The organism is Streptomyces sp. NBC_01808 (assembly GCF_035917395.1).
In the GTDB taxonomy this organism is placed as follows: Bacteria; Actinomycetota; Actinomycetes; order Streptomycetales; family Streptomycetaceae; genus Streptomyces.
The window spans coordinates 1323164-1379703 of the sequence record NZ_CP109072.1 but is presented as its reverse complement, the minus strand read 5'-3'; the positions used below and the strand labels follow the sequence as shown (position 1 = coordinate 1379703).

48 protein-coding genes and 5 pseudogenes (2 of these 53 running past the window's edge) are annotated in these 56540 nt (G+C 72.3%); 25 read left to right on the top strand and 28 right to left on the bottom strand.

The window, feature by feature from the left end; translation table 11 throughout:
• Together OG946_RS05710 and OG946_RS05705 are read right to left on the bottom strand one after the other, a co-directional pair.
• Window positions 1-373, bottom strand: partial view of a nucleotidyltransferase domain-containing protein gene (locus OG946_RS05710; protein ID WP_326795056.1) — the 5' portion only. 317 nt of this gene lie to the left of the window's left edge; 373 of the gene's 690 nt are visible here — the first part of the coding sequence; the start codon lies at window positions 371-373; the stop codon falls past the left edge of the window.
• A gap of 68 nt (window positions 374-441) precedes the next feature.
• Window positions 442-1365 carry an LLM class F420-dependent oxidoreductase gene (locus OG946_RS05705; RefSeq protein ID WP_326795055.1) on the bottom strand — a complete coding sequence of 308 codons (924 nt, stop codon included), beginning with the start codon at window positions 1363-1365 and terminating at the stop codon, window positions 442-444.
• 102 nt (window positions 1366-1467) lie between these two features.
• Between OG946_RS05705 and OG946_RS05700 the strand changes: the two genes are divergently transcribed.
• The gene (locus OG946_RS05700) at window positions 1468-1887 is read left to right on the top strand and encodes a hypothetical protein (protein ID WP_326795054.1); all 420 of its coding nucleotides are present in this window, start codon (window positions 1468-1470) and stop codon (window positions 1885-1887) included.
• Between the two features lie 80 nt (window positions 1888-1967).
• Here the strand turns inward: OG946_RS05700 and OG946_RS05695 are convergent, their stop codons facing one another.
• The gene (locus tag OG946_RS05695; protein WP_326795053.1) at window positions 1968-3155 is read right to left on the bottom strand and encodes a thiolase family protein; all 1188 of its coding nucleotides are present in this window, start codon (window positions 3153-3155) and stop codon (window positions 1968-1970) included.
• 168 nt (window positions 3156-3323) lie between these two features.
• On the opposite strand from OG946_RS05695, the gene OG946_RS05690 reads away from it, so the two are divergent.
• Window positions 3324-5066, top strand: a complete 1743-nt coding sequence (locus tag OG946_RS05690; protein ID WP_326795052.1) for a pyruvate dehydrogenase — start codon at window positions 3324-3326, stop codon at window positions 5064-5066.
• Between the two features lie 60 nt (window positions 5067-5126).
• Here OG946_RS05690 and OG946_RS05685 read toward each other — a convergent pair whose 3' ends face one another.
• Both OG946_RS05685 and OG946_RS05680 read right to left on the bottom strand, forming a co-directional pair.
• A complete protein-coding gene (locus OG946_RS05685) occupies window positions 5127-6914 on the bottom strand; it encodes a sulfatase-like hydrolase/transferase (RefSeq protein WP_326795051.1) in 1788 nt (595 codons plus the stop codon).
• A gap of 385 nt (window positions 6915-7299) precedes the next feature.
• Entirely contained in the window at window positions 7300-7707 is a 408-nt protein-coding gene (locus OG946_RS05680; protein ID WP_326795050.1) for a J-domain-containing protein, read from the bottom strand.
• Between the two features lie 192 nt (window positions 7708-7899).
• Here OG946_RS05680 and OG946_RS05675 point away from each other — a divergent pair, with 192 nt between their 5' ends.
• Entirely contained in the window at window positions 7900-8988 is a 1089-nt protein-coding gene (locus OG946_RS05675) for a DUF6777 domain-containing protein (protein WP_326795049.1), read from the top strand.
• On the opposite strand, the gene OG946_RS05670 is transcribed toward OG946_RS05675, so the two are convergent.
• Window positions 8977-10452: a cytochrome P450 gene (locus OG946_RS05670; protein WP_326795048.1), complete on the bottom strand. Its 1476-nt coding sequence runs from the start codon at window positions 10450-10452 to the stop codon at window positions 8977-8979. The two genes, OG946_RS05675 and OG946_RS05670, sit on opposite strands and share 12 nt — an antisense overlap.
• Window positions 10453-10528: 76 nt before the next feature.
• Here OG946_RS05670 and OG946_RS05665 point away from each other — a divergent pair, with 76 nt between their 5' ends.
• From OG946_RS05665 to OG946_RS05655, 3 genes and pseudogenes are all read left to right on the top strand, one after another.
• Window positions 10529-11167, top strand: coding sequence for a TetR/AcrR family transcriptional regulator (locus OG946_RS05665; RefSeq protein WP_326795047.1), 639 nt, complete (start codon window positions 10529-10531; stop codon window positions 11165-11167).
• A 165-nt stretch (window positions 11168-11332) separates the two neighbouring features.
• A complete protein-coding gene (locus OG946_RS05660; protein WP_326795046.1) occupies window positions 11333-12322 on the top strand; it encodes an Acg family FMN-binding oxidoreductase in 990 nt (329 codons plus the stop codon).
• A 15-nt stretch (window positions 12323-12337) separates the two neighbouring features.
• Window positions 12338-13471, top strand: a pseudogene (locus tag OG946_RS05655) (FAD-dependent monooxygenase); the annotation flags it as partial.
• A gap of 15 nt (window positions 13472-13486) precedes the next feature.
• Here OG946_RS05655 and OG946_RS05650 read toward each other — a convergent pair.
• Entirely contained in the window at window positions 13487-14371 is an 885-nt protein-coding gene (locus OG946_RS05650) for a helix-turn-helix domain-containing protein (RefSeq protein ID WP_326795045.1), read from the bottom strand.
• 175 nt (window positions 14372-14546) lie between these two features.
• The gene (locus OG946_RS05645) at window positions 14547-15275 is read right to left on the bottom strand and encodes a class I SAM-dependent methyltransferase (protein ID WP_326795044.1); all 729 of its coding nucleotides are present in this window, start codon (window positions 15273-15275) and stop codon (window positions 14547-14549) included.
• Window positions 15276-15425: 150 nt separating this feature from the next.
• Here OG946_RS05645 and OG946_RS05640 point away from each other — a divergent pair.
• Window positions 15426-15948, top strand: a pseudogene (locus OG946_RS05640) (CoA transferase subunit A); the annotation flags it as partial.
• Window positions 15949-16196: 248 nt separating this feature from the next.
• On the opposite strand, the gene OG946_RS05635 reads toward OG946_RS05640, so the two are convergent.
• The gene (locus OG946_RS05635) at window positions 16197-16634 is read right to left on the bottom strand and encodes a VOC family protein (RefSeq protein ID WP_326795043.1); all 438 of its coding nucleotides are present in this window, start codon (window positions 16632-16634) and stop codon (window positions 16197-16199) included.
• A gap of 465 nt (window positions 16635-17099) precedes the next feature.
• Between OG946_RS05635 and OG946_RS05630 the strand changes: the two are divergent.
• Window positions 17100-17264: pseudogene (locus OG946_RS05630) on the top strand (IclR family transcriptional regulator); the annotation flags it as partial.
• A 58-nt stretch (window positions 17265-17322) separates the two neighbouring features.
• On the opposite strand, the gene OG946_RS05625 reads toward OG946_RS05630, so the two are convergent.
• Complete coding sequence (locus tag OG946_RS05625; protein WP_326795042.1) at window positions 17323-18588, bottom strand: MFS transporter; 1266 nt, start codon at window positions 18586-18588, stop codon at window positions 17323-17325.
• Complete coding sequence (locus OG946_RS05620) at window positions 18585-19274, bottom strand: ArsR/SmtB family transcription factor (protein ID WP_326795041.1); 690 nt, start codon at window positions 19272-19274, stop codon at window positions 18585-18587. Before OG946_RS05620 ends, OG946_RS05625 begins: the two co-directional genes overlap by 4 nt.
• A 69-nt stretch (window positions 19275-19343) precedes the next feature.
• Between OG946_RS05620 and OG946_RS05615 the strand changes: the two genes are divergently transcribed.
• The 4 genes from OG946_RS05615 to OG946_RS05600 all read left to right on the top strand — a co-directional run bounded on the left by OG946_RS05615 (window position 19344) and on the right by OG946_RS05600 (window position 22764).
• On the top strand, window positions 19344-20231 hold the full coding sequence (locus OG946_RS05615) for a hypothetical protein (protein WP_326795040.1): 888 nt from the start codon (window positions 19344-19346) through the stop codon (window positions 20229-20231).
• 140 nt (window positions 20232-20371) lie between these two features.
• A complete protein-coding gene (locus OG946_RS05610) occupies window positions 20372-20941 on the top strand; it encodes a carboxymuconolactone decarboxylase family protein (RefSeq protein WP_326795039.1) in 570 nt (189 codons plus the stop codon).
• Window positions 20938-21807 carry an RNA polymerase sigma-70 factor gene (locus OG946_RS05605; protein ID WP_326795038.1) on the top strand — a complete coding sequence of 290 codons (870 nt, stop codon included), beginning with the start codon at window positions 20938-20940 and terminating at the stop codon, window positions 21805-21807. Before OG946_RS05610 ends, OG946_RS05605 begins: the two co-directional genes overlap by 4 nt.
• Before the next feature lie 141 nt (window positions 21808-21948).
• Entirely contained in the window at window positions 21949-22764 is an 816-nt protein-coding gene (locus OG946_RS05600; RefSeq protein WP_326795037.1) for an SAM-dependent methyltransferase, read from the top strand.
• Window positions 22765-22916: 152 nt separating this feature from the next.
• On the opposite strand, the pseudogene OG946_RS05595 reads toward OG946_RS05600, so the two are convergent.
• Together OG946_RS05595 and OG946_RS05590 are read right to left on the bottom strand one after the other, a co-directional pair.
• A pseudogene (locus OG946_RS05595) lies at window positions 22917-23375 on the bottom strand (zinc-binding dehydrogenase); the annotation flags it as partial.
• Window positions 23376-23384: 9 nt separating this feature from the next.
• The gene (locus OG946_RS05590) at window positions 23385-24230 is read right to left on the bottom strand and encodes a SigB/SigF/SigG family RNA polymerase sigma factor (protein ID WP_326795036.1); all 846 of its coding nucleotides are present in this window, start codon (window positions 24228-24230) and stop codon (window positions 23385-23387) included.
• Between the two features lie 454 nt (window positions 24231-24684).
• Between OG946_RS05590 and OG946_RS05585 the strand changes: the two genes are divergently transcribed.
• Window positions 24685-26556, top strand: a complete 1872-nt coding sequence (locus OG946_RS05585; RefSeq protein ID WP_326795035.1) for a transketolase — start codon at window positions 24685-24687, stop codon at window positions 26554-26556.
• Between the two features lie 93 nt (window positions 26557-26649).
• On the opposite strand, the gene OG946_RS05580 is transcribed toward OG946_RS05585, so the two are convergent.
• The 4 genes from OG946_RS05580 to OG946_RS05565 all read right to left on the bottom strand — a co-directional run bounded on the left by OG946_RS05580 (window position 26650) and on the right by OG946_RS05565 (window position 30001).
• Window positions 26650-27024 (bottom strand): VOC family protein, encoded by a 375-nt coding sequence (locus OG946_RS05580; RefSeq protein WP_326800154.1) that lies wholly within the window; start codon window positions 27022-27024, stop codon window positions 26650-26652.
• A 97-nt stretch (window positions 27025-27121) separates the two neighbouring features.
• Entirely contained in the window at window positions 27122-27517 is a 396-nt protein-coding gene (locus tag OG946_RS05575; protein WP_326795034.1) for an SseB family protein, read from the bottom strand.
• A 338-nt stretch (window positions 27518-27855) separates the two neighbouring features.
• The gene (locus tag OG946_RS05570) at window positions 27856-29124 is read right to left on the bottom strand and encodes an ABC transporter substrate-binding protein (RefSeq protein ID WP_326795033.1); all 1269 of its coding nucleotides are present in this window, start codon (window positions 29122-29124) and stop codon (window positions 27856-27858) included.
• Window positions 29125-29179: 55 nt separating this feature from the next.
• Window positions 29180-30001 (bottom strand): carbohydrate ABC transporter permease, encoded by an 822-nt coding sequence (locus tag OG946_RS05565; protein WP_326795032.1) that lies wholly within the window; start codon window positions 29999-30001, stop codon window positions 29180-29182.
• A 42-nt stretch (window positions 30002-30043) separates the two neighbouring features.
• Here OG946_RS05565 and OG946_RS05560 point away from each other — a divergent pair, with 42 nt between their 5' ends.
• Window positions 30044-30694 carry a substrate-binding domain-containing protein gene (locus OG946_RS05560; RefSeq protein WP_326795031.1) on the top strand — a complete coding sequence of 217 codons (651 nt, stop codon included), beginning with the start codon at window positions 30044-30046 and terminating at the stop codon, window positions 30692-30694.
• A 63-nt stretch (window positions 30695-30757) separates the two neighbouring features.
• Window positions 30758-31690, top strand: a complete 933-nt coding sequence (locus tag OG946_RS05555; protein ID WP_326795030.1) for a glycoside hydrolase family 43 protein — start codon at window positions 30758-30760, stop codon at window positions 31688-31690.
• Window positions 31691-31699: 9 nt separating this feature from the next.
• Here OG946_RS05555 and OG946_RS05550 read toward each other — a convergent pair whose 3' ends face one another.
• The 9 genes from OG946_RS05550 to OG946_RS05510 form a co-directional block, all read right to left on the bottom strand.
• On the bottom strand, window positions 31700-32605 hold the full coding sequence (locus tag OG946_RS05550) for a sugar-binding transcriptional regulator (RefSeq protein WP_326795029.1): 906 nt from the start codon (window positions 32603-32605) through the stop codon (window positions 31700-31702).
• 167 nt (window positions 32606-32772) lie between these two features.
• Window positions 32773-33762: a D-ribose ABC transporter substrate-binding protein gene (locus tag OG946_RS05545; RefSeq protein ID WP_326795028.1), complete on the bottom strand. Its 990-nt coding sequence runs from the start codon at window positions 33760-33762 to the stop codon at window positions 32773-32775.
• A 20-nt stretch (window positions 33763-33782) separates the two neighbouring features.
• Window positions 33783-34961, bottom strand: coding sequence for an ABC transporter permease (locus tag OG946_RS05540; RefSeq protein ID WP_326795027.1), 1179 nt, complete (start codon window positions 34959-34961; stop codon window positions 33783-33785).
• A complete protein-coding gene (locus OG946_RS05535) occupies window positions 34954-36522 on the bottom strand; it encodes a sugar ABC transporter ATP-binding protein (protein ID WP_326795026.1) in 1569 nt (522 codons plus the stop codon). Before OG946_RS05535 ends, OG946_RS05540 begins: the two co-directional genes overlap by 8 nt.
• Window positions 36519-37187: a DUF2291 family protein gene (locus tag OG946_RS05530; protein ID WP_326795025.1), complete on the bottom strand. Its 669-nt coding sequence runs from the start codon at window positions 37185-37187 to the stop codon at window positions 36519-36521. The genes OG946_RS05535 and OG946_RS05530 overlap by 4 nt, the downstream gene beginning before the upstream one ends.
• Window positions 37184-38662, bottom strand: coding sequence for an FGGY family carbohydrate kinase (locus OG946_RS05525; protein ID WP_326795024.1), 1479 nt, complete (start codon window positions 38660-38662; stop codon window positions 37184-37186). Before OG946_RS05525 ends, OG946_RS05530 begins: the two co-directional genes overlap by 4 nt.
• Window positions 38659-39615: a transketolase family protein gene (locus OG946_RS05520; RefSeq protein ID WP_326795023.1), complete on the bottom strand. Its 957-nt coding sequence runs from the start codon at window positions 39613-39615 to the stop codon at window positions 38659-38661. The genes OG946_RS05525 and OG946_RS05520 overlap by 4 nt, the downstream gene beginning before the upstream one ends.
• Window positions 39612-40520, bottom strand: a complete 909-nt coding sequence (locus OG946_RS05515) for a transketolase (protein ID WP_326795022.1) — start codon at window positions 40518-40520, stop codon at window positions 39612-39614. Before OG946_RS05515 ends, OG946_RS05520 begins: the two co-directional genes overlap by 4 nt.
• Entirely contained in the window at window positions 40517-41530 is a 1014-nt protein-coding gene (locus OG946_RS05510) for a sugar phosphate isomerase/epimerase family protein (RefSeq protein ID WP_326795021.1), read from the bottom strand. Before OG946_RS05510 ends, OG946_RS05515 begins: the two co-directional genes overlap by 4 nt.
• A 212-nt stretch (window positions 41531-41742) precedes the next feature.
• Between OG946_RS05510 and OG946_RS05505 the strand changes: the two genes are divergently transcribed.
• Entirely contained in the window at window positions 41743-43377 is a 1635-nt protein-coding gene (locus tag OG946_RS05505; protein WP_326795020.1) for a DUF1593 domain-containing protein, read from the top strand.
• 430 nt (window positions 43378-43807) lie between these two features.
• On the opposite strand, the pseudogene OG946_RS05500 reads toward OG946_RS05505, so the two are convergent.
• Together OG946_RS05500 and OG946_RS05495 are read right to left on the bottom strand one after the other, a co-directional pair.
• Window positions 43808-44216 (bottom strand): annotated as a pseudogene (locus OG946_RS05500) (transposase); the annotation flags it as partial.
• 278 nt (window positions 44217-44494) lie between these two features.
• Window positions 44495-45040: a MarR family winged helix-turn-helix transcriptional regulator gene (locus tag OG946_RS05495; protein WP_326795019.1), complete on the bottom strand. Its 546-nt coding sequence runs from the start codon at window positions 45038-45040 to the stop codon at window positions 44495-44497.
• 320 nt (window positions 45041-45360) lie between these two features.
• On the opposite strand from OG946_RS05495, the gene OG946_RS05490 reads away from it, so the two are divergent.
• The 9 genes from OG946_RS05490 to OG946_RS05450 all read left to right on the top strand — a co-directional run.
• A complete protein-coding gene (locus OG946_RS05490; protein ID WP_326795018.1) occupies window positions 45361-45864 on the top strand; it encodes a flavin reductase family protein in 504 nt (167 codons plus the stop codon).
• Between the two features lie 59 nt (window positions 45865-45923).
• Window positions 45924-47375 carry a 4-hydroxyphenylacetate 3-monooxygenase, oxygenase component gene (gene hpaB / locus OG946_RS05485; protein ID WP_326795017.1) on the top strand — a complete coding sequence of 484 codons (1452 nt, stop codon included), beginning with the start codon at window positions 45924-45926 and terminating at the stop codon, window positions 47373-47375.
• The gene (locus OG946_RS05480) at window positions 47375-48820 is read left to right on the top strand and encodes a fumarylacetoacetate hydrolase family protein (protein ID WP_326795016.1); all 1446 of its coding nucleotides are present in this window, start codon (window positions 47375-47377) and stop codon (window positions 48818-48820) included. Before hpaB ends, OG946_RS05480 begins: the two co-directional genes overlap by 1 nt.
• Entirely contained in the window at window positions 48817-49749 is a 933-nt protein-coding gene (gene dapA, locus OG946_RS05475; RefSeq protein WP_326795015.1) for a 4-hydroxy-tetrahydrodipicolinate synthase, read from the top strand. The genes OG946_RS05480 and dapA overlap by 4 nt, the downstream gene beginning before the upstream one ends.
• Window positions 49746-51233 carry a 5-carboxymethyl-2-hydroxymuconate semialdehyde dehydrogenase gene (gene hpaE / locus OG946_RS05470; RefSeq protein WP_326795014.1) on the top strand — a complete coding sequence of 496 codons (1488 nt, stop codon included), beginning with the start codon at window positions 49746-49748 and terminating at the stop codon, window positions 51231-51233. The genes dapA and hpaE overlap by 4 nt, the downstream gene beginning before the upstream one ends.
• Window positions 51230-52237 (top strand): 3,4-dihydroxyphenylacetate 2,3-dioxygenase, encoded by a 1008-nt coding sequence (hpaD, locus tag OG946_RS05465; protein WP_326795013.1) that lies wholly within the window; start codon window positions 51230-51232, stop codon window positions 52235-52237. The genes hpaE and hpaD overlap by 4 nt, the downstream gene beginning before the upstream one ends.
• A gap of 196 nt (window positions 52238-52433) precedes the next feature.
• Window positions 52434-53390, top strand: coding sequence for a helix-turn-helix domain-containing protein (locus OG946_RS05460; protein WP_326795012.1), 957 nt, complete (start codon window positions 52434-52436; stop codon window positions 53388-53390).
• 364 nt (window positions 53391-53754) lie between these two features.
• Window positions 53755-55287, top strand: a complete 1533-nt coding sequence (locus OG946_RS05455; RefSeq protein ID WP_326795011.1) for a GMC family oxidoreductase — start codon at window positions 53755-53757, stop codon at window positions 55285-55287.
• Window positions 55284-56540, top strand: partial view of an aldehyde dehydrogenase family protein gene (locus OG946_RS05450; RefSeq protein ID WP_326795010.1) — the 5' portion only. Its footprint extends 180 nt past the window's final position; 1257 of the gene's 1437 nt are visible here — the first part of the coding sequence; the start codon lies at window positions 55284-55286; its stop codon lies beyond the right edge, outside the window. The genes OG946_RS05455 and OG946_RS05450 overlap by 4 nt, the downstream gene beginning before the upstream one ends.

The following is a 56540-nucleotide window of genomic DNA, read 5'->3' as shown; positions in this document are numbered from 1 at the left end:
CGAGCTGGCGGTACGCGTAGCGGCCGAACGTGCGGTGGACCTGCCGGGACAGGAACGCCGGGCTGATCTCGCGCAGTTCCGCACCGAGCGGCGTGCAGCGCTCGACCAGCGGGGAGTGGAGCACTTCGAGCAGGTTCGGATTCCCGTCGAGCGCGAGCGCGCAGCAGCGCTCCACCTCCCAGCTGAACTGCTCGGGCAGCGGCCCCTCCCAGTGCGGCGGCGGCTTCTCCAGCCGCCAGAACCACTCCGTCGGCGCGACGTACACCCCGCGCCGGTCGGTGTCGGACGCCGGCGTCGCCAGGCCGAAGGCGCGCGAACCCGCCACCACCGCAAGGATGGTGTGCTTCTCGACCAGCAGTTCGCCGCGCTCCACCCGGCCATCCTCGCCGGGCCCCGCCGCCGCCCGCCAGGGGTTTTACGCTCCTGGCCGCCGCCCCCGGGTCACGCCACCTGCGCCAGCACCTCGGCCGCGATCAGCTCCAGGTGGTCCAGGTCCGACAGGTCGAGGATCTGGAGGTAGAAGCGCTGCGAGCCGGCCGCGCCGTAGCGGCCGAGCTTCTCGACCACCTCCGCAGGGGTGCCGGCCAGGCCGTTCTCCTTCAGCTCCGGTACCTGCCTGCCGATGGCCGCCGCCCGGCGCGCCACCTCCGCGTCGTCCTTGCCGACGCAGGCGACGAGCGCGTTGGAGTACACCAGGTCGGACGGCGCCCGGCCGGCGGCCTCGGCCGCCTCGCGGACCCGGGCGAACTGCCGCTCGGTGTCCTCCGCCGAGCTGAACGGCACGTTGAACTCCGCCGCGTAGCGGGCGGCCAGCGCCGGGGTGCGCTTCGGGCCCATGCCGCCGATCAGCACCGGCAGCGGCGCCTGCACCGGCTTCGGCAGCGCGGGGGAGTCCTTCAGGTCGTAGTGCGTGCCGGAGTAGCTGAAGGTGTCGCCGGTCGGGGTGCCCCACAGCCCCGTCACGATCGCGAGCTGCTCCTCCAGCCGGGCGAACTTCTCCTTCGGGAACGGGATCCCGTAGGCGGTGTGCTCGTCCTCGAACCACCCCGCCCCGATGCCCATCTCGACCCGCCCGCCGGACATCTGGTCCACCTGCGCCACCTGGATGGCCAGCGGCCCCGGCAGCCGGAAGGTGGCGGCGGTCATCAGCGTGCCGAGCCGGATCCGGCGGGTCTCGCGGGCCAGGCCCGCCAGCGTCACCCAGGCGTCCGTCGGCCCGGGCAGGCCGCTCACGTCGCCCATCTTCAGATAGTGGTCGGAGCGGAAGAAGGCGTCGAAGCCGAGGTCTTCGGTGGCGCGGGCCACGGTCAGGAGGGTGTCGTACGAGGCGCCCTGCTGCGGTTCTGTGAAGATGCGGAGATCCATGGAGCCATTGTGCGTCAGCCGTGCCCTGCGGCTTCCCGGGGCACGTCGGCGGTGCATAGAGTGCAGTCACCGCACTGCCCGGCTTGCCGCTAGGGGGTCAGGATGACGGTCGTCTACCGCGCGCCGGAAGGGGACGACGGACTGGAGTTCACGGTCCGGCTGACTCCCGAGGAGACCAGGGCGCTGACCCGCGAGGCCCGGCTGCTGGCGGAGATCGTCGACAGTTGCCTGTGGGCCCTCGGCATGCTCCGTACGGGCGTCAACTCCCGCGACGCCGGCGGCCCCGCGCCCATCCCGGGCGACTGGTACGCCGCCCTGCGCGACCTGGAGCGCATCGCGCCCCGGATCGAGGGCACGCGGGACGCGGTGATCCGCGCGCTCGCCGAGGCGGGGGAGGGCACCGACCGGCTGGCGCACGCGATGCACACCGACGAGGAGACGGCGTTACGGCGCCGGGCGGCCGTGCTCGGGAACCCGCCGTCGGAGTGGGAGACCTGGGCGGCGAAGGGCGCGCCGGAGTAACACCTGCGGCACCCCGTCATGCCGGCCTTCAGGCGCGGCAGTCGAGCCGCGCCCTCAGGCCCGTCGCGCGAGCCCGGTCCTCAGGCCCGTTCCACCAGCACCGCCGAGCCCTGCCCCACCCCGACGCACATCGTCGCCAGCCCCCGCCGCGCGCCCGTACGCACCATCCGGTGCAGCAGCGTCGTCAGGATCCGCGCCCCCGAGCAGCCCAGCGGGTGGCCCAGCGCGATGGCCCCGCCGTCCGGGTTGACCGTCTCCGGGTCCAGCCCCAGCTCGTCCACGCACGCCAGCGACTGCGCCGCGAACGCCTCGTTCAGCTCGGCCGTCTCCACGTCCGCCACCGACCAGCCCAGCCGGTCCAGCGCCTTGCGCGTCGCCGGCACCGGGCCGACGCCCATGACGTCGGGGTGGACGCCGGCCGAGGCGCCGGCCGCGTACCGGCCGAGCGATTCCAGGCCCAGTTCCGCCAGCGCTTCCTCGCTCACCAGCAGCAGCGCCGCCGCCCCGTCGTTCATCGGCGAGGAGTTGCCCGCGGTCACGCTGCCGCCCGCCCGGAACACCGGCTTCAGCTTCGCCAGTTGCCCGGCCGAGGTGTCCTCCCGGATGCACTCGTCCGCCGTCACCGGGCCGGCGTCGGGCCGTACGACCGGCAGCAGCTCCGCGTCGAAGTGCCCCGCCGCCCGCGCCGCCGCGGCCCGCCGGTGGCTGCGCAGCGCGAACTCGTCCTGCCGCGCCCGCCCCACCCCGTACTTCCCGGCGACCTCCTCCGCCGTCTCGCCCATCGCGAGCAGCCCGTGCAGGTCCCGCATCCGCGGGTTGACCAGCCGCCAGCCCAGCCGGGTGTCGGCCGTCGCCATCGCCCGCGGCAGCGCCTCGTCCGGCCGGGGCAGCACGAACGGCGCGCGGCTCATCGACTCCGAGCCGCCGGCCAGCACCACGTCCGCCTCGCCCGCGGCGATGGCGCGGGCGGCGGTCGTGACGGCCTCCAGGCCCGACGCGCAGAGCCGGTTGAGGGTGGCGCCGGGGACGGACTCGGGCAGGCCGGCCAGGAGGAGGGCCATGCGGGCGACGTTGCGGTTGTCCTCGCCCGCCTGGTTGGCGGCGCCCCAGTAGACGTCGTCGATACGGGCCGGGTCGAAAGCGGGAACGCCGTCGAGGAGCCCGCGGATCACCCCCGCGGCGAGGTCGTCGGGGCGTACGGCGGACAGCGAGCCGCGCAGCTTCCCGATCGGCGTGCGGCGGGCGGCGGCGAAGTGGACGGTGCGCACGGCGGGCCTCCCCATCGAAACTAGCGGTGCTAGTTTCGGACTATAGCCCGCGCGCCGGGCCCGCGGCCAGGATGCCCCGCGACGTACCATCCGCCCACTTCCACGGTGATCGCTTACGATCGAACACGTTGTCCTGGACGACCGCGAAGCCGACGCGAGGAGAGCACGATGAGCAGTGCCAAGGTTGCCGACCAGCTCGTGGAGGTCCTCCTCCAGTACGGCGTGAAGCGCATCTACGGCGTCGTCGGCGACAGCCTCAACCCGCTCGTCGACGCCATCCGCCGCAGCGACGGCGCCATCGAGTGGGTGCACGTGCAGAACGAGGAGGCCGGTGCCTTCGCCGCCGCCGCCGAGGCGCAGGTCACCGGGCAGCTCGCCGCCTGCGCCGGTTCCTGCGGACCCGGCAACACCCACCTCATCCAGGGCCTGTTCGACGCCCAGCGCAGCGGCGCCCCCGTCCTCGCCATCGCCTCGCACATCCCGTCCACCCAGATCGGCAGCGGCTACTTCCAGGAGACCCACCCGGAGAAGCTCTTCGACCAGGCGTCCGGCTACTGCCAGTTGATCTCCCAGCCCGAGCAGATGCCCCGCATCGCCCGGATCGCCGCCCAGCACGCCGTCGGCGCCAACGAGGTAGCGGTGCTCGTCCTGCCCGGCGACATCGCCGACAAGCAGGCCGCCAACCCCACCGGGCACACGGTCCCCTGCGCCCGCCCGGCCGCCGTCGTCCCCGACCCGCAGACCGTGCGCGAGCTGGCCGACGCCCTCAACGGCGCCGACCGCGTCGCCCTGTTCGCCGGCGCGGGCGTCCGCGGCGCGCACGCCAAGGTGATGCGGCTCGCCGAGACCGTCAAGGCGCCCGTCGGGCACACGCTGCGCGGCAAGGAGTGGATCCAGTACGACAACCCGTACGACGTCGGCATGATCGGCCTCCTCGGCTACGGCGCCTGCTACGACGCGCTCCAGGAGGCCGACCTCGTCGTGATGCTGGGCACCGACTTCCCGTACGACGCCTTCCTGCCGCAGGCCAAGACCGTCCAGATCGACATCGACGCGACCCGCCTCGGCCGCCGTACGCCGCTGGAGGTCGCCGTGCACGGTGACGTCGCCTCCACCCTGGACGCGGTGCAGCCGCTGCTGCGCGAGAAGCGCGAGCGGCGCTTCCTCGACGCCACGCTGCGCAAGCACGAGCGGTCGCTGACCAAGGTCGTCGAGGCGTACACCTCGAACGTCGAGAAGCACGTCCCGATCCACCCCGAGTACGCCGCCCGGCTGCTGGACACGCTCGCCGCGGACGACGCCGTGTTCACCGTCGACACCGGCATGAACAACGTCTGGGCCGCCCGCTACCTCACGCCCAACGGCCGCCGCCGCGTCATCGGTTCCTTCACGCACGGCTCCATGGCCAACGCCCTGCCGCATGCCATCGGCGCCGCCAGCGCCGACCGCGACCGCCAGGTCATCTCGCTCTCCGGCGACGGCGGCCTCGGCATGCTGCTCGGCGAGCTGATCACCGTCAAGCAGCACGACCTGCCCGTCAAGACCGTCCTGTTCAACAACTCCTCGCTCGGCATGGTCAAGCTGGAGATGCTGGTCGACGGCCTGCCCGCGTACGGCACCGACCACAGCAAGGTCGACTTCTCCGCCATCGCCCGCGGCGTCGGCATCCCCGCCTGGCGGGTGGAGAAGCCCGGCGAGATCGAGGGCGCCCTGCGGGAGGCGCTGGCGGCGAAGGGCCCCGCGCTGGTCGAGCTGATCACCGACTCCAACGCGCTGTCGATCCCGTCGCGGATCACGCTGGAGCAGGTGCGCGGCTTCGCGCTGGCCGCCGGGCGCACGGTGCTGGAGGGCGGCGTCGGCACGATGCTCGACCTGGCCCGCTCCAACCTCCGCAACATCCCCCGCCCCTGACCGCGAGGACGTCGTGCCGTACGCGCCGGGCGCCCGTCCGGTCCGTACGGCACGGGCCCCTCAGGTCAGCCAGGGCAGGTCGCCGAAGTAGCCGCCCTTCGCCGGCGGGGTGAGCAGCGCCTGCCGCGTGCGGTACGTCAGCGGCGTGCCCGCGCACCGCGCGGCGGCCCGCGCGCGCAGCTCCCAGCGGCCCGCGGGGGCGCCCTTCGGCGGCGTCACCCGCCAGCGGGTGACCACCTCGGCGCCCGGCGCGAGCCGGGCGCGCGGCCTGCGGGTCGCGGCGCGCACCTTCCAGCCCTCGGGGACCTGCAACTGCACCCGCGGCTCGGTCCACGGGCTGTCGGACCCGTTGTGCAGGGTGGCGGTGACCGTCAGCACCCGGCCCGGCTCGGCGTAGGGCGGGGCGCCGATGCGTACGCCGAAGGGCTCGCGGTCGTACGTGTCGCGCCACTCCCGCCGCATGACGTGCACCAGCCGGGCGGCGATGTCCGGCCGGTCCGCGACCCGGTCGACGGACTCGGCGGGGTCGTCCGCCAGGTTGTACAGCTCCACCTGCCAGCGGTCGTCCGGCGCCCTGCGGTCCTTGCCGGGCGCGAAGCGCACCGCCTTCCAGTCGCCGGCGCGCACCGCCTCGGAGATCCGGCCGATCCGGTCGTGGTCGGCGGCGCGGGCCAGCGGCGTGGAGGCCCGCTCGTTGCGGTACCAGTACAGGAACTCGTGCCGGGGCGCGGGCCCGGTGCCGGTGAGCAGCGGGGCGAGGGAGAGCCCGTCGACGTCCCGGGGCGCGGGGGCGCCGCCCAGCTCGGCGAGGGTGGGCAGCAGGTCTATGTGGGGCGTCGGCCGGTTCACGACGCCGCGCCGGATGCGGTACGGGGACCAGGCGATGAGCGGCACCCGGATGCCGCCCTCGTACAGGTTCCGCTTGTAGCCGCGCAGCCCTTGCTCGCGCTGGAAGAGCGCCGGCGTCACGCCGCCCTCCTCGTGCCGGCCGTTGTCGCTGGTGACGATCACCACGGTGTCCTCGGCGATGCGCCGCGCGTACAGCTCCTCGATCACCTGGCCGACCATCCGGTCGAAGTTCGCGACCTGCGCGGCGTGCCCCTTGTCCTCCGGCTTCCAGTCGGTGTCGCTGTACTCGCCGGTGTCCGGCACGGTGCTCGGGGCGTGCGGCACGTTGGGGGAGAGGTAGAGGAAGAACGGCTCCTCGGCGTGGTTGCGGATGAACTGCAGGGCGCGCCTGGAGAACTGCTCGGGCGCGTACGTGCCGCGCCCGCCGTCCCCGTTGCCCGCGAGCGGGACGCGGCGGCTGTTGTGCCAGAGGTACTGCGGGAAGTAGTAGTGCGCGTGCCGGTGCGTCAGATAGCCGTAGAACTCCTCGAAGCCCCGGTAGTTGGGGTGGCTGTGCTGGTCCGGCTCCTCGGGGCCGAAGCCCCACTTGCCGATGCACGCGGTGCGGTAGCCGCGGGCCTGCAGCAGCTCGGCGACCGTGGTGTCGGCGTCGCCGATGGAGGGCTGGATGCCGCGCATCGGGTTCTCCCGGACCCGGGCCCGGCCGCTGTGCAGGCCGGTCAGCAGCGAGGCGCGCGACGGCGCGCAGACCGGCGCGGAGGCGTACGCCGCGGTGAACCGCAGCCCGTCTTCCGCGAGCCGGTCCAGGTGGGGGGTGCGGATGAGCTGCTGGCCGTACGAGCCCAGCTCGCCGTAGCCGAGGTCGTCGGCGACGATCAGCACGATGTTGGGGCGGTCGCCGCGAGGGCTGCCCGGCGCGGCGGCGAGCGGGGCGGGGGTCAGCGCCGCGACGCCGACGCCCGTGGCCGCGGCCGCGAGGAACTGCCGTCGGGTGGTCAACCGGCTCCCCCTCTCGGACGACTGGTGCCGATGAGCAGCGCCGTCCGGAGGCGGTGGCGGGGCGGGCACGCAGTGTCTGGGGCCGCGTCACCCGCCGGGGGTGAACGGGTCCGGCTGTCGGGTCCGCCGTGGCGGAATCCGGGCCGGAAGCGGTGCGAGGCGCCCGTATCCGGGTATGGCCGGGCGCCCGACTGCCGCGCCGTCTGGTCGGGACGGCGGAATGGCCGCGCAGGGGTGACCTACGGATCAGTTCCCCCCGGACTGCGTCTACCCCGTGCGCTTGCGTACGGCTTGACGTTTCGAGGGGGACCCTACCACCAACGATCGACGCCTCCGCGCGCGTTGGGGGCTCGCGGAGGCCGCGCCTCCGGTCGCTCCGTACCCGCTACTTGCGTCCCTCGCGTCCCTCACGCCACTCCCGTACCAGCGTGTCGGCGTCCAGCGGGGCGAGCTTCAACGGCGGGCCGACGGCGGGCGCGCGGTGCGCCGCGCGGATCTTCTCGTTGACCTCCGCGACGATCTCGCGCACCTCCTTTTCGCTCCGCGCACTGGTCACGGCGGTGAGCGCGGCCTCGGCCTCCTTGCGGACGGCGAGCGAGGGCGGCAGCGCGGACAACTGCTCGCGTGCCATCTTCGCCTTGACCCACCACAGCTCGTCGTACGGCCGGTCGAGATCCGCGAGCGGCTTGCCCTTGCCCGGGAGGTCGTCGAACCCGCCGCGCTCGGCCGCCTCCCGGATCTGCCGGTCGATCCAGGACTCGAAGCTCACACCCGGCGGCTTGCGTTCGGTCATGCGCGGTGCTCCCCTCCGCTCGCGGCGGTCGCCGATCGGCCGTTCTCCCACCTCAACGGTAGCGGTGGCGCCCCGGCCCCCGGCGCGCGGGTGACGTCGCGCCGATGGCGGCTCTCAGCTTGCGCACACCTTGGTAACAATTCAGACAATGGCCTCGGAAGGTGTCCATCCGGCCCCGAGAGGGAGACCCACGTGCCCCGTCTGCGTTCCGCGCGCCGTGCACCGCTGCCGCCGCGCCGTGCCCCGCGCCCCGCGCGCCCCACGACGCGGCTGCCGCGCTCCGCGCACCTCGCCGGCGCCGCGGCCGCCGTCCTCGCCCTCTCGGTCGCCGCCGCGTCCTGCGCCGCGCCCGGGCAGGGCGGCAGCGCCGCCGCCGCCGACGCGGCGGCGGAGCTGGTGCTGCAGCCCGTCGCCGACCGCGGGCACGATCCGTTCACCCCGAGCACCGCGACGCCCGACGGCGCCGCGCCGTCGCCTTCCCGCGCCGCCGCGCCGCCCGACAGCCCCCCGCCGGCGGAGCCGGGCAGGCACCAGTCGGTGTCGGGCGGGAAGGCCGGGCTGTACGGCGGCGTACGGAACGTCGCGAGCTGCGACGTCGACAAGCAGATCGCCTTCCTCGGCCGCGACGCCGACAAGCAGGCGGCGTTCGCGCGCACCCTGCGGGTCGACGAGGGGGACCTGCCGGGCTTCCTGCGCGAACTCACCTCCGTGCTGCTGCGCACCGACACCCGGCTGACCGGCCACGGCTTCGCGGACGGCGAGGCGAGCCCGTTCCAGTCGGTGCTTCAGGCAGGCACCGCGGTGATGGTCGACGACAAGGGCGTACCGCGGGTGCGATGCGCGAGCGGCAGCCCGCTGGCGGCGCCGGAGAAGCTGAGCGGCAACGACCGCTACGGCGGCACCGGCTGGCGCGGCTACCGGCCGTCGCGGACCGTCGTGGTCACGCCCGCGCAGCGGGCGCTGTCCCGGCTCGTCATCGTGGACGTCAACACCGACCTGTGGTTCGAGCGGCCCGTCGGCGCGCGGCCCGGCGAGGACCGGAAGCTGCCGCAGCCGCCGCGGGACCACTTCAACCCGCCGTCGCCCAGTGGCTCCCACAGCCCCAGCGCCGAGCCCACGGGCAGCCCGGGGCCGACCACCGAGGGCCCGTCCGAGGGGCCCGGCACCGAGTCCGGGGAGCCGAGCACCGCCCCGCCGCTGCCGGGCGGCATCGACGAGGAAGAGGACCACGAGCGGGTCTCCGCGGGCGAGTCGGCCGGGGCGGGCGAGTCAGCCGGGTGAACCCGCCGGCTCCGCCGCGGGACCCGGCGCCGTCCGGGGCGCGGCGGGCCGGCGCCGCACCGGCGCCAGCGTGAACCCGCGCGGCATCAGCGTCAGCCGCTCGGCTATGTCCAGCCGGTAGCCGGGGTCGCCGCGCAGCTCGTACCTGCGCAGCAGCAGCCCCAGCACGAGCGTCGCCTCGTGCAGCGCGAACTGCCGCCCGATGCACGCCCGTTCGCCGGTGCCGAAGGGCTTGAAGACGTGCCCGGGCCGGGCCCGTACCCGCTCCGGCAGGAAGCGGTCCGGGTCGAAGCGGTCGGCGTCCTGGCCCCAGACCGCCGGGTCGCGGTGCAGGGCCGGGATCAGCACCAGGGCCCACGCGCCGGCCCGCATCGGGTGGACGCCGCCCAGCATCGTGTCCCTACGGGCGGCGCGGGTGAACGCGGGCGCCGTGGGCCACATCCGCAGGGACTCGTCCAGCACCCGGCGCACGTAGCGCAGCTTGCTCACCTGCCGGTACGACGGCTCCCCGGCAGGACCCCACACCCGGTCCACCTCGGCGCGGGCGCGGGCCATCACCTCGGGGTGGCGGGAGAGGTAGTACAGCGCGAAGGAGAGCGCGCCGGAAGTCGTCTCGTGCCCGGCGACCAGGAACGTGAGTATCTGGTGGCGGATGTTCTCCGGCGACAGCCGCTCCCCGGTGCGCGGATGGCGGGTGTTGAGCATCAGCCCGAGCAGGTCCTGCGCCTCCGGGTCCTCGCGCGCGGTGCGCTCCCGTACGACCCGGTCGACGACGGAGGTGAGATACGCGGCGTCGGCGCTGCCGCGGCGGCCGGGACCGCGGTTCTTCACCGGGCTGAACGGCCGCGGCACGTCGCCGCCCTGGGCATGGCGCAGGGAGCGGACCATGGCGGCGACGAACGGGTGCTGCTCGGTGCGCTCGAAGGAGCCGAAGTCGTAGCCGAAGCCGGTGTGGGCGATGGTCTCCAGGGTCAGCTTGGTCATGTCGGCGGAGACGTCGGCCGCGGTGCCGGCTCCGGCGTGCGCGTCCCAGGCGGCGGTCAGCCGGGAGGCCATCGCGAGCATCACCGGGTGGTAGCGCTCCATCGCCTCGCGGGTGAAGGCGGGCGCGAGGATGTCGTGGCCGAGCTGCCAGTTGGGCTCGTGGCTGTGCGCGGTGAACAGGCCGTCGCCGCCCACCTCGCGCAGGTTGTAGACGGCGAGCACGACGCGCTTGGTGAACCGCGACTCGTCCGCCAGCTCGGCGAAGAGGTCCGCGCCGGAGACCACCACGATCTCCAGCCCGAAGATCTTGCGCCGGAAGATCGGCCCCAGCTCCCGGGCCATCCGCAGCGAGTCCTGTATGGGCCTGCCGGGATCGAGGCCGAAGACGTCGCCCACCACCGGCAGCCGGTGGCGGGGGCGGGGGATGCGGCTCAGCTCCGGCCAGGGTGCGGGACGGGTGCGTAAGAACGGCGTCGCCATCGTGCCCTCCCTTATTGAACTCGATTCAGTAAGCAGCGTGCGGCACTGCTGAACCGGTGTCAAGTAAGGTGGCGCGATGGCTCGTTCCGGCGCTCGGGGTACGGAGACGGGGCGCCCGCGCACCCGCATGGGCACCGAGGAGCGGCGCCGGCAGTTGCTGCGGATCGGCGCCGAACTCTTCGCCGAGCGGCCCTTCGACGACGTGTGGATCGAGGAGGTCGCCGAGCGCGCCGGCGTCTCGCGCGGGCTGCTCTACCACTACTTCCCGGCCAAGCGGCAGTTCTACGCGGCCGTCATCCGGCACGAGGGCGAGCGCCTGCTGCGCATGACCGAGCCGGACCCGGACACCCCCGTCGGCCGGCAGGTGCAGCAGGGGCTGGAGGCGTACCTGCGCTACGCCGAGGAGCACGCCCGCGGCCTGCGCGCCTTCCACCGCGCCTCGGCCACCGGGGACCGGGAGATCCACGAGATCCACGAGCAGCTCCTCGCCGAGCAGGAGCGCCGGATCGTCACGGTGCTCGACGCCCAGGCCGCAGCCGGGCTGATCGACGGGCCCGCGCCCGCGGCGCTGCGGCTGGCGGTGCACGGCTGGCTGGCGTTCGTCACGGCGGCGGTCCTGGACTGGCTGGAGCGGGGGGAGCCGTCGCGGGCGGAGGTACGTGAGGTGTGCACCCGGGCGCTGCTCGGGGCGCTGGAGGGGGCGCGGGGGGACTGAGCCGACGCGGCCCGCCGGGCTGCCCGCCGTACGGTGGCCGCGGACCGGCCCGCGCGGGTCCTGGCGCCGCCCCCGTGGGCCGCCGGGGCCGCCCGCCGGGCGGTCCCCGCGGGCCCGCCGCCGCTCGACTCGTGAGCTGCGGGCCGCGGCCCTACGCTGGTGAGCATGGCCGCGCGAGCACTGGACGCCACCGGGGTCGCGGAACTCGTACAGGCCGCGACCGCCGCGCCCTCCATGCACAACGCACAGCCGTGGCACTTCCGCTGCCACCTCGGCCACCGCACCGTCGAGATACGCGCCGACATGGAGCGCGCCATGCCCGCCGCCGACCCCGAGCGGCGCGCCCTCCACGTCGGCTGCGGCGCCGCGCTGTGCAACCTGCGGTCCGCCGCGGCCGCCGCCGGCTGGCGGACCAGGACCGACCTGCTCCCGGCCGCGCACGAGCCGCTGCTGCTCGCCTCCGTCCGGCTCACCGGCGCGGAGCCCGGCGAGGAGACCGATACGGCGCTCGCCGCGCTGGCGGAGCAGATCCCCCGCCGGCACTCCAGCCGCTGGCCGTTCGCGGAGAAGCCCGTACCGCCCGCCGATCTGACGGACCTCGTCGAAGCGGCGCGTACCGAGGGCGCGACGCTGGTGTTCCCCGACGCCTGGCACGCGGCGTCCCTGCTGGAGCTGGTGCAGGACGCCGAGGTACGCGACGCCGAGACGCCCGACCGCGCCGAGGAGCTGGCCCGCTGGACGCACCCGTGGCCTGACACCGCGGACGAGGGCGTCCCCGGCTACGCCTACGGCCCCCGGCGCCGCAGCGGCACCGCCCCGATGCGCGACTTCGGCGGCCGCACCGAGCCGCCCGGCCGGACCAGCGCCCCCTTCGAGACCGCGCTGAACATCGCCCTGCTCGGCACCGCGCACGACAGCCCGGCCGAGTGGCTGCGCGCGGGCCAGGCGCTGGAGCGCGTGCTGCTGACGGCCACCCGCGCCGGGCTTGTGGTCTCGCTCACGAGCGAGGCGCTGGAGTGGTCCGACCTGCGCGCGCTCGTCCGCGACCCGCTGACCGACGTCGGCCAGGTCCAGATGGTGCTGCGCATCGGCTACGGGCCCCGCGGCCCGACGACGCCGCGCCGGCCGCTCTCGGAGGTCATGGAGATCGTCTGAGCACCGGCGGCGGCCCACGCCCGCGCGCTCGGCGCCGAGATCCGCCGCGGCACCGCGCTGACCGGCCTGAGTCAGGACGCGCACGGCGTGACCGTGCGGACGGCCGCGGGCGAGCTGACCGCCCGCTGGCTCGTCGGCTGCGACGGCGGCCAGAGCACCGTGCGCAAGCTCCTCGGCGTCGGCTTCCCCGGCGAGCCCGCCCGCATCGAGACGCTGATCGCCGACGTCCGGCTGACCGCGCCGCGGGCGGAGGTCATGGCGGCGGTGGCCGAAGTCCGCAGGACCCAGCTCCGGTTCGGCATCGCGCCGTTCCCCGACGGTACGTACCGCGTCATCGTGCCCGCCGCGGGACTGGCCGCCGACCGCGCCGTCCCGCCCGCCTTCGACGAGCTACGCGCCCGGCTGCGGGCCGTCGCGGGCTCCGACTTCGGTGCGTACGAGGCGAGTTGGCTCTCCCGCTTCGGCGACGCCACCCGGCAGGCCGAGAGCTACCGCACCGGCCGCGTCCTCCTCGCCGGCGACGCGGCGCACGTGCACCCGCCGGTGGGCGGGCAGGGGCTCAACCTCGGCGTCCAGGACGCATTCAACCTCGGCTGGAAGCTGGCCGCCGAGGTCGCCGGCCGGGCGCCCGCGGGGCTGCTCGACACGTACCACGCCGAACGCCACCCCGTGGCCGCCGACGTGCTGGACAACACCCGCGCGCAGACGCTGCTCATGTCCACCGAGCCGGGGCCGCGGTCCGTACGCCGGCTGCTCGCCGAGCTGATGGACATCGAGGAGGTCAACCTCCGGGTCATCGAGAAGATCATGGCGACCACCGTCCGCTACGACCTCGGCGACGGCCACGCCCTGCTCGGGCGCCGGCTGCGCGATCTGCGGCTCAAGCGGAACGGCCGCCTCTACGAGCTGACGCGCGCCGGCCGCGGACTCCTGCTCGACCAGACCGGCCGGCTCTCGGCCGCGGGTTGCGCGGACCGCGTCGACCACGTCGCCGACACCGTCGAGGCGGGGGACGCGCGGGACGCGAGCGACGGCCTGGACGCGCCCGCCGTGCTGCTCCGCCCCGACGGACACGTCGCCTGGGCCGGCGAGGACCAGGACGATCTCCTCGACCACCTGCCGCGGTGGTTCGGCGCACCCGCCGCCTGACCCCCGGCGCCGGCGTCAGTACTCGGCGAGCAACTGCTCCAGCATCTCCTGGCTCGACTCCTGCTTCTCCGCCGCCGCGCACAGGCCGTCCATCGTCAGCAGGTAGCGCTCGACGTCGTTGCGCTTGTCGAGGTAGAGCGCGCTGGTCAGTTGCTCGATGTACGCCACGTCCGGCAGGTCCGGCTCCGCGAAGCGCAGGATCGTCAGCGGGCTGACCACGGCGGCGAAGCGGCCGGTGGCGAGCCGGGCGACCTGGACCGTGATGTTCGACAGCTCCAGGATCCCCAGCAGGTGCTTGATCTGCGCGCGCATCACCGTGCGCCCGCCGAGCGGGCGGCGCAGCGCCGCCTCGTCGAGGACCACCCAGTAGCGCGCCGGCTGGTCGGCGTGGCCCAGGATCTGCTGCCTGCGCAGCCGCAGGTCGACGTGGCGCTCTATGGCCGCCTCGTCCGCGTTCGGGTACGCGATCTGTGCGAACGCCCGCGCGTAGTCGGCGGTCTGCAGCAGTCCCGGGATCCGCTGGGCCTGGTAGGAGCGGATCAGCGAGGCGGCTTCTTCGAGGCCGAGGAACGTCTCCATCCAGGCTGGCGTCACGTCGCTGTACTGGTGCCACCAGCCGGTGGTGTTGGCGCCGCGGGCCAGCGCGAGGTAGTGCTCGCGCTCGGCCTCGTCCTCGACCCCGTACAGCGTCAGCAGGGCGGCGATGTCGTGTTCCTTGCAGCCGCCCCGGCCCAGCTCCAGCCGGCTCAGTTTGGGCTGCGAGGCGCCGATGGTACGCGCCGCGGCCTGGAAGGTGATGCCGCGCTGCTCGCGTAGCCGCCGCAGGTTGTTGCCGAGGATGATGCGGCGCACGGTGGGGCCGCCTCGGGACGGGGCCGGCAGCGAGTTCGTCTCCGACATGCTTGGCGCGTGCATCGGGCTCCCAAGGTGATCAGGTCGCGCCCTTCAGTCTCGCATCGAAGGAGTCAACGTGTACAGGGAAAGCGATTGTTGAAGTTGAATATGCCTCTGGTACGCGGCCGTTACGCTCTTCGGCCGGCCGGGCTGTACGAGCTGTCCGGGCCGCCCGCGCCGGTCAGGGGCGCCGTGCGAACACGGCGCGGGCGCGCGGACTGCCGTCCGGCCGCCGCCCCAGCTCCTCCAGCGCGGCGGTCGCCACCCTGAACCCGGTGCGCTCCAGGTCCGCCAGCACGTCGGGCAGGCGGAACGTGCGGTAGTACATGACGAATCGCGGGCGCCACAGCGCGTTCCGGACCCGCATCGCGGTGTCGAACCCCCACAGCGCCCAGTATCCCCGGGACCCGACCGGCTGCGGCGCGGGGATGGGGAAGGCGAAGTACCCGCCGGGGCGCAGCGACCGGAAGACCTGCGAGAAGAGCGCCGGACGCTCCCGGGGCAGGAAGTGGCCGAAGGCGCCGAAGCTCACGGCGAGATCGAAGGCGGGCGCGAAGGGCAGGGCCAGGGTGTCCGCGCGTACCCAGCGCATCGAGGGCGGGTCCGCGGCGTCCGCGTACGCGCGCCGCGCCTCGGCGAGCATCCCGGCGCTGAAGTCGACGCCGACGACCCGCTCCTTGCACAGCCGCCGCAGCATCCCGGCGCCCGCGCCCGTGCCGGTGCAGACGTCGAGGCCGTACGCGAACGGGCCCAGCGGCTCGACGGCGCGGGCGAACGCGTCCAGCACGCGGTCGGGGGTGCGGAACGGGGAGCTGTCGAACTTCGCCGCCAGCAGGTCGTAGCCGCGTTCCGTGGAGGACATCGCCTGCACGGTCAGCTCGAGAAGGGTCGGGCCCTCGGGACTGAACATCGTCGATCATCGTAGTGGCGCTGCGTGCCCGCGCACGCCGTGCGGGTCCCGGGTGCCGGGCCGTTGACATGCGCGGACGGCCGGTCCCAGACTCGGACCCGGCGATGACGAACGCTCGTGCGCAGGACGAACACCCGGAAGCGGGGTGGCATGGCGGAGATCCTGACCCTGCGGGACGCGTTGCCGAGCTGGTGCACGACGGCGACACGGTGGCGATGGAGCGCTTCACGCACCTGATCCCGTTCGCGGCGGCGCACGAGGTGATCCGCCGGGGCGCGACCGACCTGACGCTGGTACGGATGACCCCGACCTCGTCTGCGACCAGCTCATCGGCGCCGGGCTCGCGCGCAAGCCCGTCTTCTCCTGGGGCGGCAACCCGGGAGTCGGCTCGCTGCACCGCTTCCGCGACGCGGTCGAGAACGGCTGGCCCCGGCCGCTGGAGATCGAGGAGCACAGCCACGCCGGGATGGCCCACCGCTACGTCGCCGGGGCCGCGGGACTGCCGTTCGCCGTCCTGCGCGGCTACCGCGGCACCGGGCTCGCGGCCCGTACCCCGACGGTGGCCACCGTCACCTGCCCGTTCACCGGCGAGGAGCTGGCGGCGGTGGCCGCCGTCAATCCCGACGTCGCGGTCATCCACGCGCAGCAGGCGGACCGCGCGGGCAACGTACGGAAGCGACCACCGCACCCACGACGAGCAGAACGCCGCCATCGCCGCCTGAATCCGCTGGCGCAACAGCCGGGCCGAAGGCCGGGCAAGCGGAGTCCCTCCAGCAAGAAGCCGATCAACTGATCGTCAAAACACTTGGTCAGCAGACCGGCCCGAACACCATGGCTCCCCCCGGGGGAGACGTCACGGTGGCTGTCCCTGGCGAGGAGCACGCCAGGGTCTGTATCGCCTTCACCGGTCTCGGGCCGGGCTCACCCGGGGTGCTGGTCGTCCTGCAAGTCGTGCAAGGCGGGGGCGTAGGAGATCCCGACGATCAAGCCGTCCGCCGTGAGAAGTCTGGCCACCGTCTGGCCCCACGGCTCGGTGCGCGCCTGGTGCACCAGCTCGAAGCCCGCGCGCTGAAGCTCGGCACCGGCGGCTGTGACGGCTTCCGCGTTCGCCACCTCGAACTCGATCGATGCCTGCGGGACCACCCGGTCGGTGGGCCACTGGGCCGTGCCGAAACATGCCTCGGCTGCCTGCGAGAGCGGCCACAGCCCGAAGTGCTTGCTGCCGGGGACGCTCCCGCTGGAGTAGTAGCCGTTGCCTTCCCCCTCCAGGGGCAGGCCAAGAGTCTCAATGAACAGCTTGCGGCTCAGCGGCGGGTCGGCGACGACCACCGCCACGCTCGTGATGAAGAGAACGTCCATGCGGGTGGTTTCCCTCCCTGCAGCGACAGGACTGCGAGTGCCGGAGATTCGGCCTCGCCGGCGCCGCTTTCAGCGGCCGGTCCCGCTCAACCTATCCGCCTGCTCCCAAGGGCCAAGACATCCGCGCCAACACCGCCTTGAGCCACCCGATCGGGCGGCTCATCTTCCCACCCACGATCACGACTGCTGCCATGCCACCGATCCCCAGACGGCCTACCCGGCGCGTTCTGGCGGCACCATGCATCGGCGCAGCGCCACCGCCTCGTCGGCGTGCGACTCCAGCAGGTCCGCCGCCCGCCGGAACACCCGCCGGCGCGCGGCGGGCCGGTCGCGGCCCAGCCGGCGAAGGCCGCCTCCGCGGCGCCCACGGCGCGCCCCACGTCGGCCACGCCGACAGCGGCACCGTCGCGCACACGTCGCCGGTGTACGGGTCGAAGTCCTCGGTCGTACGCTCCGAAGCGGCCGGCCCCGGTCCGGGACCGCGACGGCACGGTGGTCGGGGCGGTCAACATCCCCGTACCGGCGAGCCGCAACTCGGTCGAGTCGGTCCGCCGCGACCTGCTGCCGCACCTGCTGGCGGCGGTCGCGAGAATCGAGGCGGACCTGAGGGTGACAGGCACGCGACCGTGAACGGGACCGGCCCGGTGGCCGGCAACAGCCGCACGAGGGACACCACTTCCCCCGAGCCCTAAGCCGACACCGCCCCCGTCGCCCCGTCCTCCGCGCCGGGCAGCCGGCGCATGCGCGGCACGGGCGAGGGCAGCAGCCACAGCACCGCCAGCGCCGCCCCGACCGTCGCCACCCACAGCGTCGGCCGCAGTCCGAGCGCGGTGCCCAGTGCCCCGCCCGCGAGCGCACCGAGCGGCCGGACGCCGAAGTTGACGGTCTGGAAGGCGCCGAGGACGCGGGAGCGCAGCTCGTCGGGGATGGCGGCGGCGAAGTAGGCGTTGGCCGAGATGTCCAGGATCATCACGCCGAACGCGGAGGCGAACTCCGCGGCCAGCAGCATCCCGGCGACCACCGGTGTCGGCCCGTCCGCCAGCGGTATCAGCGTGAGCGGCACGCTGAAGCCGGCGAATCCGGCGGTCATCGCGGGCCCCACCCCGTACCGTGCCACGACCCTGTTCGCGAGGACGGCTCCGACCAGGCCGCCGACGCCGCCGGCCCCGAGCACGAGGCCGAGGAGCCCGGCGCCGAGGCCCAGTTCCCCGGTCGCGTAGAGCACGAACAGCGCCTGGAAGATGAAGTTGAAGAAGTTGAGCGTCGCCGTCGCGGCGGCGCAGGCGCGCACCGCGGGAGTCCGCAGGATCCACCGGATCCCGGCGGTGGCCCGGCTCTTCTCCCGCGCGGCGGGCGGGGGTTCGGCGGCGGAGATGCGGCCGAGGAAGAGCGCCGAGACGAGGTAGCTGAGCGCGTCGAGCAGCAGCGCGAACGGCGCCGTGGCCACCTGTACGAGACCGCCGCCGACTCCCGGCCCGGCCGTGAACGCCAGCGCCCGGCTGCCGTTGAGCAGCGAGCTGCCCTGGACGTAGCGCTCGACGGGCAGCAGGGCGACGTACACGGTGCCGGCGCAGACGTTGAACAGCGCGCCGAGCGTGCCGACGGCGAAGGCCGCCGCGTACAGGTGGGTGAGCGTGAGCGCGTCGAGGGCGTACGCGACGGGGACGGAGGCGACGGCCAGCATCCGGCCTAGGTCGGCGGCGATCATCACCCGGCGGCGGCTGCGCCGCCGGTCGGCCCAGGCGCCGGCGGGAATGGAGAAGAGGAGCGCGGGCAGGAGCGCGGCGGCGGTGAGGAGGCCCATGTCGGCGGCGCCGGCGCCGAGGAGCAGCACGGCGGCGAGGGGGAGGGCGATGCGGTGCACCTCGTCGCCGAGGAGGGAGACGCTCTGGGCGGCCCAGTAGCGGCGGAAGGGGCGGTCGCGGAGCAGCTCGGGCAGGGCGGGGCGTATCACGACGGGGACTGCTGCGGGGGCCGCCCGGCGCGGTCCTCCGGGGCGGTCGGGGGAGGCGCGTCTGCGGTATCTGCCGAGCCGGCCGTGTCCGCTGTATCCGCCGAGTCCGCCGCCTCCGGCCCGTCCTGTGGGTCGACGAAGGCCAAGCGCAGCAGGCTTACCAGCCTCGCCCCCTCCGGGCGCCGCGCGGGGTTCTCGAAGCGTTCGTCGTAGCGGGACAGCAGCCGGGTCATCTCCTCCGTCAGCCCGGTCAGCTCCTCGGGCGTGAGGTACAGGCTCCAGTCCCCGGAGTACTCCGCCGCCTGCCATGCGCGCGGCAGCCGGTGGCGGACGGCGAGCGCGGCGCCCAGCTTCCGCACGTACGCGTCGACCTGCGCCATCGTCAGGTCCCCGACGGCCTCGGTCGCGGCCGGGTCGTCGTACGCGGCCTCCCAGTGCGTCGTACGCGCCGTGGCCCGCCACGGCTTCTCCCGCCCCCGCCCGCCGCCGCTCTGCTCGACGAGCCCGTACTTGGCGAGCATCCGCAGGTGGTACGAGCACCCGGCGACGGACTCCCCGGTCAGCTCCGCGGCCCGGGTGGCGGTGAGCGGCCCGTGCCGGCGGAGCAGGCCGACCAGCTCCATCCGGGTGGGGTGGGCGTAGGCGCGCAGGGCGCGGGCGTCGGTGAGGTCGATGCGGTCCGGCATGCATCTAAAGATAGCTTTAGAAAGGTTCCTTTAGAAGCCTCGCGAGCCAACCGGGAGGAGAATGGACCGATGGACCTGGAGAGCGTCGCGGACGAGCTGTACGGGCTGCCGCCGGGCGAGTTCGTCGCCGCCCGCGGCCGGCACGTCGCCGCGGCGCGTACGGCCAAGGACCCGGCGCTCGCCAAGCAGATCGCCGCCCTGCGCAAGCCGACGCTCGCCGCCTGGGCCGGCAACCTGCTGGTCCGCTCCGCGCCCGAACAGGTCGACGCGCTGCAGCGGCTCGGCGAGGGGCTGCGCGCGGCGCAGGACCGGCTCGCGGGGGACCGACTGCGCGAGCTGACCCGGCAGCGCAACGCGCTGGTCGCCGAACTCGCCCGCGAGGCCCGCCGGCTCGCCGCCGAGGCCGGCCAGCCGGTCGGCGACGCCGTCCAGCACGAGGTCGAGACGACCCTCCATGCCGTCCTCGCGGACCCGGACGCGGCCCGCGAGTGGGCCGCGGGCCACCTCGCCAAACCCCTCACCACCCGCCCCGGCTTCCCGGGCACCGCGTCCACCGCGTCCACCGCCCGCGCCCCCGCCTCCTCCCGCCGCCCGGCCCGCAAGCGCCACCTCAAGCTCGTCGAGGACCCGGCGAAGGTGCGCGCCGAGGAACTCACCCGGGCCCGTAAGGAGGCGAAGGCCGCCGAGCGCGATGCCCGCGACCAGGACAAGGCGCTGCGCCGCGAAGAATCCCAGCGGGACAAGGCGGAATCCCGCCTCGAAGAGGCCACCGCCCGCGTCGCCGACCTGACCGAGCAACTGCGCACCGCCGAGAAGGCCGAAAGCGAGGCCCGCGAAGCCCTCACCCACGCCCGCCGCACCCTGACCGCCACCACCCGAGCCACCCGCGAATCCCGCAGAGCAGCCGACAGGGCGGCGGCGAAGGTGGCGGATCTGGAATCCGAATCGGACCAGTGAGGCACCGCGTCCGGCAACGGCTCCGCCGGCCCCGCGCCGTATGCGCAGCGGGTTCTCCCGAAGTGCCCGCCCCGCGGGTGTCACGCCCCGGGGGTGGGCGGTGTCTGGATGGGGACGGATCGTTTGAGCGAGGAGAGATCGTGACGTTGCGTGTTCCCAGGGCGGAGCTTCCCGGCGAGATGCGGGAGGCCATGGTGAAGCAGTTCGGTGAGTCGCCCGAGCCGGTGGAGGTGCTGTTCAACCACCCCGACGTGGCCGTCGACAATCTGGAGTTCGCCGCGAAGGCGGCCTCCTGGCGTGCCGTCGACGCGAGCCTGAAGTCGTTCGCCCACATGGCGGTCGCGGCCCTCGTCGGGTGCAGTTGGTGCCTCGACGTCGGCTACTTCCAGGCGCGGAACGAGGACCTCGATCTGGCCAAGGCCAGCCAGGTGCCGCGGTGGCGGGACTCGGACGTGTTCTCGCCGCTGGAGCGCGAGGTGATGGCGTACGCGGAGGCGATGTCCGTGACGCCGACCGCCGTCACCGACGAGCAGGCCGCGAGCCTGCTGGCGCAGCTCGGCTCCGCGGGGCTCGTGGAGCTGACCGCGTTCGTCGGGTTCGTCAATCTGTCGACACGGGCGAACACCGCCCACGGCGTCACCTCGCAGGGCTTCTCCGAGTCGTGCGAGATCCCGCTGGCCGGCCGCACGGAAGCCGCCGGCCGGGCATGACCACGGCGCCCGACGACCCGTTCGTCACCCACCGCAGCCTGCTCTTCACCGTCGCCTACGAGATCCTCGGCTCCGCCGCGGACGCGGAGGACGTCCTCCAGGAGTCCTGGCTGCGGTGGGCCGCCGCCGACCGGTCGGGGGTGCGGGACGCGCGGGCGTACCTCGTACGGACCGTCACCCGGCAGTCCCTCAACCGGCTGCGGACGCTGGCGCGGCGGCGCGAGGACTACGTCGGCGAGTGGCTGCCGGAGCCGCTGCTGACCACGCACGACGTGGCCGAGGACATCGTGCTCGCGGAGAGCGTGTCGATGGCGATGCTCACCGTGCTGGAGACGCTCGGGCCCACCGAGCGGGCGGTGTTCGTGCTCCGCGAGGTCTTCGACATGCCGTACGGCGAGATCGCCGAGGCCGTCGGCAAGCCGGCGGCCACCGTGCGGCAGATCGCCCGGCGGGCCCGCGGGCACGTGGCGGCCCGCCGGCCGCGGGTGCGGGTCAGCCCGTCCGAGCAGCAGGAGGTGGTGGAGCGGTTCCTGGCCGCGCTGCACACCGGCGAACTGCAGGAACTGCTGGCGGTCATGGCGCCCGACGTGGTCCTGGTCGCCGACGGTGGCGGGATCGTGGCCGCCGCGCTGACTCCGATCCGGGGGGCGAACCCGGTGGCGAAGCTGCTCGCGACCGCGAACCGGGCGGCGCTGGCGACGGCCGCCGTCTGGTTCAACGGCGCCCCCGCGGGCCGGGTCGAGTTCGACGGGGAGCCGGCGGCGGTGAGCCTGGAGCTGGCCGACGGGAAGATCACCCGGATCTACGTCGTACGCAATCCGCACAAGCTCACCCGCATCGACCACCCCGCCCGCCTCACCAGGTGACGCACGGACGCCGCGCGGTGCGGCGGACGGCCGGGTCTGCGCCGAATCCGGCTTCCTGTGCCGACTGCCGGACGGGGACCGGCTCCCACGGCACACTGGTGCGGGTCGAGCCCGTATTCGAACGCACGAGGAGCGCCGATCATGTCCGAGCAGCACTTACCCGACGGAACCATGTCACTGGACCAGCAGCGGCCGCACTCGGCGCGCGTCTGGGACTACTGGCTGGGCGGGAAGAGCAACTACGAGGTCGACCGTGAAGTCGGCGATCAGATGGCGGAGGTCGTGACCGACGTCGTGGAGGCCGCGCGGGCCGACCGCGGCTTCCTGATGCGGTCGGTGCGCCACTTCGCCGCCGATGCCGGGATCCGCCAGTTCCTCGACCTCGGCGCCGGACTGCCCACCAACCACAACACCCACGAGGTGGCGCAGGACCTGGCACCCGAGTCCCGGGTCGTCTACGTCGACAACGACCCGCTCGTGCTGCGGTACGCCGAGGCGCTGCTCACCAGCGGCCCGGAGGGCGCCACCAACTACGTCGACGCAGACGTGCGCGACGTGGCGGCGATCCTCGAACAGGCGGCGAAGACGCTGGACTTCAGCCGGCCCGTCGCCGTGATGATGCTGGGGATCGTGCAGTTCATCGTCGATGACGCGGAGGCGCGCGAGGTCGTGCGCCGGTTCGTCGCGGCCGTCCCCTCCGGCAGCTATCTGGCGCTCGCCCACCCCGTCAAGGGCGTGAGCGGCGAGGTGGACGGCGTTCTGCAGATGTGGAACGAGGCGAGCGTGGACCCGCAGACGCTCCGCACCCACGCCGACATCGCGGGCTACTTCGACGGCTTGGAGATCCTCGAACCGGGCGTCGTCCCCTGCGCCCAGTGGCGCCCCGACGACGCGGCGGTGGGCCAGAACCGCGCGGTGGCGCCCTGGCGGGTCTGCGCGGTGGGCCGAAAGCCCTGACGCCGCGCCGGGGGCGGCGCGGCTGAGCCTTACGCGGGCGGGTGGGCAAGTCCGGTCCACTTTGCCGTCATTGGCCTTGCTCCGGCCGCGCCCCCCGCCGGGATGATCCACCCCGCCCCGCAGCCGGCCGCTGCCTGAGGACGGCGAGGGGATCAGTCGTCGTCGGCGACCCGGATGATCGTCTTCCCGGGTGCACGCCGGCCGGGGGTGAACGCGGCCGGCGCCTCGGCGAGCGGCCGTACGCTCCCGACCAGCGGCTTGAGCCGGCCGTCCCGCAGCCGTCGCGCCAGGTACGCCAGGCGGTGACGGTCCGGTTCGACGACGAAGAAGACCGCCCGGCCGTCGCCCGGCCGGACCGTGGCCGGTTCGGCGATGGTCACCAGCGTGCCGCCGGGGCGGACGAGCGCGGCGGAGCGCGCGAGGATCTCGCCGCCGATGACGTCGAAGACCACGTCGCACTCGCCGGCGTCCTCCAGCCGCTCCGAGTCCAGGTCGACGAACGCGGCGGCGCCCAGCTCCAGGGCGGTGGCCCGGTCGGCGGCGCGGCCGGTGCCGACCACCCGGGCGCCCGCCTCGCGGGCCAGTTGCACGGCGATGGAGCCGACGCCGCCGGGCGGGAACTACCCGGCGGTCGCGGAGCCGACCGGATCCGGTGCGGCCGTCCGGGGCGCGGCGGCCTGGTCGGCCTCCACGCGCTCGCAGACGCGCGCGCACGAGTGGCTGATCAGCCGGGAGACGTGCATCTGCGAGATGCCCAGGTGGTCGGCGATGCCGCGCTGCGTCATGTCGCAGAAGAAGCGCAGGTAGAGGATCTCGCGCTCGCGTTCCGGCAGCCGGCTCAGATGCGGTCGCACGGCCTCGCGGTCCACGGCCTGGTCGAAGGCGGGCTCGGTGCTGCCGAAGGTGTCGAGGAGCGAGTAGCCGTCCTCGGTGCCGGGCAGGGCGGCGTCGAGGGAGAGCGTGGCGTAGCTCTCCCACGCCTCCAGGCCCGTACGCACCTCCTCCTCGGTCAGCCCCGCCGCCTCCGCGATGTCCGCGGTCGCCGGGAACCGGTCGTCTGCCGTGACGGCCAGCGACAGGCCCGCGCTGCGGACGCGGTTGCGCAGCTCCTGGACCCGGCGGGGCACGTGGACGCCCCACATGTGGTCACGGAAGTGGCGCTTCAGTTCACCGACGATCGTCGGCACGGCGAAGCTCTCGAAAGCGCTGCTGCGCCCCGCGTCGTACCGCCTCACCGCCTTCACCAGGCCGAGGTGCGCGACCTGCTCCAGGTCCTCAAGCGCCTCACCGCGGTTGCTGAACTGGCGGGCCAGCCGCGCGGCCATCGGCATCCACGCGCGTACGACCTCCTGCCGCAGGGCCTTCTTGTCCGGCCCCTCGGGCATCCCGGCGAGCCGGCGGAACTGCGCGGAGGTGTCGGGTGCGTCGTGGTGCGGGTGCTTTCTCGTTGCCCGGACGTGCGCCACGGGGGCCTCCCTCGGGCGAGTCGTGCGTGTTCGATTCTGAGGGGAGGACGACGGCGGCGGCACCGCCCGCCGGGACACCGGCCGCGGCCGGAGCGCCGGCGGCAGGGTGGCCGTGAACTCCTGCGGCGCGCCTCTGCTCCGAAGCACGCGAGCCGCCTGCCCGACGCCGTCTGATGCAAACAAGGCTCCTAGGGCCTGTTCCAGAATACGCCGGTACGGCACGCCGCACGAACGGTCGCCGCCCCGCCTCCAGACCGTCCGCCGGATCGCACTCGGCTACGCCACCGCCACCCACGGTGGCCCGTCCGGCGCCGTCGCGAGATCGCCCGTTAGGACCCGCCGGAGCGTGGTACCCGGAATGTCCGACCGGGGCACGGCGCGTACGTGACCGGACAGGCGCGCCGCCGTGCCCGCGGGCCGGGACAGCACACACCGCTCGGACAAGGAGCACGACATGACCTCCGCCGATGTGGATCCGGACGTCTCCATCGCACTCGGCCGACAGTTGCGCGTGGACGCGATACGGGCCGCTGCCGCCGCCGGATCCGGCCACCCGACCTCGTCGATGTCCGCGGCCGACCTGATGGCCGTGCTGCTCGCGAGGCATCTCCGCTATGACGTCGACCGCCCCGACCACCCCGGAGCGGACCGCCTGGTGCTGTCCAAGGGGCACGCCTCGCCGCTGCTGTACGCGGCGTTCAAGGCGGTCGGCGCCTTCGACGACGAGGAACTGCTGACGTTCAGGAAGCTGGGCAGCCGGCTGGAGGGGCATCCGACGCCGATGCTGCCGTGGGTCGACGTGGCCACCGGATCGCTCGGGCAGGGGCCGCCCATCGGCGTCGGCATGGCGCTGGCGGGCAAGCGGCTCGCGCACCTGCCGTACCGGGTGTGGGTGCTGTGCGGCGACAGCGAGCTGGCCGAGGGCGCGGTCTGGGAGGCGTTCGAGCACGCCGGGTACGAGCACCTGGGCAACCTCACCGTGATCGTCGACGTGAACCGGCTCGGCCAGCGCGGGCCCACCCGGCACGGCTGGGACCTGGACGCGTACGCCCGCAGGGCGCGGGCGTTCGGCTGGCACACCATCGAGATCGACGGGCACGACGTCGCCGCCGTCGACGCCGCGTACGCCGAGGCCGCGGACGTGACCGACCGGCCGACGGCCGTACTCGCCCGCACCGTGAAGGGCAGCGGGGTCGCCTCCGTGGCGAACCGGGAGGGCATGCACGGCAAGCCCCTGCCGGACCCCGAGGCGGCGATCGCCGAGCTGGGCGGCACCAGCGACCTGCGCGTCGAGCCGCACACCCCGCCGCCCGCGGTCGCGCCGCCGCGCGCGGCGGCGCCGTATCCGTTGCTGCCGCGGTACGACGTGGGGGACCCGGTGGCCACGCGCGACGCGTACGGGCAGGCGCTGGCGGCGCTCGGCACGGCGCGGCCGGACGTCGTCGCCCTGGACGGCGAGGTCGGCGACTCCACCCGCACCGAGTACTTCGCCAAGGAGCACCCCGACCGGTACTTCGAGTGCTACATCGCCGAGCAGCAGCTCGTCGCGGCGGGCGTCGGCATGCAGGCGTGCGGCTGGGTGCCGTTCGCCGCGACCTTCGCCGCGTTCCTGACCCGCGCCCACGACTTCGTGCGCATGGCCGCCGTCAGCCGGGCGAACCTCAGCCTGGTCGGCTCGCACGCCGGCGTCGCCATCGGCGAGGACGGCCCGTCGCAGATGGGTCTGGAGGACCTGGCGATGTTCCGCGCCGTGCACGGCAGCACGGTGCTGCACCCCTGCGACGCCAACCAGACCGCGCGGCTCGTCGCCGCCATGGCGGACGAGGAGCTGACCGGCGTGCGCTACCTGCGCACCATGCGCGGCGCCCGGCCCGTCCTCTACGGACCCGACGAGGACTTCCCGATCGGCGGCAGCAAGCTGCTGCGCGCCACGCCCGGCGACAGCGTGACCATCGCCGCGGCCGGGGTCACCGTGCACGAGGCGCTGGTCGCCGCCGAGTTGCTGGCCGCGGAGGGCATCGGGGCACACGTGCTCGACCTGTACTCCGTCAAGCCCGTCGACGTCACCGCACTGCGCGCGGCGGCGGAGCTGACCGGCCGGATCCTCACCGTCGAGGACCACCGCCCGGAGGGCGGCCTGGGCGACGCGGTGGCCGAGGTGTTCGCCGACGGCCGCGCCGTCCCGCGGCTCGCCCGGCTGGCGGTACGCACCATGCCCGGCTCGGCGACGGGAACGCAGCAGCTCGCGGCGGCGGGCATCGACGCGGAGGCGATCGCGGCGGGGGCCCGCAACCTCGTCGACGCGGAGGCCGCCCGGCCCGTATGACGGGGAGCGATACCGCATCGGCGGCGAGCGGAACGGTCCGGCCTCGGCCCTCGGCCGAGGCCGGACCGTGTGCCGCGATCGGGCACGGTGCGCTTACGACCCGTAGACGAAGCAGAACGGGTGCCCCGCCGGATCCGCGTACACGCGGAAGTCGCGCCTGCCCCCGTCGTCGTCGGTGTCCAGCGGCCTGGCGCCCAGCTTCAGCGCGTGCCGCTCGGCCGCCTCGATGTCCGTGACCCTCAGATCGAGGTGCAGTTGCTGCGAGTTGTCGTCGGCTCGCGGCCAGTTGGGTGGGCGCAGTCCGGGCGCGCGCTGGAAGGCGAGCCGGGTGCCGTCCGGCGCGAGGAGGTCGTACCAGTCGTCGCCGTTCGAACTCACCTCGCCCCCGAGCAGTCCCTGGTAGAACTCGGCCAGCCGGAGCGGCTCCGGGCAGTCCACCGCGACCAGGCAGAACGTGGCGACCGGCATGACGACCTCCTCGATGACGACGTGACCCACGCCGAATGCCCCGCGGGGCACGGGCTCAATCCGGTGCCCCACGGGTGGCGTACGTCGAAGTCCCCGGTCAGGCCTTGCCCAGCAGCTCCCGCACGCCCTCGGCCGTCAGAGCCATCTCTTCCGGCGTGCCCGCGTCGACGACCAGCGACGGACCGTCCGCGGGCCAGCCGCGGGCGAGGTCGCCGAGCTCGACCGCGTTGTACCGCTCGATCTCGGGGAAGACCTGCTCCAGGCGGTCGGGGGAGGTGAAGACCGGCACCAGCCGGGTGCCGTCGCCCTGCTCCACCACCGGCAGGCTCAGCGCCTGCGCCGGCCCGGGGGGCTCCTCGGCGGGGTCCGGGTCGGGCAGCAGCACCCGGCTCTCGGCGAGCGTGTGCAGCGCGTCCTGGTCCGGGCCGTTCTCGACGACGGTGTGCAGCGCCTGCTGCGCGGCAGAGCGCTGACCGTTCGGGTGGTACGTCATGGGTGTCCCTTCGCTGTGCGGTGCCGGAGGCCGGTCTCGGCCCGGGTTCCCCGGACGGGCGAGCTGAAACCGGAGAGCACTACTGACCTCTTTGTCCGTTTGATGGCGGATCCCCGGTGACTGACGATGGGGGCGTCGCACCCGGCCGGCAGCAGGGAGAAAGCGCTGCCGAGCCTGCGGGATCCGTAGTCGTCCGAAGCCTTCAGCCACGCGAAGGGGCACCTCCCGGCACCGGCAGCCGCTAGGCAGAGCGCACACGGGCGGTGACCTCGGTCGACATGTCGATCGACGTGGTGCGGATGACGGTGGGGGAGGGCGATACGGATTTCGCCGGCGGCTCAGGGGCCCGCCTGGTAGTCGCTGTCCATGTCCTCAAGGACCTCGTCCGGAGTGGCCTGTCCGCTGAAGACTTCCTGGAGACCGCTGAGCATGGTCTGCTGCACCTTGGCGTTGGGCCAGAGCTGGTCCATGAACGGCACCGTGCGATCGGCCTCGACGAACGCCGCCAGCTCGGCCAGCGCCGGACCGGCCTCGTGGCCCGTGCCGGGGAGGGACGGCAGGCCGCCCTGTTTCTCGGCGAAGAGGTTCATCCCATCCGGCGACATCACGAAGTTCACGAACTTCAGCGCCAGTTCCTCGTTCTTCGGCTCGGCGTTGACGCCGTAGCCGGCGCCCGCCGCGGCCGGGATGAGGGTGTCGGCCGGGTCGTCGGTGGCCGGGAGCGGCGCGAGGGTGAACGTGCCCTTCGGGTTCTTCTCCTTCAGCAGGGCGATCACCCAGTTGCCCTGGACGATGCCGAGTGTCTTGCCGGTGGCGGCGAGTTGCTGGCTGGCCTCGTAGCTGGTGCCCAGCGGGTTCTTCTGGAAGCAGCCGGTCTTCTCCATGGTCCGGTACTTGTCCAGGGCGGTCGTCCACGGTGACTGGGCGAAGGTGGCCCGGCCCGCCTGCATCTGCTCGTCGAAGTCCGGTTCCGGGCCGTAGACGGTGGTGGCGACCAGCGCGTACTGCACGACCTGGGTCACCCAGTTGTCCTGGTTGCCGAGGGCGAAGGCGGGGGTGCCCTCGGCGGCCGCGGCCCGGCAGAAGTCCAGCAGCTCGGTCCACGTCTCCGGCGGGGTCAGGCCGGCCTTCTCCATGGCCTGCTCGTTGTAGACCGCGCCGATGCCGTTGAGACCGAAGACCGCGTTGTACGTCTTGCCGTCGTGCTGCGCCACTCTTTGCACCGCGTCGGGGAGTTCGGCGGCCCAGGGCTGGTCGGAGAGGTCGCGCAGATAGCCCGGTTCGGCCAGGACGTAGGTGGCGGCGGGGTTGCCGTTGCCCGGCCAGACCGACATCACGTCGGGGGCGGTGCCGGAGGACAACTGAGTGCGGATCTGCTGCTGGTACTGGTCGGCGCCGCTGGTGGTGTAACGGACGTCGACGCCCGGGTTGGCCTTTTCGAACGCCTTGACGACCGCCTCGACGGAGCCCTGGTCGACCGAGGCGAGCGTCAGCGTCCGGGGGCCGTCGCCGCCGCCGGAGCCGGCCTCGGTGCCGCCGCTGCATGCGGCCAGGACGGCGGCTGCGGTCACGGCGGCGGTGAGAACCGTCGGTGTGCGTGTGTTCATGCTGTCTCCCTGGGGGACGTACGGGGGCCGGGGGCGGGCGGACGAGCGTCGTACGTCATCCCCGCAGCCCCGCCGCGAAGCCGCTGATGATGCTGCGCTGGAGCAGGAAGTAGACGATCAGGACGGGCAGGATGCTGATCACCAGCGCGGCGAAGACGAGGTTCCAGTCGGTGACGTACTGGCCGACGAAGCCGGCGATGGCGACCGGCATGGTCTGCTGGGCGCTGCCGCTGAGGTACAGCAGCGGGGTGAAGAAGTCGTTCCACACGATCACCGTGTTGAGCACCAGAGCGGTCACCGTGACCGGCTTCAGCAGCGGGAGGACGACGTGCCGGAAGCTCTGAAGCGGTGTGCAGCCGTCGATGAAGGCGGCGTCCTCGAAGTCGCGGGGCAGGGCGCGCAGGAAGCCGGTGTAGAGGAAGACGGTGAACGGCACCTGCAGGCCGGAGTGGAACAGGACCAGCGCCCAAGGGGTGCCGAGAAGCCCGAGGTCGCGCATGGTCTGGTACAGCGGCAGCGAGGCCAGTTGGAACGGCAGCACCAGGCCCAGCATGATCAGCAGGTACGTCCCCCGTGACCAGCGCGCCGTGACGCGCGCCAGCGGGTACGCCGCCAGTGCCGAGACGGCCAGGACGAAGGCGACGCTGCAGACCGTCACCAGCGCGCTGTTGGCCAGCGCCCCGCCGAGCGCGCCCTGCTGCCAGGCCTGGGTGAAGTTCTCCACCGTCGGCTCGGTGGTCGGGCGCAGGGGCGAGGAGACGTCGGAGGCCGGCCGCACGGCGAGGTTGATCAGGACGTACACCGGGAAGGCCACGACCAGGGCGGCCGCGATCATCGCCAGCTCCAGCACGAAGGTGCGGCGACGGTAGCGGTTCACGACGCGGCCCTCTCATGACGGGACAGCGCGAAGTACTGCCCGGTGGAGGCCACCGCCACGCGCGCCCGCCTGGAGCGCGTCGCCTCTCTCGTCCCGACCGTCGTCGTCGGCCGCCACGGCCGTTCCGGCGCGTACGACACCGTGGTGGACGACGACATCGCGGGCGCCGGACTGGTCGTCGACCACCTCGTGGCGCTCGGGCATCGCCGCATCGCCCACATCGAGCACCACGAGAGGGACCCGACACGCATCGCGGAGATGCCCAACACCCAGCGCGCCGAAGGCTACCGGCAGGCCATGCGGGCCCACGGCCTCGCCGAGGAGATCGACATCGTCTCCACCACCTACACCCAGGAGGGCGGCTACCGCGGCGCCCGGGAACTGCTCACGCGCACCCCCCGGCCCACGGCCGTCTTCGCCGGCGCGGACTTCGTCGCGATGGGCGTGCTGGAGGCGGTCGCCGAGGCCGGTCTCTCCGTTCCCGGCGACATCTCCCTCGCCGGATACGACAACACCGCCTTCGCCGCGTTCGAGCCCATCTCGCTGACGAGCGTCGACCAGGCGGGCAGCGAGATCGGCCAGAACGCCGTACGCCTCCTCCTGGAGCGCATCGCCGGCCGTAAGCCGTCGGTCCAGATCACGCTTTCCCCCACGCTGGTGCCGCGCCGGACCACCACGCCGCCGCCGCGGTAGGCGCCGGGACCGTACCGCCGCGCCGCGGCCCGCGGCCGGCTGTTCGGCTGCGCGCTCGCCCTCTTGACCGCTCCGGTCGGCCCTTCTACCGTTTGGCCGGTTTGCCGACCGCTGTTCGATATATCGAGCGACGCTCCGTCGTGCGGCGGCCGGTCGGTCCTGACCTCCTCCCCGGGCGAGAAGGGCGTACGCGACCCGTTCGTCATCCGCTCGCCCGAGGGCGACAAGTTCTACCTCCTCGCCACCGACCTCAGGATCCACGGCAGGCAGGGCTGGGACCACGCGACGAGACACGGCAGCAAGCACATCGAGGTCTGGGAGTCCACCGATCTGGTCCACCCCTCCGAGCAGCGCCACGTGCGGGTCTCCGCCGACACCGCGGGCATGACCTGGGCGCCCGAGGCCACGTACGACGAACGGCTCGGCGCCTACGTCGTCTACTGGGCGTCGAACCTCTACCGCGCCGACGATCCGGACCACGAGGAGACCGTCAACACCCGCCTGATGTACGCCACCACCCGCGACTTCCGCACGTTCTCCGAGCCCCGCGTCTGGAAGGACACCGGCGCCAACTCCATCGACGCCACCGTCGTCCGCGTCGGACGGCACTACTTCCGCTTCAGCACGGACGACGGCGTCATCGGCTCCTGCACCGCCGACATCGTCCTCGAACGCTCCACGTCCCTCACCGCGGTCGACCTGCCCGGGACCGAACCCCGGAACTGGGAGCTGGTGGACGACTGCCTCAGGACCGATGCCGGCATGGGCTGGCTGGAGGGCCCGACGGCCTTCAAGTCGAACACCGGGGACCGCTGGTACGTCTTCATGGACGAGTCCTCCGGCCGCGGATACACCCCCTTCACCACCCGTGAACTGGCCGATCCGGACTGGAACATCCCCGACGACTACGACATGCCCGCACGGCCCCGCCACGGCACGGTGCTGCCGGTCACCAAGGCCGAACTGGACCGCATCCGGGCCGCGTTCCCGGAATGAAGCCGCCGGTCAGCCGCGCAGCAGGTTCCGCGCCACCTCCACGTCGGTGATGAGGGTGTTGATCCAGCCGCCGCGGATCGCGCCGAGGATCGCCGTCTCCTTGTCCAGACCGCCGGCGACCCCGACGCGCCGTTCGACGGCACGGAGCCGGTCAGGGGCGATACCGATGATGCGGTCGCTGAACGGCGCGTCGACGAGCTGTCCGGCGTCGTCGAAGTACCGGGCGCAGACGTCGCCGACGGCTCCCAGTTCCTTGAGCTGCCGCCGGTCGTCCGCGGTGATGGCGTTGCCGGAGCGGCGCAGCAGCGGGGAGGGATCGAGGGTGCCGATGCCGAGGAGGGCCACCGTGAGCCGGGACCACGCCCGCATGGCCTCGGCCATGGCCGGCTCGCGCCCAAGCAGGTCGCGCAGTTCACGGCTGCCCACCAGGGCGGCCGACGGGGCGAACACGGGCCGTGCTCCCGTCAGTTCCGCGAGGCGGCTGGTGAGCCTGGTGGCGTGCAGTTGCACTTCCGGGCTCCCGGCGCCGCCGATGATCTGCACGACCTCCCGGGCCGTGGACGACGTCTTGGCGCGCATGACGTTGACCGACTCCAGGAGGGTCGCGCTCCAGGACGATACGCCGATGACGTCGCCCGACACGAGGGTGGCGTCGAGGTACGTGGCGGTGGCGGCGGCCAGCGCGGGGGTCACCTCGGCTACGGCGCCCTCCACCTCCACGACGACGGCGTCGCGCAGCCCGTAGCGTTCGACGAGGGCGTCCTCGAGTTCCGCGTGCACGCCTTCGGGCGAGACGACGACGGTCCGCACCACACCGCGCTGGACGGCTTCCCTGAGCAGGCGGGAAACCCGCGGCTGGGACATGTGGAGCCGGGCCGCTATTTCGGGTTGCCGCACCCCGCGCTCGTGGTACATGCGGGCCACCTTGACCAGGAGCCGCATATGGTCGGGGCTCGGAGTGGACAACGCCGCCGCCACCGTACCTCCCTCTCTTCTCGAATCCGGGCGTGCGGGCCGGTCGTCAGGCCGCACCTACCGACGCGGGCAGACTACCGTCGTGTCCGTACGCGCCGGCGCAACGATCAGCGCCTGGCGAAGAGGCCGAATTCGCCGGCGTTCTCCTTGGTGACGAGTTCGCAGTCGATGGCCTGCTTCTCGGGCTGTCCCGTCTTGCCGGTCTCGATGAACTTGTCCGCCTGCCGCACCGCCTGTTCGGCTCCGAGTGCGGCCGGCTGCAGTACGGTCGCCCGCATGTGTCCGGCCTTGATCTGGGCGATGGCGTCCGGACTTCCGTCGAAGCCGACCACGATGACGTCGGTCTGCTTGGCCGCTTTCAGCGCGGCCACCGCGCCGAGGGCCATGGTGTCGTTGCCGGCGATGACTCCGTCGATATCCGGGTGGCGCTGGAGGATCGTCTCCATCTTGCTGAACGCCTCCTGCTGGTCCCAGTTCGCCGTCTGCCGGGCCACGCGCTTCATGTCGGGGTACTGCGAAATCACATCGGCGAATCCCTTGGAACGCACACCGGCGTTGGTGTCGGACTCCTTGCCGGTGAGTTCGACGTAGTCGCCCTTCCCCTCCATCGCCCCGACGAACTCCTGACCTGCGAGCTGGGCTCCCTGCGCGTTGTTGGAGACGATCTGCGCCTTCGCGATTCCGGTCTCGTTGATCTCGCGGTCGATGAGGAAGACGGGGATGCCGGCCTCGGTGGCCTTGCGCACCGGGCCGATCGAGGCGTCGGCGCCGGCGTTGTCGAGAATGATCGCCGCGGAATCCCGGGCGATGGCGCCGTCGATGAGTTCGCTCTGCTTGTTGGGGTCGTCGTCGTGCGAGGCGACCGACGTGTCGTAGCCGAGCTTCTCGGCCTCCTTCTTCGCCGCATCGGCCTCGGCCTTGAAGAACGGGTTGTCCGACGGTGGAGTGATGATGGTGATCAGGTTGCTGCCCGAAGAACCGGAATCGGAATCGGACCCGGATCCCTCGTCGGAATCCCCGCACGCGGTCAGCATCAGCAGGGTGCCGGCGAGAGCGGCGGCTCCGGTGGCGGTGAGGCGGCGGTTGCGATGGGACATGCTGGTCTCCTCGATTGCGGTCAGTGGGGTGCCGGGCCGTCGGACGGGGGCGTCGCCGGCCGGGCCGGCGGGTCGGAGGTCGCCGCCTCGTCGGCGCCCGCGACGGCGATGGCGGACGCGGCGGCCCGGTGGCGCTGGAAGCGCTGCTGGCTCTGGTCGAGGACGACGGCGACGACGATGACGGCGCCCTTGATGAGCATCTGCCAGAACGTCGAGACCCCGAGGATGACGAGCCCGTCCGCGAGGAAGCCGATGACGAACGCGCCGACCAGCGTCCCGCGTACGTTGCCCCGGCCACCGGAGAGCGCGGCGCCGCCGATGACCACCGCGGCGATGGCGTTCAACTCGAAGGTCTCGCCGGCCTGGGGCGCGGCCGAGGTGAGTTCGGAGGCGATGATGAGCCCGGCCATCGCGGCGCAGGCGCCGGAGATCACGTACACGGTCAGCTTGACCCGCTTGACGGGGGCGCCGCTGAGCTGGGTGGCGCGCTCGTTGCCGCCGGTGGCGTAGAGCCAGCGGCCGAAGGGTGTCTTGCGCAGCAGCAGCGTGACGAGGCCGGCGAGCACGATCATGATCCAGACGGCGACCGGGAGGCCGAGGGGACGGCCCTGGCCGAGCCAGTCGAACCCGGTGTTGTGCGTGCCGGGGTCACCGGCGAGGTCCGGGTACGTGCTGCCGTCGGAGATGAGCATGGCGGTGGCGCGTGCCATGTACAGCATGCCGAGGGTGGCGATGAACGGTGCCACGTTCAAGCGGGTGATGAGGAAGCCGTTGACGGCGCCCACCAGCGCCCCCACGGCGATGCACAGCACGATGACGGCCCAGACCTGCGGGTAGGCGATGGCGTCGACGAAGCCCAGGTGCAGCCCCTGGAGCAGCTCACCGGCGACGACTCCGGAGAGGCCCACGGTCGATCCGACCGAGAGGTCGATGCCGCCTTTCAGGATGACCAGCAGCATGCCCAGGGCGAGTATCGCGTTGATGGCGACGTGCTTGGTCATGGTGATGACGTTGTCGACCGTGAGGAAGGAGTCGGACAGCAGGCTGAAGACGACGATGAGGACGCCGAGCGCGATGAAGGCGCGCAGCTCGAAGATCGAGTCGAGGGTCTTGAGCCGCCGGGCCTGCGTGGCCGCCGCGCGGCGCTGCCGCAGGACGACCTCGTGGTCCGTGGTGCCCTCGGCCAGGGTGTCACTCATCTCGTCCCTCTTCGGTCGTCCCGGCTCCGTCGGCCAGGCTCATCAGGCGGTCGCGGGTGATCTCGCCGGCGCGCAGTTCGGCGATCAGCCGGCCGCGGGCCAGGACGAGCAGGCGGTCGGGGATGTGCAGCGCCTCCTCGGGCTCCGAGGTGGTGAAGACCACGGCGAGGCCACGCGCCGCCTGCTGTGCCATCAGCGCGAAGACATCAGCCTTGGCACCGACGTCCACGCCGCGGGACGGCTCGTCGAGGAGCAGGACGCGGGGGCCGGTCATCAGCGCCTTGCCGATGACGACTTTCTGCTGGTTGCCGCCGCTGAGTGCGCCGACGGGGGCGTCGGCGCCGGGTGTCTTGACGGTGACGTCGGTGATCACCGAGGCGACGGCGTCCTGCTCGGCGCGGCGCTGGAGGAGTATGCGTCGTACGAACCTGGTCACCGAGGCCAGCGACAGGTTCTGGCCGACCGTCATGGACTGGACCAGGCCGTCGCGCTGGCGGTCTTCCGGCACGAGCACCACGCCGGCGCGGATGCGCTTGCGGACGCCGGCCACCAGGGGCTTCCCGTACAGGCGGACGTCTCCCGAGGCGGCGGGCAGCCGGCCGGCCAGGCACTCCAGCAGTTCGGTGCGGCCGCTGCCCATGAGCCCGTAGACGCCGACCGTCTCGCCCGCGCGTACGGTCGTGGACACGCCGTCGACGGCGAGGCGGCCGGGGGTGGCGGGGTCGGCGACGGAGAGGTCGTCTATCTCCAGCGCGGGCGGGCCGAGGGTGGGCTCGCGGGCGGGGAACAGGTCGTTCTGGTCGCGGCCGACCATCGTGCGCACGATCCAGCCCAGGTCGACGTCGTGGGCGCGCGCGGTGGCGACCATGGTGCCGTCGCGCAGGACGGCCACGTCGTCGGCGATGCCGAGGGCTTCCTCCAGGTGGTGCGAGATGTAGACGATGGCGACGCCCGACGCCTTGAGTTCGCTTATCACCCGGAAGAGGACCGCCACCTCGGGCGCGCTGAGCGCGGAGGTCGGCTCGTCCATGATCAGCACGCGGGCGTCCTGGAGCAGCGCCCGGGCGATCTCGACCAACTGCTGCTGTCCCAGGCGCAGCTCGCCGACCGGCAGCCCGGGGTCGAAGCCGCCGTCGAGCCTGCCCAGCACCTCGCGGGCCAGCGTGCGCTGGGCGGCGGAGTCGAGCAGGGCACCGCCGGCCCGGGTGGGTTCGCGGCCGAGGAACAGGTTGTCCTGGATGCTCAGGTTGGGGCAGAGGCTGAGTTCCTGGTGGATGATCGAGACGCCGTGGTCCGCGGCTTCCCGCGCGCTGGTGAACGCCACGGTCCGGCCGTCGAGTTCGACGTGTCCTGTGCTGGCCGGCTCGACGGCGCTGAGGATCTTCATCAGGGTCGACTTGCCGGCGCCGTTCTCGCCGAAGAGCGCGGTGGTGCGTCCCGCCCGGATGTCGAGCGAGACTCCCTTGAGCACCTGCGTGCCGCCGTACACCTTGGTGACGTCGGCAGCGCGCAGGACCGGCGGGGCCTGCGCCGCGGCGGGCTGTTTCGCGGCCGCGGTCATGACGTGCTCTCGATGGAGATCGGCGTGACGGTCAGCACGTCGGCGGTCAGCGGCGTCATGGCGCCCGTGACCTCGACCTGCTCGCCCTCGGCCGCCGCGGCGTCGAACTTCTTCAGCACCGTGGCCTTCACCTCGGCGTTCAGCGCCGTCGCCGCGTCGGCGTAGTCGACCTGGTTGACGAACTGGCCGAACGTGATGAAGCCGACGGCGTCCCGCAGCGCCGTGCCGTTGAGCGCGGGGCCGACCTGCACGGAGACGCGCGCGTCGGCCAGGCCGGGCACGGTCACCTCCATCAGCCCGCCGCGGGCCGGTCCTGCGGTGCCGGTCAGGGTGACGGCGTAGCTGTACGGACCGGTGCCCGCCCGGTGGCCGTGACGCTTGCCGGCCGCTTCCATGCCGTCCGCCATCGCCTCGTGCAGCGTGGTGATGTCCACGGCGTTCTTCCGGATGGCGGGCACGACCTTCGGTCCGTACGTCCTGGCGGCGTAGGCCGCCGGGTCGAACCCGGGTTTTCCGCCGGCTCCGGCCTCGCTCTCCGAGCGGTACGTGGTCGTCGCCGCGATCGCGATCGCGAGCAGCGCGGCGGCGATGAGGGAGCCGCGGCCGAGTGTCAGCCGGCGGCCGGCCGCACCCCGCTCCGGGCGTTCCGGGGCTGCTGTGGTCATGATGCCTCCTGCTCGTCCCTGCCGCCGAGGCTGCGGGCCGCCGTGAGGCGCCGGTGCCATTTCGCGACCGCGCCGCGGCGCCTGGCGTCGTCCCAGGCGGGCCGGAAGGTCCGCGTCCCGCTGCCGGCGCGTTGCTCCAGCTCGCCGGTCGTCCACATGCCGAGGCCGAGGCCGGCCAGGTGAGCGACTCCGGCGGCGGAGAGTTCGTGGTGGCCGGTCCTGATCACGTCGATGTCCGCGATGTCGGCCTGCAGTTGCATCAGCGCGTCGCTGCGGCTCATGCCGCCGTCGGCGCTCACGTGCCGCAGGCCGGGCAGCGCCGCGAGCACGTCCCCTACCTGGTGGGCGACGGACTCCAGTGCGGCACGCGCCAGTTGCCCGCTGCCGGTGCCCAGGTCGAAGCCCGCGAGCACCGGCACGGCGTGGGCGTCCCACCAGGGCGCCCCGACGCCGCCGAAGGCCGGCACCAGCGTCACGTCGCCCGCGTCCGCACCGGATGCCGTCTCGATCAGCTCGTCCGGCGAGGTGCCGAGCACCTGTGCCAGCCAGGTGACCGTGCGCCCGGTGGAGCGGATGTTGGCCTCGTGGGCGTAGACCGTACGGTCGGTCGACCACGCGATGGTGGTGCAGACCCGGTCCGCCGGACGGGGGGAGTCGGTGACCGTCATGACGGACGAGCCGGTGCCGTACGTGACCTTGACGATCCCGGACCGCCAGCCGGCGTGGGCGAACAGCGCCGCGTGCGAATCGCCCATCACCGCGAGGACGGGGGTGCCGTCGGGCAGCGGATCGAGCCCGCGCAGCCCGCCGAAAGGCCCGGTCGAGGCGACGACCCGGCCGAGCGCCGCGCGGGGTACGCCGAACAGGTCGAGCAGCTCGTCGTCCCAGTCCCCGGTGGCGAGGTCGAGGAGCTGGGTTCTGGAGGCGTTGCCGGCTTCGGTGACGAGGTTCCCGGTGAGCGCGTGGAGGAGGAACGCGTCCACGGTGCCGAGGCGCAGGGCGCCGGTGCGGCTGCGGGCACGGGCCGGGTCGTGCTCGTCCAGGAGGGAGGCCATCTTCAGCGCGGAGAACATCGGGTCGAGCGGAAGACCGGTCCTGCGCCGGATCTCCTCGTCCGCCCCGGCCTCCGCCAGCCGGGCCATGCGGCCGGTGCCGCGCTGGTCCTGCCAGCTCACCAGGGGCGCGACCGGCCGGCCGGTCGCGGCGTCCCACAGCACGACGGACTCGCGCTGGGTGCTCAGCGCCACGCCGGCCACGGCGGCGGGGCCGGCGTCCTTCAGGCATTCCGCGACCGCGCTCCGCACGCTGTCCAGGAGTTCCGTCGCGTCCTGTTCCACCAGCCCGGGGCCGGGGTGGGACTGGGACAGGTGCGTGGCGGCCCGGGCGACGACGTCGCCCGCGGCGTCCAGCAGCAGCGCCTTGGTGGCGCTGGTGCCCTGGTCGACGGCGAGCAGATGGGGTCCGCTGGTGTTCATCGGACCCGCCCGAGGGCCGCGCGCGCGGCGGTGGCGATGCCGTCGGCGTTCAGCCCGAAGTGGTCGAGCAGGAAGGAGGTGCTCCCGGTCGGGGCGAAGGCGGGCACCCCCACCATCCGTACCGGCACCGGATGCTGCTCGGCGACGACCCGGGCGACGGCCGCGCCCAGGCCGCCGGAGAGCAGGCCCTCCTCGGCGGTGACCAGGCACCCGGTCTCGCGGGCGGCGGCCACCACGGCGGCCGTGTCGAGCGGCTCGACGAACGGGGTGTTCAGTACGCGCGCCGAGATGCCCTCGCGGGCGAGGAGCGCGGCGGCCTCCAGGGCGCGCGAGACCATCGTCCCGATGGCGATCAGCGTGAGGTCGTCGCCTTCGGCGAGTCGTACGGCCCGGCCGGGTTCGAACGGCGCGTCGCCCGGGGTGACCGCGGGCACCTTGAACCTCGGTACGCGGATGTACGTGGGCCGGCCCGAGCGCGCGGCCCAGCGCACCGCGCTGCGGGTCTGCACGGGATCCGCGGGCACGATGATCTCCATGCCGGGCACCGCGCGCATCCAGGAGATGTCCTCGACGGCGTGGTGGGTGGGGCCGAGCGCGCCGTACGCCATGCCGGGGCTCTGGCCGCAGAGCACGACGTGCTGGTGGCTGTAGGCGATGTCGGCCTTGATCTGCTCCAGGGCGCGGCCGGTCAGGAAGGGCGCCGCGGCCGACGCGAAGGGAATGAACCCGGCGTTCGCGAGGCCGGCCGAGACGCCGACCAGATCCTGCTCCGCGATCCCGACGTTGATCAGCCGGTCGGGGAACTCCGCCCGGAACCCGACGAGGTTGCTGGAGCCGACGGAGTCGTTGCACACGGCCACGATGCGTTCGTCGGCGCGTGCCAGCGCGGCCAGCTCGGCGGCGAAGTCCGCGCGGCAGTCGAACGTGGGGGCCTCGGCGGCGACGGGGGTCATCGGTCCAGCTCCTCCAGCGCGAGACGGACCTGTTCGTCGGTGGGCACCTTGTGGTGCCACTCGACGCGGTCCTCCATGAACGAAACGCCCTTGCCCTTGACGGTGTTGGCGATCACAGCGACCGGACGGCCGGTCGTCGAGGGCCCGTACGCCTCCTTGATCGCCTCGTGGTCGTGGCCGTCGACGACCCGCACCTCCCACCCGAAGCTTGCCCACTTCGCGTCCAGGGGCTCCAGCGACTTGGTGTCCTCCGTACGGTCGCCCTGTTGCAGCCGGTTGCGGTCCACGACCGCGGTCAGGCCGGCGAGCCCGTAGTGGGAGGCGGTCATGACCGCCTCCCAGTTGCTGCCCTCCTGCATCTCCCCGTCGCCGAGCACGACAAGGGTGCGCCAGCTCTCGCCGCGCAGCCGCGCCCCGAGGGCGCAGCCGGTGGCGACGGGCAGGCCGTGGCCCAGCGGACCGGTGTTGGTCTCCACGCCGGGCACCTTGAGCCGGGCGGGATGCCCGTTGAGCGGGGAGAGCGGCGCCATGAACTCGGCCAGCCGGGCCCGGGGGAAGAAGCCGCAGGAGCCCAGCACCGAGTACAGCGCCGCGGCGCAGTGCCCCTTGCTCAGGACGAAGCGGTCGCGCCGCGGGTGGCGGGGGTCGGCCGGATACGTCCGGAGCGTTCCCCACAGGGCCGTGACCAGCAGGTCCGTCACCGAAAGGTCACCGCCGACGTGTCCCATGCCCGCCGTCTGGATCGTGGTGAGGATGTCCCGCCGGATGGCCGTGGAGATCTCCGCGAGTTCCCCGGCGGCCTCGGCGGGAGACGCCGCGCGCAGCCGCGCACTGCGCGTGCGGTACGCCTCGGCCGCGGCCTCGTCGGGCCGCAGGGGGGCGGGAACCTCCGCGGTGGCGGTCACGCGGCCTCGCTTTCCGCGAGCGCACGGAACAGTGCCCGCTTCGCGAGGTGCTGGGCGGTCAGCGCGTCCTGCGCGGCCTGCGCGGCGGCGAGTTCGGCGCGGTCGAGATAGCCCAGCGCCCGGTGGAAGGCGCGCATGGTCCGGATGCCGGTCCGCGCGGCCTCGACGGGGTCCTCGCGGAACGGGAACTGATCGAGCTGCCACACCCCCTGCCAGCCGGCGTCGTGCAGCGCGAAGAAGAACTCGAACGTCTCCAGCAGGTGTACGGAGCCGACGACCATGTCGTCGTCCCAGCCCCGGAAGTTGTCATTGACGTCGATGGCGAAGAGCCGGTCGTGGGCGATCGCCATCCGGGCGGCCTCGGCCGGCGTCTCGCCCCCGTAGAGCGAGTGGCCGAAGTCCAGCAGGACGCCGACGTTGTCCGCGCCCGTCTCCTGGACGGCGAGGAGGGTGCGGGCGACGGAGGACAGCACCATGCGGTTGCGCGGCTCGCGCGGCTTGTACTCGATCGCGAACTTCAGGTCGGGGAAGGCGTGCGCGAGTTCGCGCAGCGCGCCCACGGTCTTGCCCCACAGGTCGGCGTAGTCGGCCTGGAAGGGGTAGTCGTAACCGTCCTGGCCGGGCCAGAGCTTGACGTAGTCCACTCCCAGCTCGCGGCCGACCTCCGCGGCGCCGGCGACGAGGTCGATCGCCTGCCGGCGGACGGCCGGGTCGGGGTTGGTGAAGCCGCCCCTGGCGAACGCGCCGGTGTACATCTCCGGGGTCACGGCGATGGCACGCAGCCGCTGCTCGGCGAGTGCTTTCTTCACCTCGGCGGTGCCGATGTCCCCTGGCGGGAAAGGCCAGTTGAGATCGAGGACCGACAGGTCACCGACGGCACCGGCGAGCCTGATGGCGTCGAGGATGGTGCGCGGCTCACCGTACCCGTCCGTGGCGTAGCGGTCGACGTAGGTGGCGAAGTGCCAGACGCCGGCACCGTAGACGGGTTCGTCACCGGCCGTCGATTGCATATCTATGCGCTGCTGACTCGACATGCCGATCAAGCTACGAACCGGCGCCTGCCGCGTCAAGACCCTTGCACCGCCGAAGAGTCCCCGAGGGTCTGCCTTTCACCCGCCCCGTTGACAGGGCATCGGAACGCTCTGACAATGCGCCGTGGCATTTCGAGTCAGTCATGAATGTATATGCGGCTGCTCGTCCGGTGAGGAGAGAGGGAAGCGGGATGACTTCTGGGAGCATGCGCCGCATCGTCGTGGCGACGGCGGCGGCCCTGGTCGCCGCCGTGACGCTCGGCACGGTGCAGCCGACCGCGCCATCGGCGTCCGCGGCACCGGCCGGCCCGTCCGGCGCGGTGAAGCAACAGCCCGGGTCCGGCGGTGGTGACGACCGCCCGCGGACCGTCGTCACCACGGATCCGGAGCTGGACGACGCGAACTCCCTCGTCCGCTATCTGCTCAGGAGTGCCGACTTCGACACCGAAGCCATCATCTATGCCAGCAGCCAGTTCCACTGGAAGGGCGACGGCGACGGCACGCGGTGGTGGCAGCCCGGCAGGGAGTACGACCGCTTCGGTCTCCGCGGGCTGTGCCCGTGCACCTCGTGGCGGTGGGCCGAGGACGAGAAGTTCATCGACGACGCCGTCGAGCGATACGCGAAGGTGTACGACAACCTCAAGGTTCACGACCCCGACTATCCGTCGCCGGACGACCTCCGCTCCAGGATCCGGGTCGGCAACGTCCAGTTCGACAGCGACATCTCGGTCTCGGGGGACTCGCCGGGCTCTGACCGGATCAAGGAAGTGCTGCTCGACGACGAGGGCGGGCCGGTCTACCTCATGGCCTGGGGCGGCCCCAGCACCATCGCCCGCGCCCTCAAGTCGATCCAGCTCGAATACCAGGGGACGCCGCGCTGGCCGGCGATCCACCGCAAGGTCAGCGAGAAGGCCGTCATCGTCTCCTTCGGCACCCAGGACAACAGCTACCGCGACTACATCTCCGTCAGTTGGCCCGACGTCGAGCTGCGTCAGGCGGCGACGAGCACCTGGGGCTACGGCGCCCGTGGCGTCGCGCTGCCGGAGCACGCCGAGTACCTCTCCGCCGAGTGGACGCGGGAAAACGTGTCCGGCGTGGGGCCGTTCGGCGAGTCGTACCGCGTCTGGGGCGACGGGAAGCAGATGGTCGAGGGGGACGTCTTCGACCACTTCGGCTACTCCGGCCTGACGACGGAGGAACTGCGCGCGAAGGGCTACGTCGTCTGGACGCCGCCGCAGGAGAAGGACTCGTGGATCTCCGAAGGCGACACCTCCACCTTCCTCACCCTCGTCGACAACGGTCTCCGCAGCCACGAACACCCCTCCTACGGCGGGTGGGGAGGCCGCCTCGCACAGAACCCCGAGGACCCGTCGGAGTGGACCAGTTCGGACGTCGCCGACCGTGACCCGAACGGCGGCACACCCTCCGACTACGCCGCTCAGCGGTGGTTCGGCGACGCCCAGCAGGACTTCGCCGCGAGGATGCAGTGGACGGTCACGCCTGAGTTCCGCGACGCCAACCACCACCCCGAGGTGTCGGTGGAGGGGCGTCTCGACATGACCGCCAGGCCGGGGCAGGTCGTGCACCTCCGTGCGCGCGCGACGGACCCGGACGGTGACGCGCTGACGTACCGGTGGTGGCAGTACCGGGAGGCCGGGACGTATCCGAAGGCGGTGGACGTCTCCCGGCCGGACGCGGCGCAAACGACGCTCGAGGTGCCCGGTGACGCGAAGCGCGGGCAGACGATCCATGCCATAGCAGAGGTCACCGACGACGGATCACCGTCGCTGACGTCGTACCAGCGGGTGATCATCACCGTCAGGTGAGCCCGGCGCGTCCTTGAGCCCGGCTGGGCGAGCAGGGTCGGCAACCTCGGCCTGAAGCCGGTCTGCCGGCCCGAACGGCAACCGGTGCGTGCCGAGGCCAACCTCGGCGCGCACCGATGAGGGATAAGGGTGGTGTCCAGGGCCCGACTCGGCCCACAACCCCAACCCATCGTGCTCCGCGGCGCTCTGGACCTTGCTGGTGCCGTGGAGGACGAGCCACAGGTCATGCTGCCCAGTGCCGAAGGGCTCCAGAAGTGATGGGCGTGCCCGCGCCTGTTCATCCGGGTGCCATTAAGTTCCAGACGGAGTTGGCGTGAACGTGCAGATCAACGAGAAGCCCGCTGCGCGGAGGCGCGGCCAGGAGGGTGGCGAACCAGACACTCCGATGACGGGTTCCGGTCTTCCTGGTGCGGTGACTTCTGGCGGCCGCGTGGAGGCGCCCCGGGTGGCGGCGCCGGGGGCCGTAGCGGGAGCGGATCGGCGGGATGCCACGCATCAACGGCACGAGGGCCTGGCTGTCGTGGAGGTTGGCGGCGGAGATGCCCATCGACAGTGGCAGGCCGGCGCGATCGCAGATGACGTGAATCTTCGACCCGTTCTTGCCGCGATCGGTCGGATTCGGTCCCGTCAAGGGCCCCCTTGACCGCGCGGACACTGATCGAGTCAATCGCGCATAGCCCGTCGTCGCAACGAAGACAACCGCGGCCAGCACCGCGCGGTCATCGCACCGCCGCCGACCGCCGCCGACCGCCGCCCTGCGCACGCAGCGGCGGCTCCGGCGCCACGTCCTGGAAGATCTCCCACAGCCCGTCCGGTACCGACCGCTCGACTATCCCCATGCCAGGGCAACGAGACAACACCAATCAAGACATCGTCTAGAGGCGGCGAGGGCGAAGGCGGACGGGAGCCGTTCCTCCTTGGCCGACTGACCGGTCATGTTCTGCTGGATCTGACCCGAATGCGGGCGACGCGGAGGAGCGATGTGCCCCGCCAGCCGACGGTTTCGAGCGCCCGTGCCGCAAGTGCAGTCGGCTCAGGCGGGCGGCTTAGGCGGCGAAGCAGTCGTCGTCCGCCAGGTAGGACGCCTGCCATTGGCTCGTTGCCCTGGGAAAACCCCTCAGGTCCGATGCCGGACGTCGAAGTGCGCGGAGTGCGCGGTCAGCTTGCCGAGCAACTCGATGAGGGTCTGCTGCTCGTCCTCACTGAGGGCGCCTGCCCACTCCTGTTCACGTGCGTTGTGTGCCTGAAAGGCAGTGGTGATCGCATGCAGGCCGGCCTCGGTGAGGCCGAGCCGGACCGCGCGCCCGTCGTAGGAGGCGCGCTCCTTGCTCACCAGGCCGTCCCGTCCCAGCGTGTTCACCAGCGCCGAGACGGCGGCTCGGCTCATGCCGGACAGCTCCGCGACCTTCTTCGCCTCGACCGGGCCCGACAGCCAGATGGCGAACAGCACTCGAAAGCCGGGCCATGACCAGCCGCGAGGTCTGTGTACGGCGGATTCGAGGTCGTAGACGAGCATGTTGGCCGCGCGGTGGAGGGTGAGCACCAGCCGCATGGCGAGCGGGTCGATGCCGGGGAGTTCCCGCGAGGCCCGGTCGACGGCGTGGTCGATGAACGACCAGAAGTGCAGGTGGTCGGCATCCAGCGGTTCCGGTTCCTGGGTCACAGTCGGAGTCTAGGTCGGGCGGCATCACGGACCGCACTCGGGAAGCGGGCATGCGTCGGCACCCCGTCCAGGTTTCCGGACCGTAAAAAACCTTTGCCCGAGGGCTTCCCCAGGGATGCTGGCGGGGCTACAGTCCCCAATTAATCAAAGTATTCATTACATGCCCTGAGCAGTAACGTTCCCGTTTTGTCCCCAAGGTATGTCAGGGGACAGGTCTCCTCCCGGCCGTGCCTCCCGATGCGCGGCCGGGTAGCCCCGGCCGTTCCTCCTCCGTCGACGGGGAGACGGTGTGGCGGGCGATCGATCCCAAGGAGCGCCGTATGCCAGAAGCACTCGCTCCCCCCAGTCCCGGCGCGCTGCGTGCCTGCATGTCCCGTTTCACCACCGGCGTCACGGTGGTGTCGTACGCGACAGACAGAGGTCCGCGGGGCGCCACCATGAACTCCTTCACGTCCGTGTCCGCCGAACCGCCGCTGGTCCTGGTCAGCGTCGCCCGCCGGGCCCGCTGCCACGACCAGCTAGCCGACGGGCCCTTCTGCGTGAACATCCTCGGTGCCGAGCAGGAGCAGCTAGCCCGGCTGTTCGCCGGTGCCCGGAGCACCGCAGAGCCCCGCTGGGCAGAGGGCGCGCGCGTCCCCCGGCTGGCCGACCCGCTCGCCTGGGTGGAGTGCGAGCCCTGGCGCGCGTACGACGGCGGCGACCACATCCTGGTCCTCGGCCGCGTCACCGACCTCGGTCACCGCGACGGCGACGCCCTGACCTACGCCTGGAGCCGTTTCGCTTCCACGAGCGAGTCGGCCGACGGCATCGAGCACCTCTTCTGAAGCTCTTCCGCCCGTCCCACCCCCCTCTCATCCTCCCCCCACTCCCCAGGAGAACCGCCATGGCCGCACGCACCGGCAAGGAATTCCTCGATCGCCTCTCCCAGTCCCGCCCCACCGTGCACATCCAGGGCGAGACGCTCACCGGAGGAATCCAGGCGCACCCCGCGTTCCGTAACGTGGTGCAGACCTACGCCGAGCTGTACGACCTCCAGCACAGCGACGAACACAAGGACGTCCTCACGTACGCCTCCCCTACCTCCGGTGAGCCGGTCGGCACGTCCTTCCTCACTCCGTACACCTCTGACGACCTGGTCAAGCGCCGCAAGGCGTTCAAGGTGTGGGCCGACCACAGCAACGGCATGCTGGGCCGCACCGGCGACTACATGAACAGCTCCCTGATGGCGCTCGCCTCAGCCGCCGACTGGTTCGCCCAGGCCAACCCCGCCTTCGGCGAGAACGTCTGCCGCTACTACGAGAAGGCCCGCGAAGAGGACCTGCTGTGCACGCACACGCTGATCCCGCCGCAGGTCAACCGGGCGGTGGCCGGTACCCAGCAGGCGGGCGGCAAGCTCGCGGCACGCATCGTGAAGGAGGACGACAACGGCGTGGTGATCCGCGGGGCGCGCATGCTCGCCACCATCGCCCCCTTTGCCGACGAGATGCTCGTCTTCCCCTCAACCGTGCTCCGCGGCACACCGGAGGACAAGCCGTACTCGTACGCCTTCGCCATCCCCAACGACACCCCCGGCCTGCGCTACATCGCCCGCGAGCCCCTCGACTACGACCGCCCCCGGCACGACCACCCCCTCGCCTCCCGCTTCGAGGAATCGGACTGTGTGGTCGTCTTCGACGACGTGCACGTGCCCTTCGAGCGCTGCTTCGCCCTCGGTGACGCCGAGCTGTGCAACGGCTTCTACTCCCAAACTTCCTCCGTGGTGCACATGACCCACCAGGTCGTCACCCGCACCACGGCCAAGACCGAGTACATCCTCGGACTGGTGACACTGCTCACGGAGGCCATCGGCATCGAGCAGTTCCAGCACGTCCAGGAGGACATCGCCGAGATCATCACCACCCTGGAGACGCTGCGCGCCTTCCTGCGCGCTGCGGAAGCCGACGCCGCGGTCAACGAGTACGGGGTGCTGACCCCGGCCTGGGCCCCCCTCAACGCCGCCCGCAACCTCTACCCCAAGCTCTACCAGCGCTTCCCGCAGACCCTGCGCAAGCTCGGCGCCTCCGGCTTGATGGCCACCCCGACCGAACTCGACATCGCCGGCCCGGCGGCCGCCGACATCGAGGCCTACCTCCAGTCCGCCACCCTCACCGGCCCCGAGCGTGTGAAGCTTTTCCGTCTCGTCTGGGACACCTGCATCTCCGCCTTCTCCAGCCGCCAGGCCCTGTACGAGTACTACTTCTTCGGCGACCCCGTCCGCATGGCCGGCGCGTACGTGAAGTCGTACGACCGCGAGCCGCACAAGGCGAAGGTTCAGGCGTTCCTGGAGCGCTCCTGATGACGCACCCCCTGGGGGACCCCCCGTCGAAGATCATCGCTGTCCATCTCAACTACCCCAGCCGGGCCAAGGAACGCGGCCGGATCCCGGCCCAGCCCTCCTACTTCCTCAAGCCCCCCTCGTCGCTGGCGGGCACCAAGGAGGCCATCGTCCGCCCGGAGGGGTGTGAACTTCTCGGGTTCGAAGGCGAGATTGCCCTGGTCGTCGGCAGCCGGGCCCAGCGGGTGCGGCCGGAGGACGGCTGGTCCCGCGTGCGGTGGGTGACCGCCGCGAACGACGCCGGGGTCTACGACCTGCGGTATGCCGACCGCGGCTCGAACCTCCGCTCCAAGGGCGCGGACGGCTTCACCCCGATCGGGCCGCGCCTGTTGGATGCCCGCCAACTCGACCCGGACGCGCTCCGGCTACGTACCTGGGTCAACGGCGAACTCGTGCAGGACGACACCACCGACACGCTCCTCTTCCCCTTCGGACAGCTCGTCGCCGATCTGTCGAGACTGGTCACGCTGGAGCCCGGGGACGTGATTCTGACGGGCACTCCGGCCGGCGCGTCCGTCGTCTCCCCCGGCGACACGGTGGAGGTCGAGGTCACCGGCAGCGGACAGTCCACCGGGCGGCTGCGCAACCCCATCGCCTCCGGGCCCGCCCTGAAGACGTACGGAGCGATGCCGAGGACGGACGCGGCCGAACGCGAGGCCGCCCACGGAGCCGCGTTCATCCCCGAGCCACTACTCGACACACGCATCGAGCAAGGACTGCGTTCGGTCGCGGTCGCCACACTCAGCGCACAGTTGCGGGGGCGCGGACTGCCACACATGTCCATCGACGGGGTACGTCCCACCCGGCCGGAGGCGAAGATGGTCGGCGTCGCCCACACGCTGCGCTACCTGCCGCTGCGCGAGGACCTGTTCAAGCGGCACGGCAACGGCATGAACGCCCAGAAGCGGGCCATCGAGCAACTGCGACCCGGCCATGTGCTGGTCATGGACGCCCGCCGGGACACATCTGCCGGCACGCTCGGCGACATCCTCGCCCTGCGCGCCCAACAGCGCGGCGCGGCCGGGGTGGTCACCGACGGAGCCCTGCGCGACAGCGTCGCCGTCACCGAACTGGGGCTGCCCGTCTACCACGGCGGAGCCCACCCCTCTGTCCTCGGCCGCCGCCATGTGCCGTGGGACACGGGAGCGCCGATCGCCTGCGGCGAAGCTCTCGTGCAGTCCGGCGACCTGCTGGTGGGAGACGCGGACGGCGTGGTGGTCGTGCCACCCGAACTGGCCGAGGACCTGATCACCGACTGCCGGGAGCAGGAACAGCGGGAGCGCTTCATCACCGAGCAGGTGCGCGCCGGGCACCACATCGAGGGCCTGTATCCCCTCGGTCCCGACTGGCACGAGACGTACGAGCGGTGGCGCAAGCAGCACAGCACGCAAGGAGGGCACACATGAAATTCCGCAGCGACCCGTCCGCCATCCGCGGATCCATCGCTCCCGCCATCACCCCCTTCACCTCGGACGGAGCCGTCGACCACGACAGCCTGCGCACACTGATCCGCTTCCATCTGGAGTCCGGTTCGCACGGCATCTCGCTGGGCGGCTCCACCGGCGAGCCCAGCGCGCAGAGCGTCAGCGAGCGGATCGCGGGGATGCGGACGGCGGTCGAGGAGATCGGCGACCGCGTCCCGTTCCTGCCCGGGACCGGATCTCACAAGCTCGACGAAACCCTCGCACTCACCGCCGCCGCGGCGGAGCTGGGCGCCGACGCCGCGCTCGTCATCACGCCGTACTACGCGCGGCCCACGCAGGAGGCGCTGTACCAGTGGTACGCGACCGTCGCACGGGAGTTCCCGGACCTGCCGATCGTCGCCTACAACGTGCCCTCGCGCACGGCCGTCGACATCACGCCCGAGACGGTGAAACGACTGTTCACCGACTTCGAGAACTTCGTGGGCGTCAAGGAGACCACCAAAGACTTCGAGCACTTCTCGCGCGTGCTGCACGCCTGCGGCCGCTCACTGCTGGTGTGGTCGGGCATCGAGCTGCTTAGTCTGCCGCTGCTCGCGCTCGGCGGTGCGGGGTTCGTTTCAGCCGTCGCCAATCTCGCGCCCGGCGCGGCGGCCCGGATGTACGAGCTGTGGGAGGCGGGCAATTTCGACGGTGCCCGCGATCTCCACTACCGCCTGCACCCGCTCGTCGACCTCTTGTTCGTCGAGACGAACCCAGCGCCGGCGAAGTGGGTGCTGCACCAGCAGGGACGAATCTCGTCGCCCCATGTCCGCCCGCCGCTCACCTCTCCCACCGACGCGGGCCTGCAGAAGATCCGCGCGCTGCTCCTCGAGGGCGGAGACCTCACCCAGCAGATCGGAGCCGCGCAGTGAGCACCACCCCTGAGCACCTTCCCTCCGTGATCCCGCACTGGATCGGCGGTACCCTCGTCGACGCCGCGGACGGACGCACCTTCGACGTCGCCGACCCGGTCTCCAACACGGCCTACGCACAGGCCGCGCGCGGCTCCGCGGCCGACGTGGACCGGGCGGTGACGGCTGCCCGGGTCGCGTTCCCGGAGTGGGCGGGGCTGTCCAACCGGGCACGCGCGGGTGTCCTGAACCGGATCGCCGACGCCGTCGAGGCCCGTCATGACCGGCTCGCCGCCTTTGAGTCGTACGACTCCGGGCTGCCGATCACGCAGGCCCGCGGCCAGGCGCGGCGCGCCGCCGAGAACTTCCGCTACTTCGCGGGTGTCATCGTGGCCCTCGGAGAGGAGGCGTTCCGGCAGGGCGACGACCAGTTCAGCTATGTGGTGCGCACACCGGTGGGAGTCGCCGGGCTGATCACTCCCTGGAACACCCCGTTCATGCTGGAGAGCTGGAAGCTCGCCCCGGCTCTGGCCGCCGGCTGCACACTGGTCCTCAAGCCCGCCGAGTGGACCCCGCTGTCTGCAAGCCTGTGGCCGGAGATCTTCGAAGAGGCGGGTGCCCCGGCCGGGGTGGTGAACATCGTCCACGGCATCGGGGTGGAGGCCGGCCAAGCCCTCGTCGACCACCCGGACGTACCGCTGATCTCCTTCACCGGCTCCACCGATACAGGCCGGCACATCATCCGGTCCTCCGCCGAGCACCTGAAGACGGTGTCGATGGAGCTGGGCGGCAAGTCGCCGGTCGTCGTCTTCGCCGACGCCGACCTGGAGGCCGCCCTGGACTCGGTGGTGTTCGGCGTGTTCTCCCTCAACGGGGAGCGCTGCACGGCAGGTTCACGCGTAGTCGTCGAGCGCCCGCTGTACGGGGAGTTCACACGGCGACTGGCGGAGCGGGCCGCCAAGGTACGCGTCGGGCTCCCTTCCGACCCGGCCACCGAGGTCGGGGCACTGGTACACCCCGAACACTACGAGCGCGTCCTGAACTACGTGGAGATCGGCAGGAAGGAGGGCCGCCTGGTCGCCGGTGGCAGCCGCCCCGACCACCTCGCCGACGGCAACTACCTCCAGCCCACCGTCTTCGCCGACGTCGAACGCGACGCCCGTATCTTCCAGGAGGAGATCTTCGGCCCGGTCGTGGCCGTCACCCCCTTCGACGACGAGAACGAGGCCGTGGAACTCGCGAACGCCACGCAGTTCGGTCTGGCCGCCTACGTCTGGACCTCGGACATCAAGCGCGGCCACCGTATCGCGCACGCCGTCGAATCCGGCATGGTCTGGATCAACTCCCACAACGTCCGCGACCTGCGCACTCCCTTCGGCGGGGTCAAGGTCTCCGGCGTCGGCCGCGAGGGCGGCGTCCACAGCATCGACTTCTACACCGAATCGAAGATCGTCCACGTCGCCCTCGCCGAGGTGCACACCCCCCGCTTCGGAGCCACATCATGAAAACCGCCTCGAACGCCCCCGACGTCATCCGGTCCGCCTACGCTCAGCTCGCCGTCACCGACCTCGGTGCCGCCCGCTGGTTCTGGGCCGACATGCTCGGCTTCTACGTGCAGTACGAGGACGCCGAGTCGCTGTACCTTCGCGGCACGGACGAACTCACCCACCATTCGCTGGTGCTGCGCAAGGGCGACCTGGCGGCCCTCGATCACATCTCCTATCGCGTCCGCACCCCCGAGGACGTCGACAAAGCGGAGAAGTTCTTCGCCGAACTCGGCTGCCAGGTCAAGCGGTTGAAGAAGGGCGAGGGAACGCACGGTATCGGCGACGCGGTCCGCGTCATCGACCCGCTCGGCTTCCCCGTGGAGTTCTTCCACGAGATCGCCCGCGCCGAGCGCCTCATCCAGCGCTACGACATCCGCCACGGCGCCGAGATCGCCCGCCTGGACCACTTCAACATCTGCACCCCCGACGTCCCGGCCGCCTACGCCCACTACCAGTCCCTCGGCTTCGGCTGCTCGGAAACGATCGAGGGTGACGAGCACGAGCTGTACGCGGCCTGGATGTACCGCAAGCAGACCGTGCATGACGTCGCCTTCACGGGGGGTGCCGGGCCGCGCCTGCACCACCTCGGGGTCGCCACCCACGAGTCCCACCAGGTACTGCGCGCGGCCGACATCTTCGGCTCGCTGCACAAAGAGCACCACATCGAACGAGGCCCCGGCCGGCACGGCGTCTCCAACGCCTTCTACCTCTACCTGAGGGACCCAGACGGCCACCGCGTGGAGATCTACACCTCGGACTACTACACCGGTGACCCGGACCACGAGACGTACCGCTGGAACGTGCGCGACGACCGCCGCCGCGACTTCTGGGGCAACGCCGTCATCGAGTCCTGGTACAAGGAGGCCGCCCCCGTCCTCGACCTCTCCGGGCACCCGCAGCCCGTGACCGACACCGTCCTCGACGAGTCCGCGGTTCAGGTGGGTGCGGACGGCCTTGGCTGATGCTACGGGCGGTGGGAGGACCCGGAGGCGCTTCGCGCCCTTCCGGGACCCCCTCGCCGCGCCCTTGACAGCCACGAGGTCTTCTCATACACCCCATTCATCGCACTCTGTAAAGACCGGATACGGCGGTTGGTGTCCGGCGGCACCCCTACCTGCCGGCTTGCCGAAGGGCCCGCAGAGGAGACCCATGCCCTCGATGACGACTCCGTCGGACGACACCTCCGCAGGACGCTTCGAGTTCTGGCGGGAAGTGGTCGGCCAGAGTTTTGTGCCGCTGGAAGCGCTGCCGCGCGAGGTTCCCGACTTCCGCGCCTCCCTGCACACCGCCCAGCTCGGTGCGGTGCAGGTGTCTGTCGTGGCCGCGGATCCGCACGGCGTGGCCCACACCCGTAGGCACATCGCCTCCGACCAGGCCGATTTCGTCAAGGTGAGTCTTCAGCTGGCCGGGCGGTGCATGCTGACCCAGGCCGACCGCCAGGCCCTGCTCAAGCCGGGCGAGTTGGCCATCTACGACACCCGGCACCCGTACACACTCGACTTCGACCAGCGGTACCGCACACTCGTGCTGATGTTCCCGCGGGTCATGCTCCGGTTTCCCGAACGCGACCTGACCCGCGTGATCGCGACCCCCGTGTCGTGCAGCGACGGGCTGGGGCCCGTGGTGCACCCGTTCCTGTGCGGACTGGCCGGGCAGGTGCGGCAACTGGACGCTTTCGGCACGCAGCGGCTCGCGGACAGCGCGGTCGACCTGGTCGGCGCGATGCTCTCGGACCGGTGCGCCGTGCACGTGACGCAGCAGGACGACGGGCGGGAGGTGCTGGCCCAGCGGATCCTCACGTACATGGAACAGCGGCTCTCCGACCCGGGGCTCGGCCCCGACCGAATCGCGGCCGCCCACCACATCTCGCGGCGCTTCCTCTACAAGCTGCTGGCCGAGCGAGGATACACAGTCTCGGGCTGGCTCCGGGAGCGTCGCCTCGCCGAGTGTGTGCGCGACCTCGCGGACCCCGCGCTTGCCCATATGCCCGTCGCCACCGTCGGAAGCCGCTGGGGCTTTCCCGACCCCGCCCACTTCAGCCACGCCTTCAAGAGCGCCTACGGCATGAGCCCGTCGGAGGCACGCGGGGCCGGGCGCACGGCGCTGGGCGCTTAGCGAGCGCTCAGCGGCGGTCACGCGGTTTCGCTGCCCTTTCGTTGCCTGTCGTAGTACGTCCCGAACACGGCGGATCTGCCGGTCGCGCCGCCCCGGCAAGGGCCGGTGCACCATCACGAAAGCCGGAGTGGGCCGCCGAGGTGGTCCCGGCCCGTCGCGCGCTGCCTCGGACCAGCCGTTCACCCGCGCGGTCCGGCCCGGTCACCCACCGCAGCTGCCAGCTCGCCCATAGGCCCGCAGGGGCAACGTGCGCCGGCCCCAGGGCCGGTCCGTCCGCCCGTGCACAGCCCTTCGTGCCCGCATCCGCAACAGCCCGTGCACGACGGTACAAGCGGGCAGCCCGTCCGCCTGTGACCCTCCCGTCATGCGAGCGACACACGCTGTTTACGACCACATCGTGGTGGGTGCCGGCTCCGCCGGCTGTACCCTCACCCGCAGACTCGTGGACGCCGGCCGGACCGTCCTGCTGATCGAGGTGGGCGACCGGGACGACAACCCGGCCATCCATGACCCGGGGCGGCTGTGGGAACTGTGGAACTCCCCGCAGGACCACGCGTACAGCACCGAACCCCAACGGCACGCCTCCGGAACCCAGGTGTTCTGGCCGCGAGGCAAGGTTCTCGGCGGCTCCAGCGCCCTCAACGGCATGATCTACGTCCGCGGCCACCGGGCCGACTACGACAGTTGGGCCTACCAGGGAGCGGCAGGCTGGTCGTACGACGAGGTGCTGCCGTACTTCAAACGCTCGGAGGACTTCGAGGACGGCGCGTCGTACTATCACGGGACCGGCGGCCCCCTGCCCGTCAGCCGGAACCACTCCCCCCACCCGGTCACCACCGCCTTCGTCGAGGCCTGCCAGGAGTACGGGATCCCGTACAACGACGACTGCAACGGCCAGGACCAGCTCGGCGTGAACCTGCTGCACCGCACCATCCGCGACGGCAAGCGCGTCAGCGCGTGGACCGCCTTCCTGCAGCCGGTGCTCGACAGTGCGCCGCTGACGGTGATGACCGGTGCGGCGGCTACGCGCGTCCTGGTGGACGGTGGCCGGGCTCGGGGCGTCGAGTTGCTGCGCGAAGGCCGTACGACGGAGATCCGCTGCGAAGGGGACGTGATCCTGTCCGGCGGCACCATCGGATCGGCCCAGCTCCTCCTGCTCAGCGGTGTCGGGCCGGCGGACGAGCTGCGGACACTCGGTATCGAGTTGACCGCGGACCTGCCGGGAGTGGGCGCGAACCTGCACGACCACACCCTCGCTCCGGTGGTGTGTGAGTCGGCAAGGCCGGTTCCGCAGGGCACAGCCAACAAACTGGAGGCCCACTACTTCGCCAAGTCCGACCCGGCGCTGTCTGTGCCGGACCTGCAGCCGCTGATGTCTCACGTACCACTGCCGGTGCCCGGCGTGAACGTTCCGAATGAGGGCCACGGCTTCTCGGTCCTCGCCGGGACGATCCGTCCGCTCAGCCGGGGCCGCATGTGGCTGCGCTCGGCCGACCACACCCAGGCTCCCGCGCTGGACCCCGGCTACTTCTCCGAGCCGTCGGACCTCGCGGCCATGGTGCGGGCCGTGCAGCAGGTGCGGGAGATCGGCGAGCAGCAGTCGCTGGGCGACTGGCGGGCCCGCGAGGTCGCACCCGGACCGTACGTGCGTACGGACGCGGAGGTCGCCGCGTACATCAAGCGGACCCTCCTCAGCTATCACCACCAGGTGGGCACCTGCCGTATGGGCATCGACCGTATGGCGGTCGTCGATCCGCAACTGCGCGTACACGGCGTGGCCGGGCTGCGCGTCGCGGACGCCTCCGTCATGCCCTCCATCACCTCCGGCAACACCCACGCACCTGCCGTCATGATCGGCGAGCGCTGCGCCGACCTCATCCTGGGAGCACAGCTGTGACCAATACCCTTTTCATCGGTGGCGAGTGGCGAGCCGCGGCCTCCGGAGCGGAGTTCGAGACCCTGGACCCGGCGACGGGGCAGCCCCACGCCCAGGTGTCCCTGGCGGGGACCGCGGACGCCGACGCGGCCGTACGGGCCGCCCGCGCCGCCTTCGAGAACCCGGAGTGGGCGGGCCTCGCCCCGGCCCGGCGCGCCGGGATCCTGTGGCGCATCGGCGACCTCATCGAAGAATTCGCCGAGGAACTGGCCGAGTTGGAGACGCGCGACCAAGGCCAGCCGCTCGGCGTCTCCACAGCGGTCAGCGTCGCCACCGCTGCCGAGCACTTCCGCCACTACGCCGGCTGGGTCACCAAGATCTACGGCGAGACGGCGCCGCTGTCCATCCCCGGCGTGCTGCAGTACACCAAGCGCGAGCCGGTGGGAGTGTGCGCGCTGATCACCCCCTGGAACTTCCCGCTTATGATCGCGAGTTGGAAGATCGCACCGGCTCTCGCCTGCGGGAACACCGTGATCGTCAAACCTGCGGAACAGACCCCGATGACCACGGTGCGGCTCGTCGAGTTGTGCCGGGCGGCCGGTGTGCCGGACGGCGCCATCAACCTGCTGACCGGTGGCCCCGAGGCCGGCCGGGCCCTCGTCGAGCACCCCGGCGTGGACAAGGTCTCCTTCACCGGCTCGACCGAGACCGGCAGGGAGATCGTCCGGGCTTCCGCAGGCAACCTCAAGCGTGTCACGCTCGAACTCGGCGGCAAGGCACCGAGCCTCGTACTGCCCGGCGCCGACCTGGACGCGGCGGTGACGGGCTGCCTTCAGGGCGCGCTCCTCAACAGCGGCCAGGTGTGTGCCGCCTACACCCGGTTTCTCGTCCACCGCTCCCTCGCAGACGAGTTCGCCGAGCGCTGTGCCAAGGCCGTCAGAGGGATGCGGCTCGGCGCGGGCAGCGCGCCCGGCACCGAGCTCGGCCCTCTGGTCACCGGGGAACACCGTGACCACGTCCACGCACTGGTGCGCAGCGGGGTCCGGGAAGGCGCCCAGTTGCTCGCCGGCGGGGCCCCCGTCGACGGGCTGCCGGGTTTCTTCTACCAGCCGACCGTGTTCACGGGAGTACGGGACGACATGCGCATCGCCCGCGAGGAGATCTTCGGCCCGGTGCTGTCGATCCTGCCGTACGACGACGAGGACGAGGCCGTCGCCCGCGCCAACGACTCCGAGTACGGCCTGGCGGCAGCCGTATGGACCCGTGACGTGGGC

What these genes read in the sequence shown, in the direction of transcription:
- OG946_RS05705 (WP_326795055.1), bottom strand. Translation starts at nt 1,365, where the DNA reads ATGGATCTCCGCATCTTCACAGAACCGCAGCAGGGCGCCTCGTACGAC.
- OG946_RS05700 (WP_326795054.1), top strand. Translation starts at nt 1,468, where the DNA reads ATGACGGTCGTCTACCGCGCGCCGGAAGGGGACGACGGACTGGAGTTC.
- OG946_RS05690 (WP_326795052.1), top strand. Translation starts at nt 3,324, where the DNA reads ATGAGCAGTGCCAAGGTTGCCGACCAGCTCGTGGAGGTCCTCCTCCAG.
- OG946_RS05680 (WP_326795050.1), bottom strand. Translation starts at nt 7,707, where the DNA reads ATGACCGAACGCAAGCCGCCGGGTGTGAGCTTCGAGTCCTGGATCGAC.
- OG946_RS05670 (WP_326795048.1), bottom strand. Translation starts at nt 10,452, where the DNA reads ATGGCGACGCCGTTCTTACGCACCCGTCCCGCACCCTGGCCGGAGCTG.
- OG946_RS05665 (WP_326795047.1), top strand. Translation starts at nt 10,529, where the DNA reads ATGGCTCGTTCCGGCGCTCGGGGTACGGAGACGGGGCGCCCGCGCACC.
- OG946_RS05660 (WP_326795046.1), top strand. Translation starts at nt 11,333, where the DNA reads ATGGCCGCGCGAGCACTGGACGCCACCGGGGTCGCGGAACTCGTACAG.
- OG946_RS05650 (WP_326795045.1), bottom strand. Translation starts at nt 14,371, where the DNA reads ATGTCGGAGACGAACTCGCTGCCGGCCCCGTCCCGAGGCGGCCCCACC.
- OG946_RS05645 (WP_326795044.1), bottom strand. Translation starts at nt 15,275, where the DNA reads ATGTTCAGTCCCGAGGGCCCGACCCTTCTCGAGCTGACCGTGCAGGCG.
- OG946_RS05635 (WP_326795043.1), bottom strand. Translation starts at nt 16,634, where the DNA reads ATGGACGTTCTCTTCATCACGAGCGTGGCGGTGGTCGTCGCCGACCCG.
- OG946_RS05620 (WP_326795041.1), bottom strand. Translation starts at nt 19,274, where the DNA reads ATGCCGGACCGCATCGACCTCACCGACGCCCGCGCCCTGCGCGCCTAC.
- OG946_RS05615 (WP_326795040.1), top strand. Translation starts at nt 19,344, where the DNA reads ATGGACCTGGAGAGCGTCGCGGACGAGCTGTACGGGCTGCCGCCGGGC.
- OG946_RS05605 (WP_326795038.1), top strand. Translation starts at nt 20,938, where the DNA reads ATGACCACGGCGCCCGACGACCCGTTCGTCACCCACCGCAGCCTGCTC.
- OG946_RS05600 (WP_326795037.1), top strand. Translation starts at nt 21,949, where the DNA reads ATGTCCGAGCAGCACTTACCCGACGGAACCATGTCACTGGACCAGCAG.
- OG946_RS05585 (WP_326795035.1), top strand. Translation starts at nt 24,685, where the DNA reads ATGACCTCCGCCGATGTGGATCCGGACGTCTCCATCGCACTCGGCCGA.
- OG946_RS05580 (WP_326800154.1), bottom strand. Translation starts at nt 27,024, where the DNA reads ATGCCGGTCGCCACGTTCTGCCTGGTCGCGGTGGACTGCCCGGAGCCG.
- OG946_RS05575 (WP_326795034.1), bottom strand. Translation starts at nt 27,517, where the DNA reads ATGACGTACCACCCGAACGGTCAGCGCTCTGCCGCGCAGCAGGCGCTG.
- OG946_RS05570 (WP_326795033.1), bottom strand. Translation starts at nt 29,124, where the DNA reads ATGAACACACGCACACCGACGGTTCTCACCGCCGCCGTGACCGCAGCC.
- OG946_RS05550 (WP_326795029.1), bottom strand. Translation starts at nt 32,605, where the DNA reads ATGTACCACGAGCGCGGGGTGCGGCAACCCGAAATAGCGGCCCGGCTC.
- OG946_RS05545 (WP_326795028.1), bottom strand. Translation starts at nt 33,762, where the DNA reads ATGTCCCATCGCAACCGCCGCCTCACCGCCACCGGAGCCGCCGCTCTC.
- OG946_RS05540 (WP_326795027.1), bottom strand. Translation starts at nt 34,961, where the DNA reads ATGAGTGACACCCTGGCCGAGGGCACCACGGACCACGAGGTCGTCCTG.
- OG946_RS05535 (WP_326795026.1), bottom strand. Translation starts at nt 36,522, where the DNA reads ATGACCGCGGCCGCGAAACAGCCCGCCGCGGCGCAGGCCCCGCCGGTC.
- OG946_RS05530 (WP_326795025.1), bottom strand. Translation starts at nt 37,187, where the DNA reads ATGACCACAGCAGCCCCGGAACGCCCGGAGCGGGGTGCGGCCGGCCGC.
- OG946_RS05525 (WP_326795024.1), bottom strand. Translation starts at nt 38,662, where the DNA reads ATGAACACCAGCGGACCCCATCTGCTCGCCGTCGACCAGGGCACCAGC.
- OG946_RS05520 (WP_326795023.1), bottom strand. Translation starts at nt 39,615, where the DNA reads ATGACCCCCGTCGCCGCCGAGGCCCCCACGTTCGACTGCCGCGCGGAC.
- OG946_RS05510 (WP_326795021.1), bottom strand. Translation starts at nt 41,530, where the DNA reads ATGCAATCGACGGCCGGTGACGAACCCGTCTACGGTGCCGGCGTCTGG.
- OG946_RS05505 (WP_326795020.1), top strand. Translation starts at nt 41,743, where the DNA reads ATGACTTCTGGGAGCATGCGCCGCATCGTCGTGGCGACGGCGGCGGCC.
- OG946_RS05490 (WP_326795018.1), top strand. Translation starts at nt 45,361, where the DNA reads ATGCCAGAAGCACTCGCTCCCCCCAGTCCCGGCGCGCTGCGTGCCTGC.
- hpaB (WP_326795017.1), top strand. Translation starts at nt 45,924, where the DNA reads ATGGCCGCACGCACCGGCAAGGAATTCCTCGATCGCCTCTCCCAGTCC.
- OG946_RS05480 (WP_326795016.1), top strand. Translation starts at nt 47,375, where the DNA reads ATGACGCACCCCCTGGGGGACCCCCCGTCGAAGATCATCGCTGTCCAT.
- dapA (WP_326795015.1), top strand. Translation starts at nt 48,817, where the DNA reads ATGAAATTCCGCAGCGACCCGTCCGCCATCCGCGGATCCATCGCTCCC.
- hpaD (WP_326795013.1), top strand. Translation starts at nt 51,230, where the DNA reads ATGAAAACCGCCTCGAACGCCCCCGACGTCATCCGGTCCGCCTACGCT.
- OG946_RS05460 (WP_326795012.1), top strand. Translation starts at nt 52,434, where the DNA reads ATGACGACTCCGTCGGACGACACCTCCGCAGGACGCTTCGAGTTCTGG.
- OG946_RS05455 (WP_326795011.1), top strand. Translation starts at nt 53,755, where the DNA reads ATGCGAGCGACACACGCTGTTTACGACCACATCGTGGTGGGTGCCGGC.